Origin of the sequence: Bacteroides sp. DH3716P, from assembly GCF_025914115.1 — a bacterium.
GTDB lineage: Bacteria > Bacteroidota > Bacteroidia > Bacteroidales > Bacteroidaceae > Bacteroides > Bacteroides ovatus.
On sequence record NZ_CP083673.1, the window covers coordinates 4,519,545 to 4,577,215 of the forward strand.

Below are 57,671 nucleotides of genomic sequence, written 5' to 3' on the forward strand. Positions count from 1 at the left end.
AGCACAGTTGCTAACTCGTTACCACTGTTTCTCAAATACTCAGTTAAATGTTTATTCTTCAAACGGTTATATTAAACCGTTGAAAATCTGAAATATGCGTACTCGCAAACAGAGGTGTTTCAGATGTTATATAAATCTCTTCCCGTTGGCGGGGTGGACGGAACATTGAAATTCCGGATGAAAGGTACTCCTGCCTTCCGGAATGTTCATGCCAAAACAGGTTCGTTTACGGCAATAAATGCGCTCGCGGGCTATCTGAAGATGAAGAACGGACATGAAGTGGCATTTGCCATTATGAACCAGAATGTACTTTCGGCGGCTAAAGCGAGAGCATTTCAGGATAAGGTGTGTGAGGTGATTATTGGGAAATAGGCTGATATGAATACATTAGCCCGTACAACCAAAGTGGAATTCCGTTGTTGAATCCGATTTCTATGTTGTCAAGGGGCAGGTACTATTTTCCATGGAGGGCTCTTTATTGATTCTTCTATAAAAAGACAATTGTATTCTCTAATAAGCAAAAATCGTAGGATTTTGTTTACCAGAGAATACAATTATACTTGTTTTGAATCGAATACTGTAAATTCTATACTATATATATTATATTTACTTTGAGTATTCAGCCCAATTAGTATTCTTCATATCGCCACTCTTAGCCAACTCTGCGTGCATACCAAGTGCAGCCTGAATAGCGTGTGGAGTCTGTGCCCGGTTACCGGCCAGTTTGAGGTAATCCCAAAGAAGCTCTTTGTAGTCAGGATGTGCACAGTTTTCGATGATGGCTTGTGCGCGTTCTTTCGGGCTCTTGCCACGAAGATCGGCAACACCTTGCTCGGTGATAACGATGTTGACATCGTGCTCCGTGTGGTCGTGGTGGGATACCATCGGTACGATCGCGCTGATCTTCCCTTCTTTGGCCACAGACGGACAAGTGAAGATAGAGATGTAAGCGTTGCGGGTAAAGTCTCCCGAACCACCGATACCGTTCATCATTTTTGTTCCGCCGATATGGGTAGAGTTTACGTTGCCGTACAGGTCAACTTCGATGGCTGTATTGATAGAAATGATACCGAGGCGGCGTACTATTTCCGGGCTGTTTGAGATTTCCGACGGACGGAGAACCAGTTTGTCGCGGAAGAAATCCATATCGTTGTAGATGCCTTCCAGACAGTCATTTGTAACAGTCAGTGAACAGGCGCTACCGAATTTGATGCGTCCTTCGCGAATCAATCCGATCACGGAATTCTGGATTACCTCTGTGTACATTTCGAATGCAGGAATCGTTTTATCACGTCCCAATGCACCGAGTACGGCGTTGGCGATGTTTCCTACACCCGATTGCAAAGGCAAGAAACTGGACGGGATAATACCGCGTTTCATGTCGGCTGCAAGGAAGTCGGCAACATTCTGGCCGATTTTGTCGGTCAACGGATCAGCGGCAGCGAAAGAACGCGCTTCGTCCGGCCAGTTGGTTTCCACTACGCCTATAATCTTTTTCGGGTCTACCTGAACGTAAGGCAGTCCGATACGGTCACTCGGTTTATAGATCGGTATTTCGCGGCGGTAAGGCGGGTCGAGCGGTTCGTATACGTCGTGCATACCCATACCGGATTTGCTGTGTGCGCTGTTCAACTCCACGATGATCTGGTCGGCAAGACGGCAGATGGTCGGGGCGATGCCGCCGGCGGCAGTCAGATAAATTTTTCCGTCCGGAGTTACTTCGCAGGCTTCGATGATGGCTACGTTCACTTTGCCCATGAACCCGTAGCGCACTTCCTGTGCCATTTGTGAGAGGTGTATGTCGTTGTAGGCAATCTCTCCGTTGTTCACAGCTTTGCGGAAGTCGGCGTTGGTAGTATAAGGAGCGCGGTAGCGGATGGCTTTGGCACGTGACAGTACGCCGTCACAGGATTCCCCTGTCGATGCGCCTGTGAAAATTCCTACTTGAAACGGGTTTCCTTTCGCATGTTCTGCTTCAGCAATTTTTGCGAGTTCGGCTGTTACAGCCTTGGCCGTTCCGGCGGGAGTAAATCCGCTTAGGCCGATGTTGTAGCCATGTTTGATTAGGCTTGCAGCTTCCGCTGCCGAAATACGATTGAGTGACATAAATAGTAAATTTCGTGTTAAATACAGTTGATATTTTTATTGATAATTAATTCTCTGTTTGTACGGCCTTGTACCAATGCTTGGCAATGACTCGTCACATAATGATTCGAAACTCAATGAGTTTACGGGCTCTCTCAATACTTCCGTTGAAGTATCTCTCCCCAGATAATAGCGCGGCGGGCTTCTTCTGCGGAGTGAATCGTGAAATCATGTTCGTTATCAGTTGATTCGGTATGAGAGTTATAATGAGAACCTTGTTGGGAATTTCGTTTATCTTGCGCGGCACTGTTTGCCAGGGATGCGGAAACGGATATTTCTTCTTTTTTTCTTTTCTGCTGCGCCGCTGGTTTCGCCGTCTGTTTGGGAGACTGTTGCGGTGGCGTCTGTTTCAGGGGTTTAGGCTGGAATAATTCTTCCAGCGACTTGGGGCCACCCCATGCCTCGGGCATAGGAACTGCATCCGGAGCTACTTCAACGGGGGATGGCATCGGGGAAACGGGGCGTTTATTCTTAGCTTTTTTCGATTTACTATTCTTATTCACCTCTTTGAATATTCCCACAAGAATGACACCTGCTATCAAGAGAAATTTCAAAAAATCTTCCATTGTGTTTCACTGCTAATTAGTTATCTGCCAAAGTTACGTATTTTATCTGGTTCAGGCTAACATTTTATTATGAAAAAAGGGCAGCTTCACAGCTCCCCTTAATTTTTTTAACCTAAACCTTAACTATGAAAAAATCTAATGTTTCTTTCATTGCACAAATGTGAAAAATAAATTTAAATATGCCAAGCATATCGCCTAAAAATGTTTATTCTCTTAACATAAATTACAAATTTGCTTGCCAAATCATAAGTTTTTGCGTTATTTTGATATCAATTCACTACTTATTGAAAGCGAAGCCGTATCTTTGCATCCGAATTTTTAAACTAAGATTTGAGTATGAACGAATTAACGGGAGCGGACTTTAAATCCGCAACTGAAATGAAGGATGACAACAAAAAGTTGTTTATCGAAACCTATGGCTGCCAGATGAACGTAGCCGACAGTGAGGTGATTGCCTCGGTGATGCAAATGGCGGGTTATTCCGTAGCCGAAACGCTGGAGGAAGCCGATGCCGTGTTTATGAATACCTGTTCCATCCGCGACAATGCGGAGCAGAAGATTCTGAATCGCCTGGAGTTTTTCCACTCGCTGAAGAAAAAGAAAAAGCATCTGATTGTAGGTGTACTGGGCTGTATGGCCGAACGGGTAAAGGATGATCTGATAACGAATCATCATGTAGACCTCGTTGTGGGGCCGGATGCTTACCTGACGTTGCCCGACCTGATTGCGGCCGTAGAAACCGGTGAAAAAGCAATCAATGTGGAACTATCTACTACCGAGACTTATCGGGATGTGATTCCGTCGCGTATCTGCGGCAATCATATTTCGGGTTTTGTATCCATCATGCGTGGCTGCAATAACTTCTGCACCTATTGTATCGTGCCCTATACTCGTGGACGCGAGCGCAGCCGTGACGTAGAAAGCATCCTGAATGAAGTAGCAGACCTCGTGGCGAAAGGCTATAAGGAAGTCACCCTGTTGGGGCAGAACGTCAACTCTTACCGTTTTGAAAGACCGACAGGCGAAGTGGTTACTTTCCCGATGTTGCTCCGAACAGTGGCCGAGGCTGCTCCGGGAGTGCGTATTCGTTTCACGACTTCCCATCCGAAGGATATGAGTGATGAAACGCTGGAAGTGATTGCGCAAGTTCCGAATGTGTGTAAACATATCCATCTGCCTGTGCAGAGCGGCAGTTCGCGTATTCTGAAACTGATGAACCGTAAGTATACCCGTGAGTGGTATCTGGACCGGGTGGCAGCTATCAAACGTATCATCCCCGATTGCGGACTGACTACCGATATTTTCTCCGGTTTTCATTCTGAAACGGAAGAGGATCATGCCTTGTCACTTTCGCTGATGGAAGAATGTGGATATGATGCTGCTTTCATGTTTAAATACTCCGAACGTCCGGGAACGTATGCGTCCAAGCATCTCGAAGATAATGTGCCCGAAGAGGTGAAAGTGCGTCGCCTGAACGAGATTATCGCTTTGCAGAACCGTCTGTCTGCCGAATCCAACCAGCGTTGCATCGGTAAAACCTATGAAGTGCTTGTGGAAGGAGTCTCCAAGCGTTCGCGCGACCAGCTGTTCGGTCGTACGGAGCAGAACCGTGTGGTGGTGTTCGACAGAGGTGCGCACCGTGTCGGTGATTTCGTCAATGTGCGTGTCACGGAGGCCAGCTCGGCTACGCTGAAGGGGGAAGAAATCTGATTTCACCACAGAGGACACGGAGGTCTTTTTTCTTCCTTGAAACTCTGTGTCTTCTGCATTCTTTGTGGTAAAACTTACATCATCATATGTCTCCTGATGGAGAACTTCACAATCGCCATCGCATTGATGGACGCGAATGGAATATCCATCGGCTCATGATGAGTATTATAGCTCACGAGCTTGAGATACCCTTCTTTTTCCGAACGATTCACGTACTTCACCGCCAGATACTCGTCTCCGTCAATCATAAACGACACCAGGTATATTTCCCCGTAAATCACGTTGTCGAAACTGCTAATTTCCTTGTATCCGATAATATCTCCCGATTTCAGTATGGGATACATGCTGTCTCCGTTGACGTAGACCGCCCCGTCGCAGACGGAAATATTGGGAATCCATATCTTCCCCAGTGCATATTGCTGTTTGTTGGTGAATAATGTTTTCAGGTTCGCCGCCGCCGTAATATCGTATAATGTCACGCTACGGTCGTCTATTGGTTCGGGCGTTTTCGGATTGTGTATAATTTCGACTTCTCCCTGTACCAGCTCGCTTTGGCAAAATCTCGGCTGATGTTTCGGATTTCCTTTTCCCAATAATAGCCAGTTATAGTCCACCTTGTCTCCGAATTTGTCAAGCAGCAGACGGAAATCAATACTGTTTCGTGCTCCCCAATTGGTAACTGTTGCTCTCGAAACTTCCAGGTATTCAGCTAGTTCGCTGTCTCTCTTTAAGTTCAATACCTGTTTGGCACGCTTGATGATACCTAATACATCCAAATTTGTATCCATTCTGTTTTTTTATTTAAAAGACTAATCTCGGATTTACAAATGGCAGCTATAAAAATGGCTGCCTCAAAAATATGTTTACTATATGTTTATAATCAATGATTTGTGAAATAGTTGAGGTTTAATATTGAAAATTGATATTTTATTTATGAAAAATATTCTATCTTTGTCCCATTGATTAATAGAAAACGTTTCAAAAATATAAATTAAAAACGGATATGCCATGCAATACTTCAAGAAAAACACAAAAAACTTGAAATTTTCTCATCCGCCACCTGCGGAAAGCTTACTGATGCCTGTTAACAGCTATTCTCTCAAGTATTAATAGCTATTTCTCTAACCATTAATATCTGAAACGCCAGATGTTAATACCTGGCAATAGGATAACAAAAGGATAACATATTGTATACGAATACTCCGTATTTGAATGATTACAGACCTGACTGATAAAAACTAGCATTTATAATTTATAATTGGATAACAAAATGAAAAGCTCAAAAGTACAAACACTGTGCGTTTGCGGATGTTGCAAACGCTCTCTTCCGGCAAGTGCCTTTTATATCAATAAGAAAACCGGCCTTCCCGGCAACTACTGTAAGGAATGTCGTAAAACTGTCAGCCGGAACCATCGGAAGAACGAGAAACGCTCCCTTGCATGCGACAGGGAAAGCAATTATCCGGTAATAACCTCTACGGAAAATCCCACGTTGCGACGGGAACTTATTCTGCATGCCCTTGAAACCGTAGCTGCCAGCATTGAACGGAAAAGGCGGAAAGTCCGTGAATCGGAATTTGAATCCGAATCAGGTTCTGAATTCCAATCCGAATCAGTCTTTGAATTGGAATTAGAATCAAAATCAGGATCAAAATTAGAATTGGCAGACTGATTTATAAAAACAATTTATATCATGGGACGAATAAAACAAGGGCTTGACTATTTCCCTTTGAATACCGATTTTATGCACGACCGTGTCGTACGCCGTGTGATGAAGCGTGAAGGCGATTCCGCCTTCACGATCCTGCTCTATACCCTGTCTTATCTATATTCGGGCGAGGGTTATTATATTCATGTCGATGATGACTTCTATGACGAACTCTCCGACCAGCTCTTCAGCACGGATAACGATAGTGTCCGCCGGGTGCTTCGTCTGTTTGTGGAGTACGGTTTCTTCGATTCCTCTCTCTACGAACGTTACGGCATCCTGACTTCCGCCGACATTCAGCGGCAGTTCCTTTTTATCACTAAACGCCGCAGCCGCCGTCATATTTCTCCGGACTACTGTCTGCTGCCGGATGAGGAAACCGTACACTCCACCCTTCCAGATGCTGTTGCAGAAACCCCGGATATTGTAACGCAAACCCTCGATACTGTAACAGAATCCCCGGATACTGCAACAAAAAGCACCTTCATAAAAAGAAAAGAAAAAGAAAGGAAAGAAAACATCCTCCCTAACCCTCCTTTGCCCAAAGGAGGGGATGAGGGAGAAGAAGGAGGAGATTTTTCTAACAGAAAACCGGCGAAGAAGAAACATGAACTGACACAGTCGGATATTGACCGGATGCAAGCTCCTGCTGACGGACACCCGCGCAACCTTTCCGGACTATTGGATAACCTTCGCCTTTATCATATTCCTCCCTCTGAACAGTATGCAATCGTACTGAAAAGTAATTACGGAGAAATCGGTGGTAAGGTTTGGAAGGGTTTCGGTGTCATTCGGGCAAGTGCCGGAAAGATCAAACTGCCCGGTCATTATTTGTTGAGTGTCCTGAATAACTGAATTAATAAGGGTTATGATGCTGCTGCGTTGTGTAATATGTTGTAAATTAGTGATATAACAACAACTTCTTATATTAACGAATTTATTAACGCACACTTTTAAAATCTCTTGCACAGACAGAAATAAGGTCTTATATTTGCATTGTCGATAAGCTTAAAGACACAGACAAACTAGAATTATTAACGACTAAAAACTATTACAATTATGCCAGTATTGTACAAACCTTTCCAGTCAACTCTGGAAGACAAAAAAAGCGGTAAAAAACTCTTCTATCCCCGAGTTGTACGTTCGGGAAACGTGGATTCCGCACAACTTTCGAAAGAAATAGCAGCCTACTCTTCCCTCTCTCCGGGTGACGTAAAAAACACACTCGACAACCTGGTGACGGTGATGGGGCAACACTTGCAATCTTCGGAAAGCGTAAGCGTGGACGGTCTTGGTACCTTCCGTATGGTGATGGTAGCTCGTGGCAAAGGTGTGGAAACCTCTGACGAAGTGTCGGCTGCACAGGCTACGCTTACCGTCCGCTTCCAACCGACAACGACTAAGAATCATGACCGCACTACCGCTACCCGTTCGATGGTGACCGGTACGAAGTGTGCCCGTTATGATAAACTTGTTTCCGATGCAGGTAGTGCAGGAGGCGGCAACTCCGGTGGAAGCGACAAGCCCGGTGGAGGCGGTAATGAAGGAGGCGGAGAAGCGCCCGATCCGGCTGCATAAATGACGTCACGGCAGTGAGGAGTACACAAAATGTAAACGGCAAACTTCGTAGGCTTAACTAGACATTTGACTTTTAACTAAACTAGAAATCATTCACTAACATGAGGATTATCAACTTGATTGTGGTGCATTGCAGCGCCACGAGGGAGGATTGTACACTTTCTCCGGAAGATTTGGACCGGTTGCACCGGCGGCGCGGATTTAACGGAACAGGCTATCACTACTACATCCGCAAGGATGGAACAGTGCACCTCACCCGCCCCATCGAACGCATCGGAGCACACGCCAAAGGTTTCAACGCTCATTCAATAGGTATCTGCTATGAAGGTGGTCTGGACTGCCGGGGATGCCCGGCAGATACCCGGACTCCGGCACAACGGGCTACGCTCCGGCGACTCGTCGGGCAGCTACAGGAGAAATTTCCCGGCTGCCGGGTATGCGGACACCGGGACCTTTCGCCGGATCTCAATGGAAACGGTGAGATAGAACCGGAAGAATGGATTAAACAGTGCCCGTGCTTTGAGGTGGCAAAGGAACTCAATGAGTTCGGAGCATTTGCCGATAGAACTGATGAGACTGGAAGTACGGAGAAACACAGAGTAACACAACACATTAAAGAACAGAAAGGAGGTAAATGATGGCAATGAAGAAATCAGTATGGGATATGATCCTGAAAGTGGTTATCGCAGTGGCTTCGGCTTTGGCAGGCGTTTTAGGCGCTAATGCGATGAATTTGTAAAGCAGAAAATTAAGTAGTAGTCCTTCCATAGATCATGATTGTGTGAAATGGAAGGACTCTGCTAATTCATTTTGTATTGACTAAACTATTTTATTGATAAATAATAGAAAAAACGAGTTATGAATAATCTATATACGAATAAAAAAATAATACTAAAGAGGCTGTTTCTTATATTATCAGCCTTTTTCGCGGTTTTATCTGCTAAGGGGCAGAGTGAAGATGGAATAAAGCTGGATGTTCCACGACTTGTACCACTTTCCCCAACGGCTACGGCTATGGTGAAATATCAGTCTTATCCTGTAGATCATTGTACAGGAGTACCTAACATAACTATTCCCTTGTATGATATAGTTGCAGGGGAGGTTACCATACCTGTTACTTTGTCTTATCATGCTTCGGGGCTTAAGCCCAAAGAAGGAAGCGGATATGCGGGAGCAGGATGGACATTGAATCTCGAACCGTCTATAGCCCGCCAGGTGATCGGGGTAGCAGACAATGACTATTATGGATGGTTTGATCGATATTTTTCTCAAAATACAGTCCCCGGTGATGAAAGAGACCGATTGATTTATTATGGGGAGATGGTAGATAATAAACGGGATACGCGTCCGGATAAGTTCACTTATAAGTTGCCGGGTGGCGGTGGAAGCGGATATTTTTCAGACAGGTCTTCCCCTCTTATTACTGTGCCTCATAACAGCGATGTGGTAAGGTATGTTGAAAGTGATATGAATATAACAGATGGAAATGGAGTCAAATATCTGTTCAATGGCGTACACGAGACGATGAATGATATTATTACCCGCTGGATGTGTACCTCTATTTGTTCAGCCCGTTATCCACATCCTACATTGGTTAGTTTTCAGTATCAAACCCTTCAGAATCAATGGGAACCTAGTGCTTATTATAATTTGAATGACAGGCTGGTCTTTGATGAAAGGGATAAAGACGGGAGTCCCAAATTGTATCTGATGGAACAAAAAAGCGGTGGCAATAACTATTATCAAATTACGGCAGGCAGATCGTCAGGTTCTTCCTCCTTGCCCAATGCCAATAAAGAGAGCGTTTCGAGCTATGTAGCGAATATGAGTTACCCGTCAGGTAGTTACTGTGCGGAGGGTAGGATGAGTACTACCCGATTGGCACAGGTGAATTTTATGGGAAACAGATTGTCTGTCAGTTATAAAGCAGTAGGTGAAGTGCCTAACAATACAAGTGTATTAGATAAAATGCAAGTGACGGATGAGAATGGAGAACTGGTGCGTACCATTAACTTTTATGTAACTCCCTATAATGGAAAAACCTCTTTGACTAAACTTGATTCTGTACGTATCTCCGCTCCCGGTGTAGAATCGCAAACTTATTCATTCAGGTATGTGGGTGTAAACAGCGTTCCTTCCATCTATACGAAGGCTGTAGATCATTGGGGATTTATGAACGGTTCGGAAGCGAGTGCTAATGGTAGTAAGTTGACAGTGCCGAACTTTTCGAAAAGAATACCTTTACCGGATACCAATAACACGGGAAGAAAAGACACTGTATTATTTGAGAATGCAGTCGGAATAGACCGTGAAGCGTCTGGTAACATTGTGGGTATTCTTGACCGGATAACAGATCCGCAAGGTATTGAAACCTCTTTCTCTTACGAAGGCAATTACGGCGCGTTTCGTGACAATAGCCAACAGCCGGAGTATCGAGACTACCTCTATCCGGTTGGCGGATTGCGGGTGAAGAGTATAGAAACCTATGATCCGAAGACAAGGAAAAGGCTCTGTAAGAATTATAGATATGGCCTGACGGTTATCAATAATGAGAAGTATGAATCCGTTTGGGGCGGCGGTGCTATTAAACACATAGTTACAGAGCGTGATTATTGTTCTACGGTAACGCAAGTAATGGACGACGGGCAAAGCCTTTGGAACGAATATTTGACAGTCTATCATTCGATGCCTGTCTCTAATATTACCTTTCGTAACGGAAGTCCGGTAATGTACAATATTGTCAGTGAAGAGATATTGGGAGGAGGCATTTCACAAAAGACCGTCTATTACTATGATGTGGATGCACATGCTTTTGAGGACGTTCTGCATTGGGAAAGTGGGGAGAATACATTCGCTTCTGTCCGGGAGTTTATGTTGAATCAACCGGAAAGCGTATTGAATCGACTTGGGCGGATGCTTCCCGGACATCCTTATGAACCTTCTGATGATTTTGTTACAGGCTATTTTGAGACCAATCAGAGAAATGGGGCTCTTATGGGTATAGACCGTTTCGACGGGCAAGAGCTAGTGTCATCTACCCGATACGAATATAAAAAAGTAATCGCGGGCCCGTATAATATTCCTGTGGATCTTCCTGTCCGGAAGCTGATAGTGGATGTTGATTTGTACATGAAAAAACCGAATAGCCTGCTTGGCAAGCCGGTATTTGTGGCTGACAATGACAATACCCATTCTGCTACGAATATGAGGACTACTTATTATTTGGATTGTGAAACGTATTGGGCACTTGATAAAGAAACGACACAATATTATTGCAAAGTGAACGGGAGACAACGGGTAATGTCGACGGAAAAGCAATATGCGTATGACGACCGCCATCTCTCCAATCCAGGTTCTTCGTTGAAGCCACGTAGGGTGGACTTTACAAACAGTGACGGCGTACAATTCTCGGATCATTATACTTATCTGGATGGTTATCCTGCCATACTCTCTTTGCATAAACACGTCGAAGACGAGCAATGCACGGAAAAGAGGATCTTGTTTAAGTCCGGCACCTGCCTCCCGGTGAGGGTGCAATTTAAAACTGACCGAATGGCGGACTTTCGTGATGAAGTCGTTTACCAATCGTATGACAGTAATAGTAATGTATGCGAAATTATGGCAAAAGACGATACGCCTGTTCTCTTCATTTGGGGATATCGCAACCGCTATCCTATAGCCAAGATAGAGAATGCTACCCGGCAGCAGGTGAGTGTGGCGCTTGGTTATGATGGAGACATCGAAGACGTTTTCGGTGATTGGGCCTCACTTGCCGTACCTACTGAAGAGATATGGGATAAGATAAACTCTCTTCGTGAGAGACTTCCCGGTAATACGCGGGTTACCACCTATGAATATGTCCCTTTGCAGGGAGTTGTTTCCATTACCGATCCCAATAATGTCATAACGAAATTTGAATATGATAATTATAGTCGGCTGACAGATAGTTATTATCTGGATGCGGACGCCCGTAAGGTAATGCTTCAACAGTATATTTATCATTTTGGTAAATGATAAGTAATTCAATGAATGGTTTAACTTGATAATGAAATTGATTTTTTATGAAAACTTATATATGTTTATTTTTCTTGTTATTCTGCTCTGTCTATTCGTGGGGACAGTCTTTGGAAGAACGAATGGCAACAGCTATTGACATTGGTACCTATTCGGAACCGTTTACTTATGAAGATACCCAAAGTACAGCTAATTTTAACTGTGGATTTATACCTCCGACCGATATGGATGATACGAGGGTGTTTATATCCAAGGATATTTTTTACAAACTAACAGTGACGCAGCCTATGAAGATTAGAGCCAGTGCAAAACCCAGTATCACTGATAGTGGTACTGTTTTCTTGCTCAATTCTTCGGGCATCCTCTTGAGTCGTACGATTTATGTGGAGGAAGCATGGGGAGATTATGGATATGGTTTGCTGCCTGGCGTGTACTATCTGGTTGCTAAACCTAACATCTATGAAGGGTATAAACCGGTGGATGCGGAAGATGTTACTATTTATGTAAAGACAACCCCTCGTGAATTGGGTGAAGATTTTTACAATCCGTTTGAGTTGGGGACATTTGGTGAGAATTTTGCATTGGCTGATTCTGCAAATACGATAGATTATCAATGTGATTATAATGCCAGTGATAACTATTGGGATAATTATTCTCGGCATGATGTAGTTTATCGCTTCACCCTGACAGAACCGATGGAGATTTGCCTGGATGATGATGGAACTGAATGTCCTTGGGAAGGGGATTCTTACAGTGTTCACCTTCTTTCAGCTTTGCATGATCCTGTTGTTCCCATCCGCACGCAAAAGCTTGGTACAGACTACGAGCTGAATGTGTATGATTTGGGAGCGGGCACCTATTATATTTATGTTTATGCTGACACGCCTATTTGGGCCGTGTATTATAGAATGAACTTGAGTGGGCGTACGTATGCTCCCGGAGTCAGTTTTTCTCGTCCTATTGATATAGGTAGCCGGGCGGACAGCTTTCAATATACAGATGTTCAGAACTCGGAACTCATGTCCGGCAATTTTCCGGAGAAAGCCGGCAATGAAGTTTTCTATCGGTTGGAGATTGAAAATCCGATGGAACTGACCGTTGATAATTGCGGTTCGGAAGTTGCGGACACCTATTTGAAAGTGTTTTCCCAAACGCAGAAGTTGCTGTATTTCAATGACGATTCGGATGGTGACGGAGCTTGTGCAAATGCCAAAAGTGCCCGTATTCATATACCCGTGTTGCTCCCGGGCGTCTACTATATTGTGACCGACGCGGAAAAGAACGGCAACATTTCCCTGTCCATAAACGGGCGACTTCTTGCACAAACGGGAGACACAAAAGCACTTGCTATCGACGCTGGAACATATAAGGCGGGACTCTTCTTTTCCGATCCCCGAGATACCTCTGTAGACTATACGGATGCTTATCCGGCAAGACCTGCGAATGACGTTTTTTATAAGTTGGTATTGCAAAAGGAGATGGATGTGGTGTTTAGTCACTGCGGTTCGGAACTGGAAGATACTTATATGAGCATCTTGAATGGAGCCGGTGAGCTCCTTTACAGCAATGACGATTATGCGGGAGAAGGTCAGTGTGAGAATGAGAAACATGCCCGCATTGAGGTCAAGAAACTTCCTTCAGGCACCTATTATGTTGTTTCGGAAGGCAGTGTCGATAACGGACGGATCACGACGACGATAGAGGCACCGAACTTTAGTGATGCTTTGTGTACAACCGAGGGGCAGCCCTGTGTGATTACTCTGACTCCCACTGTCTCCACAGATGATCTCTCCCAATTGCACACCTGTGATTATCTTCGCGAGATACAGTATTTTGACCATTTCGGGAATCCTTCACTTCATATATCTCATGGCTTCACTCCTTATAAAACCGACCTGCTCACATTGCAGGAGTATGACGGAATCAACCGCGAATCTAAACTTTGGCTTCCGGTAGCAGAATCGACTGCTGGCGGTGCTTTTCTTCCATCCGTAGAAGTCAGTGAGGCCGTTTGTAAAGCAAGCTATTACGAGAAAGATAGCTCTCCCTTCAGCTCTCCTGAATACGATAGTTCTTCATTGAACCGAATTGTCAAGAAGTATGGTCCCGGAGTTGCTTGGCAGAATCATCCGGTCAAAACAGACGTGTTGACCAATATAGAACGTAAAAACGCAGTTGATCGGGTAGACAGTTGCTTTATCGTGTGCCGTTATAGGATAAAGAATGACAGTTTGGTCTGTGCGGGTGAATATGATGCCGGAACATTGGAAGTGGTTCGTACGATAGACGAAGACAATCATGTGAGTTATGAATTTAAAGACAAGGCCGGTCGCATAGTTCTCGTTCGTCAGTCTGATGATAATCAAATATCTTATGATACGTACCATGTTTATGATAACTATGGCAACCTGTGTATGATGTTGCCTCCGATGGCAGCCGATTATTTTTTCGATGAAGGAGAATGGTCTGAAACGGCTCCCGTTCTTCAGCAATATGCCTATATTTATCATTACGATAAGTATAACCGCTGTATTTACAAGAAACTTCCAGGATGCGATCCTGTTTATACCGTTTATGACGCTGCCGATCATCCTGTCTTTACTCAAGACGGCGAACAGCGTGAGCGGAACGAGTGGAGTTTCAGTATTCCTGATGCTTTCGGTCGGACAGTATTGACCGGAGTTTGTACGAATACGTTGGATTATGTTTCTAATTCTTTAGATACTATCGTCGTGTATGCCGATTGGGCAAAAGAAGAGAACGGGTTGAAAGGCTATCAATTGAAAGGTGTAACCTTAGAGTCTCCGTGTCTCCTTTCTGCCAACTATTACGACCACTATGAGTTTTTGGGCAAGAACGGCATCCCTAATGATATGACCACTGTTTACGTAGAGGAAACAGGCTATGGCAAGCGGAATGCAGGTGGTTGTAAAGGACAGCTGACCGGGATTTGGACATCGCTCCTCTCTGCCCGTCCGGGTACTTTTACGTATTCGGTAATGTATTATGACGACCGTTACCGGATAATCCAGCAAAGGGGTAATAATGAGTTGGGTGGTACGGAGATTGTCCATACAGCTTATAATTTCTCGGGAAATCCCTTGGAAGAAAAACGTATACATACAGTTCCTGGCACTGAACCAACCGTAGAATTGCACCGGCATACGTATGACCATGCCAACCGTCTATTGAAGACTAGCTATCAGCTGAATGATAATACTCCTATTGTTTTAGTAGACAATGTGTATGATGAGATAGGTCGTTTGAAAACAGATAAACGTAATGGTGTATATGAGTTACGAACTGACTATACATATAATCTTCGTTCGTGGATAAAAGGCATTAATGGTCCATTGTTTAACCAGACGCTTAACTACCAGGAAACACTAGAGGGAACTACTCCCTGTTATAATGGTAATATCAGTCGCATGTGTTGGCGTAGTGTCGAAAATGGTATGGCTACAGTTATTGATCCGCAAGAAAAGGGTTACAGTTTCACTTATGATGGCCTTTCCCGTTTGAAAGATGCTATTTATGGAGAAGGTACTAACTTAAAACAAAACCGGAACCGCTTCAATGAGCAAATAACCGGCTATGACAAAATGGGTAATATCTTGGGGCTGCTTAGATACGGTCAAACGGGTACGGATTCTTATGGTTTGGTTGATAATCTGAATTTGATCTACCATGGCAATCAATTACAGTCGGTTTATGACAATGCCACCAACTCTGTATTTGGTAACGGTATGGAGTTTAAGGATAATGTCAATGAAACGGTAGAGTATGAATATGATAAAAATGGCAATCTGGCTAAAGATTTGAACAAAAAAATATCTGAAATTCAATATAATATCTTAAATTTGCCTAGTCACATTAGCTTTGCTGATGGAAGCAGTATTGAATATGAATATGCTGCAGACGGCAGGAAAGTCCGTACCACGCATACTATAAACAATAACGTCACGTCCACCGTTTATTGTGGTAATGCGATCTATGAGAATGGCAGTTTGAAGATGCTCTTGAATGAGGCGGGATATTATAGTTTCCAAGATAATAAGTTTCATTTCTGTCTGAAAGATCATCAAGGTAATGTAAGGGTTGTTACTGACGAGGCCGGTAATGTTGATGAAGTGAATGATTATTATCCTTTTGGTGGTTTAATGTCTAATGGATGTAATAACGTTCAGCCATATAAGTATAATGGTAAAGAGTTGGATCAGAAAGGTGGATTGGATTGGTATGATTATGGGGCAAGAATGTATGATGCAACATTGGGAAGATTTATGAAGACTGATAGATTTTTAGAAAAGTATGTTTCTCTATCTCCTTATCAATATGGAGCAAATAATCCAGTGAATAATATAGATATAAACGGAGATAGTATTTGGTATACTTTAAATGACAATATTGTGACTATGCATGTAACTGCCAAAATATTCAATAATTCAAGTGATAATATAAATATGAAGAGAGCTGCCAAAGATATAGTTTCTGATATAAAAAGTACTTATGAAGGAGAATTTGAATGGAGTGATGGCAAAACTTATAATTTAAAGGTTGATATGGATCTCAAAGTGGTAACTTCTATGAAGGATGTTGAAAGTGCAGACCATTTATTTGTATTGGCGGATAGTGATGGTGAAGGGGCTCGTGGAGTTACAAGTATGTCTGGTGGAAAAGTAATGACTTTGGCGTCAAGGGATTTTGCGAATAATAATTTATTGTCTAATAATCTGTCTCACAATAACACCTTTACTGCAACTCATGAATTTGGACATGCAGCCGGATTGCTACATTCAAAGAATCCATTTAATATAATGAAACAAGGAGGTGTTTTTCACAATAGTAATTCGACACAAAGAAAAGTTATGCTGCAACAACAATATAATATAAATAGAGGTAGTAATTCCTTGAATTATATGAATAGAAAAATACCTTATCCATATGTTCACTATGATAATAATATTGTTGATGTCTATAGTTTAGGTCTTAAATGGAGATGATATAAATGAATTTGAAAAATAGAAAAGTATTAATGGTAACAGTCGGGCTGATGTTATTATGTGTATGTATTGTTTGTTTTGCATCTAGATCTACATTGATCTTTGTAGGGAACTCGTATGAAAATAGCCAAGATATTAATACTATTATTTCATTGAATGATAAAATAATATATAGTGGTTTTATAAAGGCTTATGAACTTCCAAGATTGTTAGAAAAAAGAAATATGAAAATTGGCTTTTATAAAGTTTCTGCAAAGCTAAATAATGTATTGATAGAACAGCGATTTTTTTATTTTTTACAAAAAACTATTTGGATAGATTTTGATTGTGCAAACAGTAACTCTTTATTAATTTCGAAATATTACAGGCAAATTCCATTGTAATTTAGCACTATCTCCTACCCAGCGCAGAAATGCAGTTTATCTAAAAGATAATGGACTAAAGAAAGATAGAAAAGGAATGTTGTACGAATATACTAAAAATCAAAGTCGGGTAAAATCTATTCGAATATTGGGTAATACAGATTTAGTACGATATGTAAAATATTAATAATATACTTATGAAAAACTTGGTTTATGTTATCTTATTTATTTTATTGGGAGGATGTGTTTCCCCCTCTTTTTCGCCAGTGGAGATACATCAACGAGTGGCAGAACAAGTTAAAGTATTGATAGATAGTGGATATCTACAAACTCCATATATTGAAATAAATGAAGTATTATCAAATGATTCCAGCATTATTTATAGTATTAAAGGGGCGGATTCTCCAGGTTCGGATGGTGCAGAGTTACCTTCTAAAGTGATGACCTATAAAGGGAAATATCTTTGTTTTATAGAATTAGATGAGCAGGAAATGTCGCGAACTGAATTGTTTGAAAAAGGAATTGTGGCAGATTCTAATTTTCATGAGAATCTCCATTTGGACGATGGGTGGGTATTGGCTCTTCGAAAATATGAAAATGGGTCAACTTTGGTAAAAAAGGTATTATCATCGGCTTTTCTTTTTGAATATCCGCAACTTTGGTAGACCTTTCAATCAGATTATTAGAATAAGTGGTCGAAATATACAGTATACAGCTTTTAAACTTTCTGATGGAACATTTAATATAGGAAGAATACATGAAATTTTATAGAATACCGACTAAGCAAGAGGAACAACTTATTGAATTACTTGTTCATAAGTCATCTTTAGAAATGTCTGAAGATTGGAAGAATGGCTTATTAGTATGTCCAATGGATGATGGGGAAATGGGTAGTTTGTATTTGTTTCCACAGGGGAAAATAAATGAAAGTAGGAAATTGGGTAGACAAATTAGTGAATTTCAATTTACAGATATTGATGGAGTTGAGGTTATTGCATCCTTAAATGTGGATGTTGATGGAGTTCTATTTGAACTTGATATATGGAAAACTAATTTTGAAAAATTTGTAAAACTCCCTGATTTATAGCTCGATTACTACCTTGACATGTTATAGAAATATTCTTAAGTGTCAGGGTAGTTTTTTATATTATTGTTCGATAAAACAGAGTGTCTTACCCTGATATGGAATTAGAAAATATTCTGTGTCAGGGTATCTTTTTATAAATGCGGAAATGAAAGGTTGCTTTCTCAATATAATAGATTAAATTTGCCTAGCAACATGTCTACGCATACAGAATATGTACTTGATATTTCAGCTAGCCTAATTGTAGATACTGATGTCTTAATTGGTTTATCTATTAAAAGTCCTTAACGAAACCCCAATCCATCACTTTTTATTTGTTTCTTTGCACCAAATTCGGGTATAGTGTTGTCTTGTCATTCGAGGCAGCACTTAATTTTGCTTAGATAGTTAATGGAGAAACTCAGTATAAATGCTTGTCCGGTGTGTGGCGGTGCGCACTTGAAACGCGTCATGACTTGTACGGATTTTTATGCTTCGGGCGAACAGTTTGAACTGTATTCGTGTGAGGACTGTGGATTTACATTCACACAAGGAGTCCCCGTGGAAGCAGAGATAGGCAAGTATTATGAGACTCCCGACTATATCTCTCACACTGATACGCGCAAAGGCGCGATGAATAATATCTACCATTATGTACGTTCCTATATGCTGGGCCGCAAAGCGCGCCTGGTAGCTAAGGAAGCGCATCGTAAAACAGGGCGTTTGCTCGATATAGGTACGGGAACCGGTTACTTTTCTGATGCGATGGTTCGCCGGGGATGGAAAGTGGAGGCGGTGGAGAAAAGTCCGCAGGCACGTGAGTTTGCGAAGTTGCATTTCGATCTGGACGTAAAGCCCGAATCGGCTTTGAAAGAGTTTGCTCCCGGCAGCTTTGATGTTATCACTCTTTGGCATGTGATGGAACATTTGGAACACCTTGATGAGGTGTGGCAGCGACTTCATGAGTTGCTGACAGAAAAAGGAGTATTGATTGTAGCTGTACCCAACTGCTCTTCTTATGATGCTCAACGTTATGGCGAGTATTGGGCGGCATACGACGTTCCCCGTCATCTCTGGCATTTTACTCCGGGCACTATACAACAATTGGCTTCCCGTCATGGCTTTATTATGGCGGCGCGTCATCCGATGCCGTTCGATGCGTTCTACGTATCCATGTTGAGCGAAAAACATCGTGGCAGTTCATGCAGTTTCCTGAAAGGGATGTTTGCCGGGACGTTGGCCTGGTTCAATGCTTTGGGAAGGAAAGAACGCAGCAGTTCAATGATTTATGTATTCCGAAAAAAGAGATAACGCATGGGAAATCAAAACAAATATAAGTCAGGTTCGATTTTCGACATGCAGTTCATCACGTCGAGTATCAGTACGACATTAGTGTTGCTGTTGCTGGGACTGGTTGTCTTCTTCGTATTGACAGCACACAATCTTTCCGTATATGTCCGCGAGAATATCAGTTTCTCCGTTCTTATCAGTGACGACATGAAAGAAGCGGATATACTGAAACTTCAGAAGAAGCTGAATCAGGAACCTTTCGTGAAACAATCCGAATATATCTCTAAAAAACAAGCACTGAAAGAACAGACGGAAGCAATGGGAACCGATCCGGAAGAATTCTTGGGCTATAACCCTTTTACCGCTTCCATTGAAATCAAACTCCATTCCGACTATGCAAACTCCGACAGCATTGCGAAGATAGAGAAAATGATTAAAAAGAACATCAACATACAAGATGTGCTCTATCGAAAGGAGTTAATTGACGCCGTGAATGATAACATACGAAATATCAGTCTGGTACTGCTTGCCTTGGCGGTAGTGCTTACTTTTATCTCTTTTGCCCTGATAAACAATACCATAAGACTGGCTATTTACTCCAAACGCTTCCTCATTCACACCATGAAGTTGGTAGGAGCGAGTTGGGGATTCATCCGGGGGCCATTCCTTCGAAAGAATGTATGGAGCGGGATATTGGCAGCCATCGTTGCCGATTCCATATTGATGGGGACCGCTTATTGGGCCGTGACGTACGAACAGGAATTGCTTCAGGTCATCACGCCTGAAGTCATGTTGATAGTCTGTGCAAGCGTATTGGCGTTTGGAATTGTAATAACGTGGCTATGCGCCTATTTCTCCATGAATAAATACTTGAGAATGAAAGCAAACAGCCTGTACTATATTTAGCGGATGGCGAATGACTGACGGCAAACCTGTGTTTGCGTGTGATTAGCATCCGTAACAACCGACTGATAGAGTAAGGGAATGATTGAATTTAGTAATTTGTAATTAAATAAACTATGTCTGACAAGCAGAAATTTGCCTTTGATAAAGTGAACTTTATCTTGCTCGCAATAGGGATGGCGATTGTTATTATCGGCTTTCTATTGATGACGGGACCTACATCGTCCGAAACGCTTTTTGAACCCGATATTTTCAGTGTACGCAGAATCAAGGTAGCGCCGGTCGTTTGCCTGTTTGGCTTTATATCTATGATTTATGCAGTATTGCGCAAACCTAAAACACAAAAAACAGAAGAATAAAGATGGGGGATTTAACAACATTTGAGACGATTATTATTGCTATTGTAGAAGGGTTGACAGAGTTTCTACCGGTTTCTTCTACAGGACACATGATTATTACACAAAACATATTAGGAGTAGAAAGTACAGAATTTGTAAAAGCATTTACTGTAATTATTCAGTTTGGCGCAATTCTTTCAGTTGTCTGCCTTTACTGGAAACGCTTTTTCCGGTTGAACCATACACCGGCTCCTGCAGGCGCTTCCGCTTTGAAGTGTTTTCTGCATAAATTCGATTTTTACTGGAAACTGCTGGTGGCTTTTATTCCTGCTGCAATTTTGGGTTTCCTGTTTAGCGATAAGATAGACGAGATGCTGGAAAGTGTAGCGATAGTGGCAGTGATGCTGGTAATCGGTGGTATATTTATGCTGTTCTGCGATAAGATTTTCTCGAAAGGAAGCGAAGATACCGTACTGACAGAAAAAAAGGCATTCAATATCGGTTTGTTTCAGTGTATTGCTATGATACCGGGGGTATCCCGTTCGATGGCTACCATTGTCGGAGGTATGGCCCAGAAGTTGACTCGTAAGGATGCTGCCGAATTTTCATTCTTTCTTGCCGTGCCAACTATGTTTGCGGCAACCGGTTACAAGGTGTTGAAACTCTTCCTGGATGGTGGAACCGAGATTCTTGTCAACAACATGCCGGCACTTATTATCGGTAATGTGGTGGCTTTTGTCGTTGCTTTGCTGGCTATCAAGTTCTTTATTAGCTTTGTTACGAAATATGGCTTTAAAGCATTTGGATGGTATAGAATTATTGTTGGCGGAACCATTCTGGTAATGCTGCTGCTTGGATACAACTTAGAAATTGGCTGATGAATTTTAAAAAGGGAGAAGTACTGTTTTTCAATAAACCTTTCGGATGGACTTCATTTAAAGTAGTAGGGCATGCCCGCTATCATATTTGCCGCCGGATAGGAGTGAAAAAACTAAAAGTCGGCCATGCGGGAACGCTGGATCCTCTTGCAACAGGGGTGATGATTTTATGCACAGGCAAGGCGACAAAACGAATAGAAGAGTTTCAATATCATACGAAGGAGTACGTCGCGACGTTGCGTTTGGGTGCCACTACTCCGTCATACGATTTGGAACATGAAATAGATGCCACCTATCCTACCGAACATATCACGAGGGAATTGGTGGAAGAAGTGCTGACGCACTTTATCGGTGCCATCGATCAGGTACCTCCTGCCTTCTCTGCCTGTATGGTAGACGGTAAGCGTGCTTACGAACTGGCCCGGAAAGGAGAGGAAGTCGAACTAAAAGCAAAACAGCTTGTTATCGACGAGATTGAATTGCTGGAATGTCGCCTGGATGATCCGGAACCGATGATTCAAATCCGTGTCGTATGCAGCAAAGGGACCTATATCCGCGCCTTGGCCCGCGACATCGGCGAAGCACTCCATAGCGGAGCTCACCTGACAGGATTGATCCGTACCCGTGTAGGTGATGTCCGGTTGGAAGACTGTCTGAACCCCGAACACTTTAAAGAGTGGATCGACGGGCAGGAAATAGAAAATGAGGAAGAAAATAATTAACGTAATAAGGAATAGATATGAAATTATCACAATTCAAATTTAAGTTACCCGAGGATAAGATCGCTCTACATCCTATGAAATATAGAGATGAGTCGCGTTTGATGGTATTGCATCGTAATACAGGTAAGATTGAGCACAAGATGTTCAAAGATGTATTGAACTACTTTGATGATAAGGATGTGTTTATATTCAACGATACGAAGGTGTTTCCTGCCCGTTTGTATGGTAACAAGGAAAAGACAGGTGCTCGTATCGAAGTATTCTTGTTGCGTGAGTTGAATGAAGAGCTTCGTTTGTGGGACGTATTGGTTGATCCGGCACGTAAGATCCGTATCGGTAACAAACTGTATTTCGGGCCGGACGATTCAATGGTGGCTGAAGTGATTGATAACACCACTTCTCGCGGACGTACGCTCCGTTTTCTTTACGACGGACCTCATGACGAGTTCAAAAAGGCACTGTATTCTCTGGGTGAAACTCCACTCCCCCACTCTATTATCAACCGTCCCGTAGAACCGGAAGATGCTGAACGCTTCCAGTCTATTTTTGCAAAGAACGAGGGTGCGGTGACTGCTCCGACTGCTAGTTTGCACTTCAGTCGTGAGTTGATGAAACGTCTGGAAATCAAAGGTGTGGACTTTGCATATATCACTTTGCACGCTGGTCTGGGTAACTTCCGCGACATCGACGTAGAGGACTTGACGAAGCATAAGATGGATTCGGAACAAATGTTTGTAAACGAAATGGCGGTGAAAACCGTGAATCGTGCCAAAGATAACGGTAGAAATGTATGTGCGGTAGGTACGACAGTGATGCGTGCTATTGAAAGCGCAGTCAGCACTGACGGACATCTCAAGGAATTTGAAGGATGGACGAACAAGTTTATCTTCCCTCCGTATGAATTTACCGTAGCCAATTCAATGATTTCCAATTTCCACATGCCACTTTCTACCTTGCTGATGATTGTAGCTGCTTTTGGTGGTTATGACCAGGTGATGGATGCTTATCATGTAGCATTGAAAGAAGGTTATCGTTTCGGCACGTATGGAGATGCAATGCTGATTTTGGACAAATAATGGCAAAAGTTTATCTGGGACTCGGCACTAATCTTGGGGATAAAGAACAAAATCTTCGGGATGCCGTGCAAAAAATAGAAGAGCAGGTAGGGAAAATTGTTTCCCTGTCTGCTTTTTACGTTACTGCTCCTTGGGGATTTTCTTCCGATAACAGTTTCCTGAATGCGGCGGCTTGTGTGGAGACAAAATTATCTCCATTGGAGGTATTGCAAGAGACGCAAATGATTGAAAAAGAATTGGGGCGTACCCAAAAGTCCGTTAACAGAATGTATAGCGACCGCCTGATTGATATTGACCTGTTACTTTATGAGGATTTAGTGCTTTCTGTGATTTCTGCTTCCGGAGTAGAGTTAACCCTCCCCCATCCGTTGATGACAGAACGCGACTTCGTTATGAAACCACTAGCGGAAATTGCTCCCGGATTAGTTCATCCGGTACTCGGAAAAACGATGAAAGAGCTTACTTCTTCTTTTTCTCCGCAATAAACACCGGCAAATAGGCGATACATCCTATTAGTACTGCATACAGCAAATGGATCTCCTGAAACGGCTTGTCAATGAAATGGCAGACAATGGCGTAAATAGCAATCGTGAATCCGACATAGAGCGCCAAGACCAAAAGCGTTTTTAATTTCTTATTTAGAATCATTATAAATCTATTTATGTGTTAAATACGTGGCAAAGATACTCATTATCTCCAAAATCTCTTTATCTTTGCAACCGAAATGAAAGTGTGGACAGATTTGAGTAGCTTGCAACCACGGAAAAAAATGCTAAAACACGTCTGATTGACGCCTTTCGGTTTATCCTTTGCAGCACTCGCCTCTCCTACTCTCTCTCATTTTTTAATTTTCAATTTTTAATTCTTAATTTAAAAAGATGGGATACTTATTTACATCCGAATCGGTGTCAGAAGGACACCCCGACAAGGTAGCCGATCAAATATCGGATGCTGTGCTTGACAAACTGTTGGCTTACGACCCCAGTTCGAAAGTAGCTTGCGAAACACTAGTGACTACCGGACAAGTGGTGCTAGCGGGTGAAGTGAAAACAAAAGCGTACGTTGATCTCCAACTCATCGCACGTGAAGTGATTAAGAAAATCGGTTATACCAAAGGAGAGTACATGTTCGAAAGTAACTCTTGTGGTGTGCTTTCTGCTATTCATGAGCAAAGCCCCGATATCAACCGTGGTGTAGAGCGTCAGGACCCGATGGAACAGGGCGCAGGCGACCAGGGTATGATGTTTGGTTATGCTACCAATGAAACGGAAAATTACATGCCGCTTTCTCTTGATCTGGCACACCGCATTCTGCAAGTGCTGGCGGACATTCGTCGTGAAGGAAAGGTGATGACTTATCTCCGCCCCGATGCCAAAAGCCAGGTTACTATCGAATATGATGACAACGGAGCTCCTGTTCGCATCGATACAATCGTTGTTTCTACGCAACATGATGACTTTATCCAACCGGAAGATGATTCTCAAGCTGCCCAGCTGAAAGCTGACGAAGAAATGCTGTCTATCATCCGCCGTGATGTGATTGAAATTCTGATGCCTCGTGTCATTGCTTCTATCCATCACGATAAAGTGTTGGCACTGTTTAATGATAAAATCATTTATCATGTGAATCCTACGGGCAAGTTCGTAATTGGTGGTCCTCACGGAGATACCGGTTTGACAGGTCGTAAGATTATCGTTGATACTTATGGTGGTAAAGGTGCTCACGGTGGTGGTGCTTTCTCCGGAAAAGATCCTAGCAAGGTAGACCGTAGTGCAGCTTATGCAGCACGCCATATCGCAAAGAATATGGTTGCGGCAGGTGTAGCAGATGAAATGCTTGTACAGGTGAGCTATGCTATCGGTGTGGCTCGTCCGATCAATATTTTTGTAGATACTTACGGCCGTTCTCACGTCAACATGACTGATGGCGAGATTGCGCGTGTTATCGACCAATTGTTCGATCTTCGTCCGAAAGCTATCGAGGAACGTCTGAAACTTCGTAATCCTATTTATCAGGAAACAGCCGCTTACGGTCACATGGGACGTGAACCGCAAGTGATAACGAAGAAATTCTTCTCTCGTTACGAAGGAGACAAAACTGTGGAAGTGGAACTCTTTACATGGGAGAAACTCGACTACGTAGATAAAATTAAAGCTGCTTTTGGTCTGTAAAACAGTCTGAAACAGGGCTTAACTTGTTAAGAAAGAGCTGCAATTTCAACTTCCTTTAATGGAAATTGAAGTTGTAGCTCTTGATTTTTAATAAGTTATATTTAAATAAATGTTTTTTGGCTACTAAGTATGTTTTATCGGAAATTGCTACTTTTGTATCGTAAAATAAAACAGACTGCTAAATGAAAACAAGATGTTGTTGTTCTAAACGCTATTTATTGGTGTTCTCTATTTTACTTGTCAGCGTAGGTAGCATTTTTATGTCTGTCTCTCTTTCTTCCTGTTCCTCTCCTTCAGTGAAGAATCAATTGTTATTATGCGCTGATTCATTAATGGAGACATATCCAGATAGTGCTTTGTCTATTTTGGAATCAATTACTTATCCACAGAAGATGCCACGTGCTGACCGGGCGCTTTATGCGCTACTGCTCACACAGGCACGGCATAAAAACTATATTGCTTTAGAGGATGATTCGTTGATAAAAACGGCTGTTGACTATTATGGCGATAAGAAGAAAAGTCTGCGTGCTGCAAAGGCTCATTATTACTGGGGAGCTATTTATAGCGAGAAAGGATATGCCTCATTTGCCGTCGAAGAATATCTGACGGCAATTCGATTGATGCCTGTTAGGAATGAATTCTTAGCAATGATTTATGATAATCTTGCAGAATGTTATGAAGAGGATCGTTTGTACAATGTAGCAATAGAAAACTATCGTGCGGCTTATCAGATATTGAAAGGCAAAGATGAACAGACATATCCGATGAGAGGGATTGCGCGTGTGTTTTTGTTGCAAAATGAAAAGGATAGTGCATTATATTATTATCAACAAGCTCTTGATTGTGCATTGGCAGATCAAGATTCTAGTTTGATAGGAGCTCTTTATCACGATTTAGCTATGGTTTATAGTGAGAAAAAGGATTATATTCAAGCAGATAAATTTGTGTCGAAAGCAATTCTATTACAGGGGCAGGATGCTATTAATACTTGTTTGTCAAAGGCTCAAATTATGTTGAATCTGAATAAACTAGATTCTGCCAGTTATTTTTTTAGTAAGAACATGGATGAGCTTGATATTTATGGAAAGGCCGTTTGTTATGATGGTATGTATCAGATAGCGAAGAGAAAGGGAGAGTGGAAAACTGCAACAGAGAATATGGATGCTTATAAGATACTTTATGATTCTATGCAGATTATGACTGATAATGAGGAGCTAAACCGCCTTATGGATAAACATCAACTGGAAGAGCATAAAAGATTATTGTCAGAGCATACTAGAACGCTAATTTTTAGTTTGATTACTGCATTTTCTTCTTTAATGATTATATGTGTTTTCTGTTTTATGTGGAACGACAGAAAAAGGAAAAAGCATTATATAGCTCTACAGCATGAATTGACCCAAAAACGAGTGGATACTATGCTGTTAAAAGAAGAAGAGCTTTCTGAATCTAATAAGGAACATATAGATAAGAAAAGATCGGAATTGACCGAACAACAGATTCAATTATGTATATCAGTACTTAAAACAACTGATTGCTACGATCAATTGGAAGCGTTGGAGAGAGCAACTCCTAAACAGTTATTGGTGATGCGTAGCTTGAGGAAGGAAATACGTTCTGATATTTCTAATGCATTTGTTGATGTGATGATGAACTTAAAAGAACGTTATCCTGCTTTAACTGGTGATGATGTGTTTTTTTGTGTTCTTTCATTACTTTGTTGCTCAAAAACTGTTGTAATGGAGTTAATGGATGCCACATCAGATGCTCTTAAAACACGTAAAAATCGCATAAAGAATAAAATGGATGCACAAATTTTTGAGCGTGTGTTTGGTGTTGATAATCAGTGAGATGTGATACGAACTTTTTGCTTGTTTTATTTTTTAATGAATGTCTGTTACCATTGTTACCACATAATAATCGTTTCTTTTGCTTCATCTGTGTATTTTTGAAGCGAAATTTTAAACCCATTTATTATGAAAGCTAAATTCTTACCTTTTTTATTGTTGGCTGTTTTACTTCAAGTGAGTACGTTTTCCTTTGCAGATGAAATGATATCTGCGCGTGAAATCAGATTGAAAAATAAAACTAAGGTACAACATCGGTCTATTCCTGTTACTCCTGAAGCTTTTATTGAAAACTCATTATTGTCTATTGATCTTCTTTCTACTGTTCCTGTTGTGACTGTTATTATAAAAGATGCAGAAACAGAAGAAGTTGTTTATACTTCTACTGATTTAAATGTAAATAAGGTTTATGTCGATCTTGCTGGTGAGGAAAAAGGTAAATATATCTTGGAAATACAGCTTTCGGAGGAGGCCTTTACCGGAGATTTTGAATTAGAATAAATCTTTGAAATATATATTATTTGCAACTAACATAATGATGATATACCTAAATCATTAACTGATGAAGCCCCGCTGTTGAAATATATGGCGCATTGCTGAAATGGCGATTAGATGACCGAAAGGGGAAGGTAAATTCTATCCGTGGGCTTAATAAACCTTGTGAAAGGCGCATAAAGGTATATTGAAACGTAGAATTAAAATCACTTTTTTAAATTGTATGCTGAATACTACTGGTAGGGTGTTCGAATGATTTTATGATTCGAATAATAAAGTTCATTCAGCAACAATTTGATACACCTGTTAGTAGATGAGATATCTGTGATAGATGTATTCTTTGTGAGAAAGGTTCTTGGACTTCTGGATAAGGAGTCCAAGATTTTTTTATAGGGATAGATAAATGTAGAGATAAAAATGATCTCTGATTAAGTTGAATGTGAATAACGGAATTTTTTCGTAATTTTGCCTTCTCGATATAATAATGGATAGTGATGAAGATGAATCAGATAAATTCCGTATGTGTATATAGTGCTTCCAGTACCAAGATAGACGCTGTTTACTTCCAAGCAGCCGATACTCTCGGCTATCTGCTTGCCGAACACCGTATTCGTTTGATAAATGGAGCCGGAAGTATTGGCCTGATGCGTTCTGTGGCAGATGCTGTATTGAAAAATGGTGGTGAGGTGACAGGTGTGATTCCTCGTTTTATGGTGGAGCAAAACTGGCATCATACGGGATTGACAGAACTGATTGAAGTAGAATCCATGCACGAACGCAAGCGGAAGATGGCAGATTTGAGCGATGGTATTATTGCTTTGCCCGGTGGATGCGGTACCCTTGAAGAACTGCTGGAGATTATTACCTGGAAACAATTGGGATTATATCTCAATCCGATTGTAATCCTCAATATAAACGGATTCTTCGATCCACTCCTCGAAATGCTTGAAAAAGCTATTGATGAGAACTTTATGCGCCGGCAGCATGGCGATATATGGAAAGTGGCGCAGACGCCGGAAGAAGCGGTTCAATTGCTTTATGAAACTCCTGTATGGGACATTTCCATTCGTAAATTTGCAGCGATATGATAGGCGACACACTAAGTTCCCGAAGTGCGGATACGCTGTCCCTTCTTCGGCAGAACCAGACTAGTCCGGCAAAGGCGGACACTGATAGTCTGCAGTTGGTTGATCTTCATGCTGTGCAAGAAGTTGATTCCGGCTTTGAGGGGACACCTATCTCCTACTCTCCCCGCACGGACGATGCCATTGCGTTGACCTTGCTGGCTTGCTTCTTTCTTTCCTCCATAGCCTTGGCGCGCGGAAAGAAATTTCTCTCCCAACAGGTGAAAGACTTTGTATTGCACCGTGAACGAACGAGTATTTTTGATAGTTCTACGGCAGCCGATGTGCGTTATCTCCTTGTGCTTGTGTTGCAGACTTGTGTCTTGTCGGGTATCACATTTCTCAATTATTTTCATGATACATGCCCTGCTTTGATGAACCAGGTATCCCCCCTCCTTTTGCTGGGTATCTACGTTGGATTCTGCCTTGCTTATTTCTTACTAAAATGGCTGATTTACATGTTTCTTGGGTGGACGTTTTTTGATAAAAATAAGACAAATATATGGCTGGAATCCTATTCTGCGCTCATATATTATGTCGGATTTGCCCTCTTTCCATTCGTTCTTTTTCTAGTTTATTTTGATTTAAGTCTCACAAATTTGGTCATAATTGGGGCTATTATTTTAATTTTCACTAAAATATTGATGTTTTATAAGTGGATAAAGCTTTTTTTTCATCAATTTAGCGGGCTTTTCCTATTAATTTTGTACTTTTGCGCTCTTGAAATAGTACCTTGTTTGCTACTCTATCAAGGTATGATTCAAATGAACAATATTTTGCTAATAAAATTTTAGGACGTTGAAAATTAAAAAAGTACTAGTGTCGCAGCCTAAGCCTGCGTCAGAGAAATCTCCCTATTACGACATAGCTGAAAAGTATGGCGTTAAAATAGATTTCCGACCATTTATTAAGGTTGAAAGTCTTTCGGCGAAAGAATTTCGGCAACAGAAAATTTCGATTCTCGACCACACTGCCGTAATATTCACTTCGCGCCATGCTATTGACCATTTTTTCACTTTGTGTACTGAATTGCGCGTGACAATTCCCGAAACGATGAAGTATTTCTGCGTGACGGAAGCTGTTGCGTTGTATATTCAGAAATATGTGCAATACCGCAAGCGTAAGATCTTCTTCGGAGCTACCGGAAAGATTGAGGACCTGATACCTTCCATTGTGAAGCATAAAACGGAGAAATATCTCGTTCCGATGTCAGACGTACACAATGACGATGTGAAAAACTTGCTCGACAAGAATAACATTCAGCATACAGAAGCTGTGATGTACCGTACAGTGAGCAACGACTTTACACCGGACGAGGAGTTTGATTATGACATGTTAGTGTTCTTCAGCCCTGCCGGAGTGACTTCATTGAAGAAGAACTTCCCTGATTTTAATCAGAGAGAGATTAAGATCGGCACTTTCGGCTCTACTACCGCACAGGCTGTACGTGACGCAGGTCTCCGTCTGGACCTTGAAGCTCCTACGGTGCAGGCTCCGTCAATGACTGCCGCACTTGATATGTTTATCAGAGAAAACAATAAATAAACAGAGTGGGTATATATACTTTGTGTAAAGCCGAAAGGCTGAATAGTAAAATTTTGATCGGAAAGATGTTTGAAGGCGGCGTTTCGAAGTCGTTTTCCATCTTTCCGATACGCGTTGTATATATGCCTGTTGAGCAGGGCGAGGCTCCTGCTTCTATATTAATCAGTGTATCGAAACGTCGTTTTAAACGAGCGGTGAAACGCAACCGTGTGAAACGTCAGATACGCGAAGCCTACCGGAAGAACAAATCTCTCCTGGTGGACGAATTGCAACGCCGGGAGCAGCGGTTAGCCGTTGCCTTTATCTATCTGTCGGACGAGCTTATTGCAACTTCCGAATTGGAAGAAAAGATGAAAATAGCGCTTGCGCGCATCTCTGAAAAATTATCCTCATGAAACCTCGTAACTCCCGGATATCTGCCCTGTGGGTATTCTTAACGGGAATTTTGAGGAAAGTATTCTCTTTCTTGTTGCTTGTTCCCATCTACTTTTACCGGGTTTGTATTTCGCCTCTTACTCCTCCCTCTTGTCGATTCACGCCAACTTGTTCGGCTTATGCTGTCGAAGCAATTAAGAAACACGGTCCTGTAAAGGGGCTTTACCTCGCTGTGCGGCGTATTCTGCGATGCCATCCCTGGGGTGGTTCCGGCTATGATCCCGTACCTTGAAACAATTAAAATGAGAAATAGAAGATGAAAAAGAATGTGACTGACATTTTGGATATTCATACTCATAAACTGGAGGCCGATTCTCTGGGAAAATCTATCGTGAATTATCCGCTGTTGGCGGACTCTCCATCGTATATGCCTTTCGCAGGAGATGTGGAAGTGGATAGGGGATATTATTATTCTGTCGGCATTCATCCCTGGGAGTTGACAGAGCATAATGCCGGACAGCTTTTGGATTATCTTAAGCAGCAGTTGCGGAAAAAGCAGTTTGTCGCCGCAGGAGAAGCGGGATTGGATAAATTGGCAGCAGCTTCAATGGAACTTCAGTTAACGGTGTTTAAAGCGCAGGTGAGGCTGTCGGAAGAGTATGGTTTGCCGTTGATTATCCACTGCGTGAAAGCAATGGACGAGCTGTTAGCAGTGAAAAAAGAATTTCGTCCCCAACAAGCTTGGATATGGCATGGTTTTCGTGGAAAACCGGAGCAGGCGGTGCAGTTGCTAAAAAAGGGCTTTTATCTCTCTTTTGGAGAACATTATCCTGATGAAACGATGCAGACAGTACCCGACGAACGGTTGTTTCTGGAAACGGACAACAGTTCGCTTGATATTGAAGATATCCTGTGTCGGGCAGCCAAAGTGCGTGGGGTAGAAGTGGAAGTGTTGCGTGAGACGATCCGCCGAAATATCCAAAATGTCTTTTTTAGGGCATAAGAGTTGTATCTTCCGAGAAAGAGTCGTACTTTTGTCGCACATGGGATTGAAATACAATAAAAAACAACTAATTAATAGAGTAATACGATGAATTTTGTAGAAGAATTGAGATGGCGTGGCATGTTGCAGGACATCATGCCGGGAACAGAAGAGTTGTTAAGCAAAGAGCAGGTGACTGCCTATTTGGGTATCGACCCGACTGCTGATTCGCTACACATTGGTCACCTTTGTGGAGTGATGATCCTTCGTCATTTCCAACGCTGCGGTCATAAGCCGTTGGCACTGATCGGTGGCGCTACAGGTATGATTGGAGACCCTTCCGGAAAATCAGCAGAACGTAACCTGCTGAACGAGGAAACATTGCGTCACAATCAGGCGTGTATCAAGAAACAGCTTGCCAAGTTCCTCGACTTCGAGTCGGATGTGCCTAACCGTGCCGAACTGGTGAACAATTATGACTGGATGAAAGATTTCACTTTCCTCGATTTTGCTCGCGAAGTAGGTAAGCACATTACTGTGAATTATATGATGGCAAAAGACTCTGTAAAACGCCGTCTGAATGGTGAAGCGCGTGATGGATTGTCATTTACCGAGTTCACTTATCAGTTGCTTCAAGGATATGACTTCCTTCATTTGTATGAAACAAAGGGCTGTAAGCTTCAGATGGGTGGTTCTGACCAATGGGGAAACATTACTACCGGTGCCGAATTGATCCGCCGTACCAATGGGGGAGAGGTGTTCGCACTGACTTGCCCGCTGATTACAAAAGCTGACGGCGGTAAGTTTGGTAAAACAGAATCCGGAAATATCTGGCTGGACCCTCGCTATACTTCACCTTACAAGTTCTATCAATTCTGGCTGAATGTAAGCGACTCCGATGCCGAGCGTTATATCAAAATCTTCACTTCTATCGAAAAAGAAGAAATTGAAGCACTGATTGCCGAACATCAGGCTGCTCCGCACTTGCGTCTCCTTCAGAAACGTCTGGCTAAAGAAGTAACTGTGATGGTTCACTCGGAAGAAGATTATAACGCAGCGGTTGACGCATCCAATATTTTGTTTGGTAATGCTACTTCCGACGCTTTGCGCAAATTGGACGAGGATACATTGCTGGCTGTATTTGAAGGAGTACCCCAATTTGAGATTTCCCGTGATGCGTTGGCAGAAGGAGTGAAGGCAGTAGATTTGTTCGTCGATAATGCGGCTGTATTTGCTTCGAAAGGTGAGATGCGTAAGTTGGTTCAAGGCGGTGGCGTTTCGTTGAACAAAGAGAAACTAACAGCCTTTGATCAGGTAATCACAACTGCTGACTTGCTCGATGAAAAATATCTGCTTGTTCAGCGCGGTAAAAAGAACTATTTTTTGCTGATTGCAAAGTAATAATGCACGATTCACTCGATAGAATGTAAAAAAGTGAACGAAATATTTGGAGGTTTGCTTGCAAACCTCTATCTTTGCACCGCTTTTTAACAGAAAGCACATAAGTTTGGACTATGGTGTAATGGTAGCACAACAGGTTTTGGTTCTGTTTGTCCAAGTTCGAATCTTGGTAGTCCAACGAAGAAAAGCCCCGAAAGAGACATCTTTCGGGGCTTTTCTTTCGTGACTCTGAAGTCGTCGTTTTTGTATATCCTTATAAAATTGAAGTATATAGGGGATCAGCGTATATAGAATTCATTAATCTTATTTTATTCGTTATATTGACTATTTTAATGCTTATCGTGTTGGTCGTTGAATAGCTTGTATTTTATTATAGAAGGTTCAAACTGTATTAGGTAGAAATCTCTCCCAAATCGTATTATAGTTCGTTAAAAAAGTGTACATTGCACAGATTCTGGACATTTTTGGTGGATAATTGGAACAAAATTGCAAGGTAAACCCGTTTTCTTTTGCTATTTTTGCATCGTGTACGTAAACGAAGTGCACGTAGAAAGAGAACTTATTCAATAACTATAAATAAATAAGGTATGAAAACGAACTATGAAATTCGCTATGCTGCGCATCCTGAAGATGCAAAAAGTTATGATACTACAAGAATCCGCAGAGATTTCTTAATTGAAAAGATATTTGTCCCCAATGAAGTAAATATGGTATATTCCATGTACGACCGTATGGTGGTAGGTGGTGCGCTGCCGGTAGGAGAGGTGCTGACGCTTGAAGCAATCGATCCGCTGAAAGCTCCGTTCTTCCTCACCCGTCGCGAGATGGGTATTTACAATGTCGGCGGTCCCGGTATTGTGAAAGCGGGCGACGCAACCTTCGAACTGGATTATAAAGAAGCTCTTTATCTGGGTTCGGGCGACCGTGAAGTGACTTTCGAAAGCAAGGACGCTGCTCATCCTGCCAAATTCTACTTCAACTCACTGACTGCACATCGCAATTATCCCGACCGTAAGGTGACGAAAGCCGATGCCGTAGTAGCTGAAATGGGTTCTTTGGAAGGCTCCAACCACCGTAATATCAATAAGATGCTGGTGAATCAGGTGTTGCCCACCTGCCAGTTGCAGATGGGTATGACGGAACTGGCTCCGGGAAGTGTATGGAACACGATGCCGGCCCACGTACACAGCCGTCGTATGGAAGCCTACTTCTATTTCGAGATTCCCGAAGATCATGCTATCTGCCACTTTATGGGTGAGGTAGGCGAAACACGTCACGTATGGATGAAAGGCGATCAGGCTGTTCTTTCGCCCGAATGGTCTATTCACTCGGCTGCTGCTACCCACAACTATACCTTTATCTGGGGAATGGGTGGTGAGAACCTCGACTATGGCGATCAGGACTTCTCGTTGATTACAGATTTGAAATAACAAATCCAATAGTTTTCCTAATTTAATAATAAAAAGAATTATGAATCAGTATTTGAATTTTTCTTTGGAAGGTAAAGTAGCGCTCGTTACAGGTGCTTCTTATGGTATCGGTTTTGCTATTGCTTCTGCATTCGCAGAACAAGGCGCTAAAGTTTGTTTTAACGACATCAATCAAGAGTTGGTAGACAAAGGAATGGCTGCATACGCTGCAAAAGGTATCAAAGCTCACGGTTATGTATGCGACGTGACAGACGAACCGGCTGTTCAGGCTATGGTTGCTACGATTGCCAAAGAAGTAGGTACAATTGATATCCTTGTAAATAATGCAGGTATTATCCGTCGTGTTCCTATGCACGAGATGGATGCTGCTGATTTCCGTCGTGTAATCGACATCGACTTGAATGCTCCGTTCATCGTTGCTAAGGCTGTTCTTCCTGCTATGATGGAAAAACGTGCTGGTAAGATCATCAACATCTGCTCTATGATGTCCGAACTGGGTCGTGAAACTGTATCTGCTTACGCTGCTGCTAAGGGTGGTCTGAAGATGCTGACTCGCAATATCTGCTCTGAATATGGTGAATACAACATTCAGTGTAACGGTATCGGCCCGGGTTACATCGCTACTCCGCAAACTGCTCCTCTTCGTGAGAAACAAGCAGACGGAAGCCGTCACCCATTCGATTCATTCATCTGCGCCAAGACTCCTGCCGGTCGTTGGTTGGATCCAGAAGAACTGACAGGTCCTGCTGTATTCCTTGCTTCTGAAGCTTCTAACGCTGTCAACGGCCACGTTCTTTATGTAGATGGTGGTATCCTTGCTTATATCGGAAAACAGCCGAAATAATGTAAGATAGAAGAGATTCCGATAAGGTGATAGAATGGCAAAGAGCATCCTCTTTTCATCTGTCACCTTATTTTTTATCATTCCCTTTGCAGGAGCTATAGGACCGACTTATTGGACATATATGCCCAACGTGTTGAACATATATATCCAACACGTTGGATATATATAGCTGATGCGTTGGATCTATAGATCCAACAGATGCGGATATAATAGCCTCTATTTGCAAAGTATATATTATTCATTCAATGTAGACTAATTATGAAAAAGATATTAATTCTGTTTGCTGTAGTCTTGATAGGGTTTGCTTCTTGTGCCGACAGTAAACAGTCAATGACAATCACAGTGACCAATCCGCTGGCTCTTGAACGGGTGGGGGAGATGGTTGAAGTGCCGATGAGCGATGTTGTTGCCAAGTTGAAACTGGCAGATACAGCGCAGATTGTAGTGCTTGATGTTGACGGTCAGCAAGTGCCTTATCAGGTGACGTATGACGAAAAGGTTGTTTTCCCCGCTACGGTAGAAGCGAACGGAACGGCTGTTTACACTATTCAACCGGGTACACCGGCACCTTTCGATGTCGTTGCTTGCGGTAAGTACTACCCCGAACGTCTGGACGACGTTGCCTGGGAGAATGATCTTGGCGGATTCCGTGCGTATGGCCCTGCTTTGCAAGCCCGCGGAGAGCGTGGTTTCGGCTACGACCTTTTCACGAAGTACAACACAACGGAGCCGATTCTGGAATCTCTCTATGCGGAAGAACTGAATCCTGAAAAGCGTGCCAAGATAGCTGAATTGAAAAAAACAGACCCTAAAGCTGCCTCCGAACTACAAAAAGCTATCTCTTACCATATCGATCATGGATATGGCATGGATTGCTATGCCGTAGGACCTACGTTGGGTGCCGGTGTTGCTGCTCTGATGGCGGGTGACACTATTATCTATCCTTACTGCTATCGTACACAGGAAATCCTTGATAATGGCCCGCTGCGTTTCACGGTGAAGCTGGAATTTAATCCGCTGGTAGTCCGTGGAGACTCTAATGTAGTGGAGACACGTGTAATCTCACTGGATGCAGGTTCTTATCTCAACAAAACGATTGTTTCATATACCAATCTGAAAGAAGCAATGCCGGTGACTACCGGACTGGTTCTGCGTGAACCGGACGGTGCGACTGTGGCAGATGCTGCCAATGGCTATATCACTTACGTGGATCCTACAACAGATCGTAGCGGTGCAAACGGCAAGATATTTGTCGGTGCTGCATTTCCTGCACAGGTAAAAGAAGCGAAAGTGGTTCTTTTTTCTGAAAAGGAAAAGAAAGAACGTGGCGGGGCCGACGGTCATGTTTTAGCTATCAGCGAATATGAGCCGGGTTCTGAATATACTTATTATTGGGGTTCTGCCTGGGATAAGGCTGCTATCAAGACTCCGGATGCTTGGAATAAATATATGGCTGAATATGCGCAGAAGTTGCGCACACCGCTGGCAGTAGCATATTGATGTGTTGAATTGCTTTTCCAATAGATTAAGCAAAGGTTTCTTTTCACCAAAGAAACCTTTGCTTAATTTTATCTTCCTGAAAAAGAAAGAAAGTTTTTATGTTATAACGCCTTTGAATTATCTCGTAAAAGCGTGTTGTTCGTAATATTCGTATGTTGTTCCGTCTTCTTTCTCTTTTTCACGAAGTTCATAGACTAATTCATTTTCTGTCATTGTGGTCACTGTCCACACTTCTGTGTAATTATCCTCTTCAGTGTCGATGAGAGTCAGCTTATTACCGGAGTAGCTCCATGTACCATGATAATAATTAGTACTTCCGGAGGAGTTGTAGACATCTTTTTCTACATACGTACCGTCTTCCTTGAACTCTATGGAATAACGGTTGGTTCCATTTACAAAATCTTCTTTAGAGTCACTTACCTTTTCACCATCTTCCCATTCTTGTGAAAGATAATACACTCCATTCCATGTTCCTAACAATAAATCGCGTGAACCGACAGCGTCGTCATCGTCGTCGCCACAGGAATAAATGCTGAACGACAGTAATACTGCAACTATGCAAACAGTTGCTTTCCAGATTGTTTTCATAATAAATTGTTTTAATTGTTTGATTTTGAGATGATTCGTTTTTTAGACTCTATTTGATAATAGTTTCCACATGTCCGTTCTTGAAGAACAGGTAGAACGAGCTGGAATACATCCATTGCACTTCTCCATTTGATTCTTGAATAGTCTGCGGTTTGCCGAAAGCCAGTAGACATTCATCTTCCGTCATGCCTTTCACCGGCTTGTTGATGTTGATTTCATTCCAATGAGTAATCGGTGAAAGCTGGTTCGTTATGATGAAGTCGAACATTTTGTTCAATACTTGCGATTCAACCTGTACGAAATCATCCATGATTTCTTTGTGAGATGCTTTCTTGTCCGGTTGTAGCTTCTCCATCGGAGTGATTTTTTTCATTATCACTGCTGATGACTCTATCCGTATATTGGAAAGATAATAAACCAGTTTGCCGTCCTTTACTTGAAACAGGGCTTTGCAATAGTAAGTATTCTTTTGGCTTGAGTCTGCCTGCGAGGCAAGTATCAGATCGCAACTGAAGTTTTTAGCCGGTACGTTGACCTCCGCTATTCCTTCCCGTAACTGTGGACAGACATTCTTGACGATCCATAGCAGTGCATTAGCGTAGATGTTTTCGTCTTGCATATCGCTGAAAGGGGTAAATCCGCTGACTACATATTTATTGCCGTCTGCATTGACAGGATAGCTTTTTTTCTGTTCGGTGAAAGTCTGTGCTATCAGTGGGATAATTTCTACCAGTAGATACAAGATTACCAGAAATTGTCGTTTGGTCATCATATTCCGTTCTTTTTAAGAAAACAGCATCCACGGCCCTTTTTGTGAAAAGAAAAGATCGTGGACGCTGAATAAATAATATGGTTTATTGAGGTTTGGTTGTCCTTAGAAGGCAATACCCAGACGAATCATAAAGTTACTGGTTTTGAATCCGTCGGCATCGCTGAATGCATCTATAAATCCGCGTTGGTAGGTGAGATCCAGATTGAAACGGTCATACCAGACTCCTACGCCGATATTCATACCGGCATCAAAATGATTGTAGTCAACCTCCATATAATCTGCATAATCACCCCAACTGATGCTTTCTCCATCTTCTTTCATTTTGCTTGTGTAATCGTAACTAGCGAAGACTCCTACATGCGGGTCGATACAGACGTTGTCCGCTACAGCAAATTTCCATCCGAATGTGAACGGAGAATATTGTATGTTGTGAGCCATACATTTCGTGTCGTCCACTTTGAAACCACGGGAGCCAAGTCCAAACTCCATCCCCCAGTATCCTCCTGTACTGCCTAAAGGCTTCTGATAGCCAAATGTTGCGTTATATCCGATGTTTGAATCAGCTCCTTCGGCCCCGTCACCGGAGAAATTCATGATATTCAAACCTGCACGCAAGAACCATTGTGTGCTGCTGGCTTGCTTCTCTGTTTTGACGATTGCGCTTCTGGATGATACGATTTGCGCTTGAGTTCCTACGCACAATAAGAGTGCGGCAACCATTGATAGTACTTTTTTCATTGTTATTGATATTTTAGTGATTAATTCTTATTCTTAACGACGGGCGCTATCTGGCTTTTTCCATCTGTGGGTGATAACTTTTGCAGACGTATCCATTCATAATCTTCTTTTGTGGCCGGATGCCAGTTGACGAAGATGCCGGGATAACCTACTACTGTAACCGTGTATCCCCCTGTTTTTTCATTATCTTCCACTTTGAAAGTGGCTCCCATGATGACATCGCAGTTGTATTTGATGGTGGACAGATACGTCCCCCATGCACGGATGTTGTCAAGTTCTCCTTTCATGGCGATTTCCACTTCCTCTTTGCTTAGTGTCCATTCATCCTTGATCCGTCCCTTATCTTCCAGTATTTTCACCTCGACAACTGTAGGTTTGACACAAACCTCAGTAACTGCATCACCTGCACGTGCCTGTGCGTCGCGAAACTTGAAGACCGTCTTTTGCGCATGGGCTCCGACGGCACAACCGACAACCAGAGCAATAATCAGAAATAGTTTTTTCGTTTTCATGTCCTTTTGTGATTATATGTTAATATGCCTGCAAAGGTATGCGAAAGGAGTATACTACCGGGTGAAAACATAGTTCCAAGAACGATACGAAATTGTATCCTATTTGGATACACTGGGGAAGCTTCCGGTGTTGATGCTGTCGGACAGATCACGGAAGAAATCGTGGCCGAGGATGTAGGAGATGCGCCAGAGCAGGTGGATGTCGATATTCTCTTTCCGGAATATCTTGTAAACATTGGGGCGTGTGCAGCATAGTTGGGTAGCGAACCAGGTGACGGTGCGTCCCTGTTCGTGAAGCGTGCGTTCAATAAGTTGTCCCGCATGAATCATGTGCCTATTCTGCTTATGTGTGTCCCCCGGATTCCCGTTGGGCGGACAATTCAATCTATTGTTGACAGGAATATATAGAAAAGGCGTGGGAATCTCTCACCTTCGTCCGTTCCATGTTCAAGGCCTTCGCAATGCCAATTATCGGGAACGAACAACGCAGAAAGCCCACGCCGATATGTACAACACCCGTAGCCCCCCTTTGTTTATCAAAGTGAGGCACGGATGTATATAAATACACATCAGGAGGACGTCTTTGTTGCTGTTAGTCATTCCGATAGGTCAAAGTTTGCGAAGTTTTGAACATAAATGACAAACGCTTGTAAACGTCTTCTCAATATAAACATCTCTCCCTCGCCACCCGGAGGCTTTCTGCGGAAGAGACCGTTGCAAATGTATAAAAAAATACGGTTGGAAATGGTAATGTGAATCAGAAACTTTTTGAATGCAGGTTGTTTTGCCCTCTTTTTGCCCTTTACCAGGCGAAATGCGGTTGCACTGGCATCTTGTAAGAAAGAGGAGGGATCTTTCAATTTTGGGTACGAAACGGGCTTTAAACTACAAAAGCCGGGGCATAATACCTCGGCTTATATTTTTTTTCTTATCAGGGAGCTTTTTTATTCATCAGAAACCTTTTCTTTCTTATCAGGAAGCTCTGCTCTTTTCGAAGTTTCTGTTTTTTCAAAGATTATAACACCTTGAATTCATAACCTTCCTCTTTCAGGAACTCGATGGCACGGGGAAGTGCGTATTGCAGGTTACCGTTGTTCCATGACTTCAGCGAATCGTGGAAAGTGATGATAGAACCGTTTCGCGCATAGCGTTTCACGTTGTTCAGCACTTGTTCCGGGCGCATCCGCTTACTGTAATCGCGGGTCACGAGATCCCACATAATGATGCGGTAATGATAGCGCAACGTATAATACTGCCTGAATCCCATGTGTCCGTGTGGTGGACGGAAGAGATCGGAATGAATAATATCATCTACCTTTCTGGCATTTGCCAGGTAATCCGGATTGGAATATTCAAATCCACGGATGTGGTTGAAAGTATGGTTACCGATGCGGTGTCCGTGCTCTACCACCATCCGGTATTCATCCGGGTGTTTGCGTATATTGTCGCCTACCATGAAAAAGGTAGCTTTAATATGATGCTTTTCCAGTATTTCCAGTACCCAGGGAGTTACTTCGGGGATGGGGCCGTCGTCGAAAGTCAGATAGACTGCCCGCTCATTCGGGTCCATCCGGAAGATAGCTTGTGGATACAACGCCCGGAAAAGCCAAGGTGGTTGTTCTATAAACATGAGAGTCTGTGTTTTGAAGTATTAGGAAATAAGTATTAAGTATTATACCTTACGGAAAACATGCCGGAAGCTACGTTAATACTTAATACTTATTACTTCATACCTAAATTATTTCCCTTTCATTCTCGTCACGTACTCGTTGTATAGCTGATCGAGTTGCGTAGAGTAATGTTTTGCGAGTTCTTCTGATTTGTATTTTTCCATTAGGCGGACTTCCGCGTCAAGCAAACTGGCGTTGTACACGAAGTTTTCGCTGGCAATGGCAAGCTGGTTATCGTTCAGGCTAAGATACCAGATCATGTATTCGAGCGACTTGTTGGCAAGCTCGTCGATAATCTTGTTGGCTTTCTCGTTCTGTCCCAGTTGATAATAAGACTCTGCCATTTGGAAGGCGCCATTTGCCCAGTCATACGGTACGTTGATTGCCGGAATCATCTTTTCGGCGTAATCGAGTGCAGCGAGTGCCTTGTCCTTCTTACCTTCTTTGATAAGCTGTCCTACGAGCTGCGTGAAGATACGGCGGTGCGTGTAGCACATACGCATCACGTTCTCGTCGATGTAGATACCCGGCTTGTCGATACCGCCGAACTTGAACTTGTTCATCAGGTTGTCGTACATCTTTTCACTGTCGATCTTGCTGTCCAGTTTGTCCGTATCGAACGGAGTGAAGCGGTAGGCGAGACCCTCCTGTGTGAAGTGGTTGCCCATGCCCAGATGGTTTTCGCTTCCTACGGTGATTGCCATATAGATAGGACGTTCCCAGTTAGCGTTGGCAAGCATTTCGAGCATCATCAGCTCACTCTTGTAGAGGGCGCGTTTCGGGTTGCCGTTGGCGTCTCTAAGGGTGATTGTCATGTATTCGGGGATAGAGTCGCCCAGAGCTTCCGGTATTTTCATGCCGGAGCGGCGTACGGCTTCCTTATCTATCTTCATGACGATGCTGTCCGTAGGGATGAGCGGAAGCTGTATCTCTTTTCCTGTCTTCTTGAGAAGTTCTTTCAATTGGTCGTTCTTGCCAAGCATCCAGCGGTTGATGATTTCCTTCAGTTCATAAGGATTCTCACCGAAGATGGAGTGAACGAGCGACAATATGGTAGTGTCTCCCTGTGCAGCCAGTTCGTTTGCCTGTTTGAAATAGCTGTCGATAAGAGCTTTCATTTCCGGACGGATAGAGATATATTCGTTTTGTCCTTCCACGTATTCCACACGGTCCCAAGTGATAGGGAGTGACGGAGAATCGTAGGCCGGACGTTTCATCTGGTCTATATACCAGTCTGTTTGCAGGTAACTTAAGTTACAGGTGCGGGCATCCGTACGGAAACCTTCCGTTTCCTGATTGTACCACAATGGGAAGGTATCGTTATCACCATTGGTGTAGATAATCGGGTTGCCTTCTTCCTGCAAAGTCATCAGGTAGTTCTGTCCGAAGTCGCGGGCAACGAAGCGTCCGCTGCGGTCGTGGTCATCCCATGTCTGTCCCGCCATCTGGATGGGGACGAACAAACAGAGCACTGAAGCCAGAACGGCTGCCGGAAGTTCCTGCATCTTGGCATAATCTCGCAACATGCGGATGATACCTGCCACTCCCATACCTACCCAGATGGCAAAGGCATAGAACGAACCGGCATACGCATAGTCTCGTTCACGGGGTTGTGCAGGAGTTTGGTTGAGGTAGAGCACGATAGCGATACCTGTCATAAAGAACAGGAAGAATACCACCCAGAATTGCTGGATACCTCGCTGGCTATGGTAAGCCTGCCAGAAGAGTCCGATTAAGCCGAGAATCAGCGGCAGACAGTAGAATACGTTGTGTCCTTTATTGTTTTTGAGATCTTGCGGAAGCAATTCCTGGTTACCTACCAGTAGGTTGTCGATAAACGGAATACCGGTGATCCAGTTGCCGTGCTCAATTTCTCCGCTACCCTGTATGTCATTCTGCCGTCCAGCAAAGTTCCACATGAAGTAACGCCAGTACATGAAGTTTAGCTGGTAGGAGAAGAAGAATTTGATATTTTCCCATTGGGTAGGCATGTTTACCATCACCATCTCTCCACACTGGTCGTAAGGAACGTCATATCCCTTGATGTCTACCCATTGTTTGTAGAGCGGTGCGTGTGACGAACTGTACATACGCGGGAAAAGCATATTCTGTGCATATTCGTATTCCACACGTCCGGGAAGTTCGATATAAGAGTCTTTTTCGTCGGGCGAAGTCTTTTCCTTGCGGACAAACTTACTTCCTGCTTCCGATTGGCGCGGAATACAATAGCCGTCTTTTACGTCAAGTGCCACTTTCGAAGAGAAAGCAGGGCCGTAGAAGAGCGGACGGGTTCCGTATTGTTCACGGCCGAGGTATTCGCCCAGGGTGAATATATCCTCCGGTGAGTTTTGGTCCATCGGAGTGTTGGCAGTAGAACGGATAACGATCAGTGCGTAAGAAGAATACCCGATTACGATCATCATGGTGCACAGTAATGCTGTGTTCATGGTGCGGGCGGTGATACGCCATCTCTCTTTGATTTTAGCCTGTACACTCGGAGCAAGATAAAGTCCCAATGCGGCGATAACCAAAATACCGATGATGATACTGCTGGCTCCGTGTCCGTAGAATGGGATACCCAGCAAAGCGATCGTCAGGATAAAGGAGATAGCCATGCGCGCTTTGTTTTTTTCGGTGTAACTTTCGTATACACCCCAAATCAGAGCGGCCGCAAGCAGAATGATATAAACCACTACGCCCGAATTGAATGACATTCCGAGTCCGTTGACGAACAACAACTCGAACCAGCCGCCTACTTTCACAATACCCGGTACGATGCCGTAAAGCACGGCTGCAACGAGTACCATTGAGCCGAATAACGCAATTAACGAACCTTTGGCGGTAGCGTTTGGAGTTTTCTTGTAATAGTATACCAGTACGATGGCGGGCAGACAAAGCAAGTTCAGCAAGTGAACACCGATACTCAATCCCGTCAGATAGGCGATGAGGATAATCCAACGGTCGCTGTGCGGCTGGTCGGCTACGTCTTCCCATTTCAGAATCAACCAGAAAACAACAGCGGTAAACAGGGAGGAGAAGGCATATACTTCACCTTCCACGGCCGAGAACCAGAATGTGTCACTGAATGTATAAACCAGTGCACCGATCAGTCCGCTACCCATCACTGTGATAAGCTGTCCTTTGGTGATATTGTTTTCGTCAGTGATAATCAGTTTGCGTACCAGGTGGGTGATGCTCCAGAAAAGGAACAGGATACAGGCGCCACTCATGAGGGCACTCATGTAATTCACCATTTTAGCAACAGTTGTTACGTCGGAAGCAAATTGAGAAAACAGATTCGCCACTAGCATGAAGAAAGGCGCGCCGGGCGGGTGTCCGACTTCCAGTTTATAGCCGGTGGTTATGAACTCCGGGCAATCCCAGAAACTTGCGGTCGGTTCTATTGTCAGGCAGTAGACGGTTGCCGCAATGATGAATGTAAGCCAACCCATAAGGTTGTTTACGGTTCTGTACTGTTTCATTAGCACTATCGTAGTTTATTCGTTAAAAACAAATTATGAGGTCGCAAAGATAGTGATTTGTAAGGATAATGAGGAAGAAAGTAAGAAATATTAAGTAACAAAGGGGTGATTTACTATCTCTTTCACTCTTCCGGAAGGCAGCAGAGAGGGAAGATACATTTTAAAACAAGGAAGCCGTATATCTATATAGAGTCTATGGCAACTTTAATGATGGTGATTATGCTCTCCTAAAACCCGGTGAGGCAATGTACCGTGTCCCAATAGCTCGATAGGGCAGTTGAAGTTCCTTTCCAGCCATTCGGTAGTAACGCCTGTATCCGGATGGTAATCCAGCGTTTCGTTGACACAGGCGATGGATTTTACCTGTTGCAATACAGTGCCGATGTCGTGACTGACAAGGATAATGGCACATTCTTTATTGATTTCAGCCAATAACTCATAAAGGCGTGCTTCGAAACGCTTGTCGATATACGTGCTGGGTTCATCGAGAATCAATACCGCAGGGTCGGAGATGATGGCACGTCCCAACAGGGCACGTTGCAGCTGCCCGCCGCTTAATTGCCCGATAGAACGGTGTTCGAGTCCTTCAAGCCCCATGCGGGAAATAATCTGTTTACCTTTCTCTTTCTGTTCGGGAGTAAATCGTGAAGTGAGCGATTTTTGTATGCTTAATCCGGATAGGATCACTTCTTCCACGGAAATAGGGAACTTCCGGTCTATACTGTTGTATTGAGGCAGATAACCCAGGAAAGTAGAAGTGGTTTTAGTAGATGCTTTTTCAGGAGTATGGAATATAATTTCCCCTCCGGTTGGCTTCAACAGACCGAGGATGCACTTTATAAGCGTCGTTTTGCCGCCTCCGTTCGGACCTATAATACCTAGAAAATCCCGTTCGTAGATGCTTAGATTAACATCGTGGAGAACAGTGCGACCGTCATATCCGGCGGAAAGATTCTTTATTTCGATTATTGGTTTCATCGTTGGAAATGGCTTGATGGGTTCTTTCTTTATACATTTATTTTGTTGCAGCCTGTGGCGCGAGGGCTTTGGCTACATTCAGCATTTCTTCTTCCCAGTCGTAACTTAGCGGATTGATAGGGATCACTTTCGTTCCGGTTTGCTGCGCGATGGTTTCCGCATTGCGTTTGTCAAATTCCGGTTGAACAAAGATTACACGTACATCTTCTGCCTGACACAGGTCTATCAAGGCTTTCAGATGGGCGGGAGAAGGTTCTTTGCCCCCTTCTTCGATGGAAATCTGATGCAATCCGTAGTCGCGGGCGAAGTAGGAGAGAGCCGGATGATAAATCATGAAGGCTTTGGCTGCTTCGGGAGCGGAGAGTTGACGGCGAATCAGGCTGTCGGTGTGCTGGATACGCTGGCAGAGCGAATCGTAGCGGTTTCTATAGTATACCTCATTTGTCTTATCCAGTTGGCTAAGGGCTTTGTAGGTGTTTCCTGCAATGATTAAAGCATTACCGGTGGAATTCCATACGTGCGGCTCTACAGCATGGATATGCCCGTCGTGGCTGTTATGTCCGTGGTCGTGGTCATCATTGTTGAGTATGAGGTCGATTCCTTTGGAGGTGTCGAACACTTGAATATGGGGGGTATTGTTCATTAAGCGATCCATCCAGGTCTGTTCGAAGCCGATGTATCCGATGCGGAAATAGGCTTTGCTGTCTCCCAGAGACACGAGTTGTTGGGGGACAGGATCATAGGTTTCCGGGCTGGAACCTTTGGGGACCATGCTGACTACTTTAAATTTATCTCCGGCAATAGCTTCCGTGAAATAACGTTGCGGTTCCAGGGTGACGGTAATCACCGGTTTTGCTTCGTCATCGTTGCTTGCTTGGGAAGAGCGTCCTGTGCAGGCTGCCATTAGGAGGCAGGCACTAAGGAGGAAAAGGGTTCTCATATCTTTTAGTTGTTTTTTCATGACTTCTTCTATTTCGGGGGTTCTTTTTTATCTTGTTTCTATTCTTATTTTCGGGCCCGTAATATTTCCCGTTTACCACCCGGAGGTCCGGGCAGACGTTCTACTGTGAATCCGGCTGTCTGTAACATCCGGCGGACGACACCTTTGGCGCAGTAAGTGGTCAGGATGCCGTCTCTATCTAATAAAACGTAGAGGCGGTTGAATAGTTCTTGCGACCACATTTCCGGTTGCTTTTCCGGTGCAAAGGCATCGAAGTAAATGAGGTTAAATGAAAGATTCAGGGCAGGTGATTCGGCGTTGGTTACGCTATCATTGATATTGCTCATTGTTCGTTCTCTGTTCTCAACCCATTTGTTTACGTCTGTCTCTACTTTCCGTAGGGTGAAGTGTGGAGTGAGTTGCACGTCTTTCTCCCAAGGTGATGTATGAAGTTGCTTAAACAATTCGATAGCCGGTTGCTGCCGGGCGGTCGTCGTTAATTGTTCATCATTGGAGATATATCCTAATTGCTCTATCGTCTGCCATTCCAGTGGATAGAGTTCCAATCCTGTATAGTGTATATTCCGTCTGCTTCTTTCTGCTTCTTCAAGGGTGAGCCAGGCGTTTAGCCCTGTCCCGAAGCCGATCTCAAGAATATGTGGAGTAGTGGCGGAAGAGGCTTTAAGTCCCATATCGATGAAAATATGTTGAGACTCCGTGCGTGCCCCTTTCGTTGAATGATAATGTTCATTCAATTCCGGAACAAACAGGGTAGCGCTCCCGTCGTCGGTTTTCTCAATAATCCTTTCCATCATACAATCTCTAATGCTTACTGTCTAACGTCTAATACTTTTTACCTGATATTTAAAATCCTTATCCTGCTATAGCGTCCCAGGCACTTTCGAGTGCATACAGGAGAAGAATATAACGTATCAGTTTGCCGACAAACATGGAAACTATGGTGAGCCATGTGTTGCTTCGCATAAATCCCAGTGCAATGGCTATCACTTCCCCAATGGCGGGAAGAAAGGTGAAGAAGGCCATCAATGCTCCTTTCCCTTGCAGGAATTTCACCATTTTGTCTACTTTCTCTTTCTTTACCTTGAAATATTTCTCGATCCAACTGATTTTGCCCAGACGTCCCATGTAGTAGCAAGTCATTCCGCCTACTGTGTTGCCCAGAGTGGCGGAGATCAGACAGGCTATCGGGGGCAGACCGAGTTTCACCAGTGCCACCAGTACCAGTTCGGAACTGAAAGGCACGATGCTCCCAGCCAGTAAAGCCGAGATGAATAATCCCGGGAGTCCCCATTCTATGAGGAGTTGTATCGTTGAATCTATAAAAGCGTCCATATATTAAAAGCGAATAAGAGGATGAGACCGACCAATGAAATGATGAAAAACACATTCGAACTTTTACTATTGGTCAGTACAAAGAAATGTCCGATCAGGATGCTGTTGCTTATGATAAGCAAAGGCAATAGGGCACTGCAATATATCGGTTGCAGGGCAATCAGCAGGAACAGGAAAATCGTCAGGTCTATCAGGAATTGGAGATAGGCGCGTGTGCGTATCTTATCCTCAAATCCGGCGGCGATGCAATGGACGGCACTGACGATGAACATCACCAACAGATAGCCGAGTATTGCCAGTTCCCAAGGCTGGAGGATTTGCAGGTTGAAGAATTCCCCGATAGTCAGTAGCTGATTGAAAGGGCGATAGAACAACTCCATCTCATTGTAGAAGAAGGCGTGTCCGAACAGCATCCAGTATGGCAGCATCCATCCGAGCAGCGCACCGCAGAAACTACGCGGAGTGAGCGACTGGAAACGGTAGGCTTCGAGCAACCAAAGCACCGAGAGGATGGTGAACTGTGGGAACAGAATACTTCCCGCTCCGATAAAGAAGAAGGAGTAGAATAAATAACCCGCAGCTTGTGTTTGCTGATAGCTTTTAAACAGAAAATAAATGGAAATGAGAAAGCCCAGGGCAACAATATCTCCTGTATATAGGTAATGCATTTTCGGGCAGACGGTGACCAGCAGGAAATAGATAGCCGTCTGCATGGAAGCCCTCATACGGATAATGCTGAACTGATTGTTCAGCTCTATCAGAAAGTAACCGATGGTTGCATAAATCAGGAAGCTGACAATCCGGTCTGCCCACCCCGGAAGCAGAAAATCGCGGGCGGGTTGCCAGGCAGAAGGGCTGCCTTCGAGTACGGTTGAGGCTATGGAACCGGGAAATAAAAAGTAAGTCAACACCCAGCATAGGGCGCAGATAAAGATAACGGCAGGCAGGGTCCACCGTCCTGCCGTCACTTGACTTTGTAGTCTTTTATTTCTCATGAGTTTATTACTTGTTATCTCTTGATACTATAGGTACATTCGGTTGATATTCCGGATATTAATATCCTGCATGCTTGATGTTAACAACCATCCTGTCAGCTGTTAATACCTGATTCCTTAAGTATTAACAATTGTCGTCTAAACTATTAATACTTGATAACTCAACTATTAATGCTTGACAAGTCAATGATGTTCAACGCTATGCGGAATAGGGCTACTTGCGTGCGAAACTTGAATTACAAATCGAATCCGATATCGCGGCGGAAATACTTCTTGTCGAAGTCGATCATGTCTGCCACTTTGTAGCTCTGTGCCAGTGCCTCTTCTTTCGTTGCACCGTAAGAGCAAACGGCAATCACACGTCCTCCGTTCGTCACTACTTGTCCGTCTTTCATGGCTGTTCCGGCATGGAAAATGATGCTGTCGGTAGCGGCAGCCTGTTCCAGTCCGCTGATAGGGAATCCTTTTTCGTAGGCTTCGGGATAACCGCCGCTGACAAGGATGACACAGCCGGCTGAACGTGGGTCCATCACCAGTGTTTTTTCGTTCAGGTTGCCTGCGGCAGTACCTTCAAGCAGTTCTACGAAGTCGCTCTGGATACGGAGCATCACGCTTTCTGTTTCCGGGTCGCCCATGCGGACGTTGTATTCGATCACCATCGGTTCACCTTTCACCTTGATAAGGCCGAGGAAGATGAAGCCTTTGTAAGTGATGTTTTCTTCTTTCAGGCCGTTGATGGTCGGTTCGATGATGCGTGTGCGTACTTTCTCCATAAATACTTCATCGGCAAACGGAACGGGGGTTACGCTACCCATACCGCCTGTATTTAGTCCTTTATCGCCTTCACCGATGCGTTTGTAGTCTTTGGCTACGGGGAGGACTTTATAGTGTTCTCCGTCTGTCAGTACGAATACAGAGCACTCGATACCGCTTAGGAACTCTTCGATTACAACGGTTGCCGATGCAGAGCCGAACATGCCACCCAGCATTTCTTTCAGTTCTACTTTAGCTTCGTCCAGTGTAGGGAGGATAAGTACTCCTTTTCCGGCACAAAGACCATCAGCCTTCAATACGTATGGAGCTTCCAGCGTTTCGAGGAAAGCGAGACCTTCTTCGAGGTTTGCCGAAGTGATGCTTTTGTAGCGGGCTGTCGGGATGTTGTGGCGCATCATGAAGCCTTTGGCAAACTCCTTGCTTCCTTCCAGTTCTGCTCCTTGAGCCGAAGGACCGATAACGGCAATATGCTTTAGCTCCGGACGGTTCTGGAAGTAGTCGTAGATTCCTTCTACCAACGGATCTTCGGGGCCTACTACTACCATTTGAATGTTCTCTTTCAGAGCGAAAGCGCTGATGGCTTCAAAATCGGTTGCTTTGATGTTGACATTCTCGCCTACGGCAGTTGTTCCGGCATTTCCCGGAGCAATGTACAGTTTTTCAACTTTCGGACTTTGGGCAATTTTCCATGCCAGTGCATGTTCGCGGCCGCCCGAGCCAAGTAATAATATCTTCATCTTTGTGCTATTATAAGTTATACTGTTATATATGATTTGTATAGATGCGGTGGACTTCACAGGTTTTATAAATTCTGCTCAAAGTACCGGGTGATTTTCTCGTGCAGATGTACACGGTCACGGCCTGCTACGTTGTGCTTGTGGCACGGGTAGATAAACAGGTCGGGATAAGTGCGGGCATCTACACAGGCTTTCATAAACGAGAGGGTGTGCTGTGGCACGCAGGTATCGTCATGATCGTCGTGAATAATCAACAGGTGACCTTCCAGTTGACCGGCAAGATTCTTCAGGTTACATTCTTTGTAGCCTTCCGGATTGCTTTCCGGTGTGTCCATATAGCGTTCGCCGTACATCACTTCATAATAACCCCAGTCGATTACCGGACCTCCGGCAACGCCTACTTTGAATATCTCCGGGTAACGGAGCATCAGGGCGGTAGTCATGTGACCTCCAAAGCTCCATCCATGTACGCCGATGCGCTCGCTGTCTACGTAGGGGAGGGATTTCAGGAATTCAACGCCTTTCACCTGATCTTTGCCTTCTTCGATACCGAGACGGCGGAAGGTGGCATTTTCAAATGTTAGTCCGCGGTTGCTGCTACCGCGATTGTCGATGGTGAACATGATATAGCCTTTGCTTGCCATGTATGTGTCCCATCCGCGTGCGCCGTTCTGCCATCCTCCGGTGACGCATTGCGCGTGAGGGCCTCCGTAGACATATACGATTACGGGATATTTCTTAGCCGGATCGAAGTTTGCCGGCTTCATCAGGCGGTAATGCAGGTCGGTAGTGCCGTCTGCCGCTTTGATTGTTCCGGTTTCGATGCTTGGCATCTGGTATCCGTCGTAAGGATTTTCGGCTGTCAGCAAGTTGGCTGTTTCTTTGAAGTTTTTGGTGTCTACCAGGTTGATGACGCGGGGTTGGTCTTTGGTGGAATAACGGTCGATAAGGTATGTACCAGAGGCGCTAAGTGTTCCGCTATGTTCGCTTTCCTTGCAGTTCTCAAACGGCTCGCTTATCTTTCCATTACTTACGTTTACTGCAAAATGGCCGCTTCTCAAGCCTTCTACGGCAGTGAAGATGACCTCTTTACGCTTTGTGTTGAATCCTAGGATTTCGCTGACCAGCCAGTTGCCTTTGGTTAGCTGTTTTACTTTACCGGCCTGGAAATAACTACCGCCGTTGGCACTATTATAGGTTTCACCTTTCATGTTTGCTGCATTTGTCTCAAAGAGATAAAGGTGATTGTAGCCGTCACGCTGACTTTGATAGATGAACTTGGTAGGGTCCCACGGCAAAAATACGATGGGGTTTTGCGGTTCAACGTATTTAGGATGCATTTCTTCATAGAGAACTCCCATGGGTTCTCCTGTCTCTGCGTTGTACTGGCAGAGTTTGGCATGATTCTGGTCGCGGTTTACTTCGATCAGGTAGAGGCTCTTTTCATCCGGTGCCCAGCTGATGTTAGTGAAATAACGGTCTGTCGGATCGCCTGCATTCAGATAAATGCTTTTACCGGTAGCAGGGTTGTAAATGCCTACTTTTACCTGATGGCTCGTCATTCCTGCCATCGGATAGCGTACGTTATTTACTTCGCCTACACGTGCAGTGATGTCTACAAGCGGGTATTGTGTCACCATGCTTTCATCCATACGGTAGAAAGCGAGCAGGTTGCCTTTCGGACTCCAGAAAGTTCCTTTGTTGATACCGAATTCATTGCGGTGCACTGTTTGTCCGCAAACGATGCCTTCGGGTTCATTGGTTACTGCTTTCTCATTCACATATAGATTGTTATCTATCGTGTAAGCCACATTTCCACTGGCTGCGCAATAGTCTTCATTATTTGCCCCGTCCTTTGGTTTGAAAGTGCTGATAACCTGATTGTTCTTGAAATCATATACAATGAACTTTCCTGCTATCGTGAATAGCATTTGTGCCTTGTCTGTCCATAGAAAACGGACGGAATACAGGTGTGATAATTTTCCTGCTTTGTTTTCTTCAAGCACTTTGTTGATTTGCTCGCGAGTGATAACCATTGTTTCTTTCCCGGTTTTGGGTTGAATTGAATAAAGGGTATCTACTCCTGGCTTGATACATTCGTCGCCCCACCATTGCAGCCCGTACAGGTTTTCTGCATAGCGGTAACTCTCGCCGCCCGGAATCAGTTCTTCCAGCGTCGGTTTTTTGGTTTCTTGTGCCATAACATTGAATCCGATTGGTAGTGCCAACAATAACAGAATGGCTCTTTTTCCAATTTTACTCATTGCTCTTTTCTTTATTATTTGTTTTTAAATCCTTCTATTTTTACTCTGTCCAAAGGAGTCTGTCTTGATTGGATAATTGCACTTATTTTAGCAAAGGCATTAAATAGGTCGTCAAATTGTTTTTCGTAACTTTCCCTATCAGAAGTAATATCTTCTTCGAGATATTCGATGCGTTGTTTTAATTCTTCCAACTCCTTTTTAGGTATATTGGATAGAAGATATTGGCGCATACGTACAAAAGCACGGATAATATTGATATTTACTTCCACAGCGGTCTTGGACTTGAGGACGCTGGATAACATAACTATACCATATTCAGTAAATGCAAACGGAAGATATTTGATGTTATATCCTTGTCCTGTTTTCAAGGTCGCAATTTGCGACCTTGAAATTGCAACTTCTTCTTTTGTTAGCTCGAACATGAATTCAGCAGGAAAGCGTTCAATATTACGACGTACTTGTTCCTTGAGGCGTTTAGTTTCAACTCCATACATTTCTGCCAAATCAAAGTCAAGCATAACTTTTTGCCCTCTGATTTCGTATATTTTGTTTTCTATAATAGCTATATCATCCATTTTTTGTTTAGACAGGTTCCAATTTGTGACTGAACATTAGAACTATGATGTAAACTTGAAGTTCCAATTTGGAACTTCAAGTTTTTAATTAATTATTAACTAGTGAATTACAGGGTGAATAAGTTGTTGGGATTATAACCGTTTATTCCTCTTCCTTCTTCGGAATCCTCGGCTCCCGGTTTCCCCTAAATTCTCTTGGTCCTCTTGAATCTCTTCCTCCGCGGAATTCTCCCCGTGGTTTTCTATCTCTTTCATCGCCACCTTTGAAGTCGCCACCTTCTCTGCGTGGCTTGTATTCTCCCTCTCTGCGAGGTCTGGATTCGCCGTCCCGACGCGGCTTGAACTCACCTTCGCGGCGTGGCTTAAATTCTTTTCTTTCTCTGAATCTTGGAGCTTGTTCTCCTTCACCCTCTTTCTTCTCTTCGCCCTCTTCCTGGCTCTTGAACTCTTTATATTTTCCGTCAAAAATCTCATATTTGCGGAATTCACACTCCAACGGTCCATTGAACAAAGGAACCTTCTGGCTTGCCTTCAAGCCAATCTGGTCGAAACACTCTTCCCGATAAGAAAGCACCCATGCTTCGTTTCCTACAAATGCATGTTTCAGACGTTCGCCGATCATCTGGTAAAGACCGAGCAAATCATTCGTAGAGATACGTTCCCCATAAGGAGGATTGGTGATGATGATTGATTTCTCTTTCGGCTGTTCGAACTGCTGGAACGGTTGCAATTTTAGCACGATATCTTTCGATACACCGGCAGCTTTTATATTGTGAGTCGCAATCTCATTCGCTTTCGGATTGTTGTCATACCCATAAATCTTATGAGTAAACTCACGCTCCTGACTGTCGTCATTGTAAATCTCATCAAACATATCCGCATCGAAATCCACCCATTTTTCGAAAGCAAACCCTTTACGGAATACTCCCGGAGCGATATTCTTAGCAATCAGTGCGGCTTCTACAGGGATAGTACCCGAACCACACATCGGATCGATCAGATCACATTCTCCACGCCATCCGGTCATTAAAATCATGCCGGCAGCCAATACCTCATTCAACGGAGCTTCTACCGCTTCCTGGCGATAACCGCGACGGTGAAGTGATTCTCCGGACGAGTCCAACGACAAGGTACAGGTAGTCTGTGCAATATGAATGTTCAGAAGTACATCCGGGTTGTTGATGCGTACCGACGGACGTTTACCCGTTTTCTCGCGGAAGTAGTCCACAATCGCATCTTTCACCTTGTACGAAACGAATTTCGAATGGCGGAACTCCTCACTGAATACTACTGCATCGATAGCAAATGTTTTGTTCACATCGAGATATTCTTCCCATGGAATAGCCTGTATTTGATTGTAAACCTCGTCAGCATCTTTGGCCGTAAAGTTCTTAATGGGTTTCAGGATACGGATGGCGGTACGTAGACAGAAATTAGCCTTGTACATCATACGTTTATCTCCTGTAAATGAAACCATACGACGTCCTATTTGAATGTCGTTGGCTCCTAATGCTGTCAGTTCTTCTGCAAGTATCTCTTCCAGTCCCTGGAAAGTCTTGGCTATCATCTCGAATTGTTCGCTCATATAGATTCTTTTGATTTTATTTTTTTGCTTTAGTTTGTACGATTCTTGCTCCTGCGGGCACGTTTTCCGTTACCCAGATATTACCGCCTACGGTTGCATCACGCCCGATGGTGATTCTTCCCAGAATAGTGGCGTTGGAATAAACAATTACATTGTCTTCCAGGATCGGATGGCGGGGGATTCCCTTGATAGGTTTTCCGTCGGCATCCAGCGGGAAACTCTTGGCTCCCAGCGTGACACCCTGATATAGTTTGACGTTGTTTCCGATGATACTCGTGGCACCGATTACGACACCCGTACCATGGTCGATGGTGAAGTGAGTGCCAATCTTTGCGGCCGGATGGATATCAATTCCCGTTTCGCTATGCGCCATCTCCGTGATGATACGGGGAATCAGAGGAACACCCAGTTCCAGCAATTCATGCGCGATACGGTAATTGCTGATCGCTTTAATGGCCGGATAACAGAATATGACCTCTCCATAGCTTTCGGCAGCCGGGTCACCGTTGTAGGCGGCTTCCACATCCGTTGCCAGTATCCTCCTCATGGCGGGTAACTTACTGATGAATTTAGCAGCAAGACGTGCAGCTTCTTCTCGTTTGGAGTCGGAGCAGACGTTGCATTTCCCCTCTATGGAAGTGCTAAAACATAATCCGGCCAGGATTTGCTCACAAAGTAAATCAAACAATTTTTCAATGTTTACACCGATGTGATAATTGATGGTCCGGCTGTTAATAGTAGAATTTCCGTAATATCCGGGGAAAAGAATGGAGCGTGAAAGCTCAATAATTTCATACAAGACTTTTGCAGAGGGCAGTGGTTCGCCATCTTTGTGCTGATGAAACAGTCCTTTATAAGATTCGCTTTCCGATAGCTCATCGACTGCCTGTGTCAAAATGTGGGTGAAGTTCAGTGGACTCATTAGGTCAGTTGCTCATATTTATATGGGCACAAAGGTATTAAAAAAATAATAAAATTCGCTGGGATTCAGGATAAATAATGTATTTTTGTCACATTCAAAACATGACATGAATAAGGGGACTGATGAATCAGAAGACTGCTATGAAACTATTTGGACTGTTGGGGCTGTTGATGTTGTTGAGTTGCGGATATGCTGATAGACACCGCAATAGCTCTTCATGCGAACAGGCGTTGGTTGATTCTCTGGAAGTTCGTGTACAGGATTCTTTGTTTTCCAATGTGCATTATTCCCGCTCACAACTGCTTGAGGCACTGACGCAGACGCAAGATTCCCTGGTTTATTATCGTCTGCTCGCCCTTTACGGGAAAACATTTTTTGTCTCTTCCGATTTTGATTCTATACTCTATTACAACCGCCGGGTAAAAGAATTTTCCCGCAATGCTTCCCAATCTTCTGAATCTCTCCAGTCTCCACGATGGAATGATGTATTGTCCGATGTCTATAATATCGAAGGCAACGTATGGATGCAACTGAACCGCCCTGATTCTGCAATTATCGACTATAAGAAAGCCTATGGATATCGCCTGGAAGGAAAAAAACTACACCTGCTTCCGGATATTTGTATCAATATAGCTGATGCCTACCTGCATCGCAGTGACTTGGCGCACACTGCTTCGTATTACCGGCGCGCCCTGTTTCTCTGTGATTCTTTGAACTTGTCCGAGCACACGAAATTTCCTGTCTACTACGGATTGGGGCAGACTTATATGGAACTGCGCGATTTCGATTTATCCAATCATTACTATGAATTGGCCGGGCAGTTCTTCGATGAAATGAACGTGAGCGAGCAATGGACCTATCTCAACAATCGCGGCAACCATTATTATTACCGGAAAAACTATCAGGAGGCTTTGAAATATATGCGCAGAGCCAATGCACTCGTATCTTCTTATCCGCAGATGGTGTTTGAACAGAACTTTATCAAAGTAAACCTGGGAGAATTGTACTTGCTGACTGACAAACTGGACTCCGCACAGATCTGCCTGGACGAAAGTTATCGTTTCTTCTCCGATATACAGCATAACTCGGCTGTTCATTACATTGAAACCCAGATGATTGAACTGGCATTGAAGAAAGGTAATATAGCCCAAGCGAAGACTATGATCGCCCGGACTGCTCCTGTGGGGCATCTTGACGCCAATATGTTGACTATACGCAATCAGTATCTGCAACATTATTTTGAGCATACCGGTGATTACCGCCGTGCCTATGAATACCTGAAACGTGATTGCCATCTGGACGATTCCATCCGGAGCGAACGGATACAGATGCGTGTTGCCGAATTGGATATGCGTTACCGGCAGGATACGATAGTGCTTCGTAAGGAAATGAAGATTCAGCGACAGGCGGCAGAGATGAGAGTGCTCAAGTTGAGCGTATCTATCTGGGTACTTGTCTGCGTGTTGCTTGTGGCAGGGGTAGTGATAGTTGTCTGGTATATGCGTAAAAAGAGGGAGTTTCTTCGCCAGCGTTTCTTCCAGCAAATCAACCGTGTCCGCATGGAGAATTTGAGAAGCCGGATTTCTCCTCATTTTACTTTTAATGTACTGGGACGTGAGATCAATCAGTTTAACGGCTCGGAAGAGGTGAAACATAATCTGATGGAACTGGTGAAATATCTCCGTCGTAGCCTCGAACTTACCGAGAAATTGAGCG

53 protein-coding genes, 1 tRNA gene and 1 pseudogene (1 of these 55 only partly in view) are annotated in these 57,671 nt (G+C 43.6%); 34 read left to right on the forward strand and 21 right to left on the reverse strand.

Annotated elements, in window-relative coordinates; translation table 11 throughout:
* Positions 1-78 precede the first annotated feature (78 nt).
* A pseudogene (locus tag KQP79_RS16865) lies at positions 79-372 on the forward strand (D-alanyl-D-alanine carboxypeptidase); the annotation flags it as partial.
* Positions 373-606: 234 nt separating this feature from the next.
* On the opposite strand, the gene KQP79_RS16870 reads toward KQP79_RS16865, so the two are convergent.
* Positions 607-2,106 carry an acetyl-CoA hydrolase/transferase family protein gene (locus tag KQP79_RS16870; protein WP_022198929.1) on the reverse strand — a complete coding sequence of 500 codons (1,500 nt, stop codon included), beginning with the start codon at positions 2,104-2,106 and terminating at the stop codon, positions 607-609.
* 134 nt (positions 2,107-2,240) lie between these two features.
* On the reverse strand, positions 2,241-2,711 hold the full coding sequence (locus KQP79_RS16875; RefSeq protein WP_004302860.1) for a hypothetical protein: 471 nt from the start codon (positions 2,709-2,711) through the stop codon (positions 2,241-2,243).
* 336 nt (positions 2,712-3,047) lie between these two features.
* Between KQP79_RS16875 and miaB the strand changes: the two genes are divergently transcribed.
* A complete protein-coding gene (miaB, locus tag KQP79_RS16880) occupies positions 3,048-4,421 on the forward strand; it encodes a tRNA (N6-isopentenyl adenosine(37)-C2)-methylthiotransferase MiaB (protein WP_022198928.1) in 1,374 nt (457 codons plus the stop codon).
* A 74-nt stretch (positions 4,422-4,495) separates the two neighbouring features.
* Here the strand turns inward: miaB and KQP79_RS16885 are convergent, their stop codons facing one another.
* Complete coding sequence (locus tag KQP79_RS16885; RefSeq protein ID WP_022198927.1) at positions 4,496-5,209, reverse strand: S24 family peptidase; 714 nt, start codon at positions 5,207-5,209, stop codon at positions 4,496-4,498.
* 482 nt (positions 5,210-5,691) lie between these two features.
* Between KQP79_RS16885 and KQP79_RS16890 the strand changes: the two genes are divergently transcribed.
* The 17 genes from KQP79_RS16890 to folK all read left to right on the forward strand — a co-directional run bounded on the left by KQP79_RS16890 (position 5,692) and on the right by folK (position 23,841).
* Positions 5,692-6,093: a hypothetical protein gene (locus KQP79_RS16890; protein ID WP_022198925.1), complete on the forward strand. Its 402-nt coding sequence runs from the start codon at positions 5,692-5,694 to the stop codon at positions 6,091-6,093.
* Positions 6,094-6,114: 21 nt separating this feature from the next.
* Positions 6,115-6,984, forward strand: a complete 870-nt coding sequence (locus KQP79_RS16895) for a DUF4373 domain-containing protein (protein ID WP_022198924.1) — start codon at positions 6,115-6,117, stop codon at positions 6,982-6,984.
* Between the two features lie 204 nt (positions 6,985-7,188).
* Positions 7,189-7,707 (forward strand): HU family DNA-binding protein, encoded by a 519-nt coding sequence (locus KQP79_RS16900; RefSeq protein WP_022198923.1) that lies wholly within the window; start codon positions 7,189-7,191, stop codon positions 7,705-7,707.
* A gap of 101 nt (positions 7,708-7,808) precedes the next feature.
* Complete coding sequence (locus KQP79_RS16905) at positions 7,809-8,345, forward strand: N-acetylmuramoyl-L-alanine amidase (protein ID WP_022198922.1); 537 nt, start codon at positions 7,809-7,811, stop codon at positions 8,343-8,345.
* A 5-nt stretch (positions 8,346-8,350) separates the two neighbouring features.
* Positions 8,351-8,446, forward strand: a complete 96-nt coding sequence (locus KQP79_RS16910; protein ID WP_005681936.1) for a smalltalk protein — start codon at positions 8,351-8,353, stop codon at positions 8,444-8,446.
* Between the two features lie 119 nt (positions 8,447-8,565).
* Entirely contained in the window at positions 8,566-11,721 is a 3,156-nt protein-coding gene (locus KQP79_RS16915; RefSeq protein WP_022198921.1) for a hypothetical protein, read from the forward strand.
* A 47-nt stretch (positions 11,722-11,768) separates the two neighbouring features.
* Entirely contained in the window at positions 11,769-16,724 is a 4,956-nt protein-coding gene (locus tag KQP79_RS16920; RefSeq protein ID WP_022198920.1) for a DUF6443 domain-containing protein, read from the forward strand.
* A gap of 5 nt (positions 16,725-16,729) precedes the next feature.
* Positions 16,730-17,107 carry a hypothetical protein gene (locus tag KQP79_RS16925; protein ID WP_004307788.1) on the forward strand — a complete coding sequence of 126 codons (378 nt, stop codon included), beginning with the start codon at positions 16,730-16,732 and terminating at the stop codon, positions 17,105-17,107.
* Positions 17,108-17,283: 176 nt separating this feature from the next.
* Positions 17,284-17,751 carry an Imm65 family immunity protein gene (locus KQP79_RS16930; protein WP_008646987.1) on the forward strand — a complete coding sequence of 156 codons (468 nt, stop codon included), beginning with the start codon at positions 17,284-17,286 and terminating at the stop codon, positions 17,749-17,751.
* Positions 17,752-17,843: 92 nt separating this feature from the next.
* Entirely contained in the window at positions 17,844-18,173 is a 330-nt protein-coding gene (locus tag KQP79_RS16935) for a DUF6984 family protein (RefSeq protein WP_022198919.1), read from the forward strand.
* A 387-nt stretch (positions 18,174-18,560) separates the two neighbouring features.
* Positions 18,561-19,460 (forward strand): methyltransferase domain-containing protein, encoded by a 900-nt coding sequence (locus tag KQP79_RS16940; protein ID WP_004313682.1) that lies wholly within the window; start codon positions 18,561-18,563, stop codon positions 19,458-19,460.
* A 3-nt stretch (positions 19,461-19,463) separates the two neighbouring features.
* Entirely contained in the window at positions 19,464-20,345 is an 882-nt protein-coding gene (locus KQP79_RS16945) for a cell division protein FtsX (protein ID WP_022198918.1), read from the forward strand.
* A 113-nt stretch (positions 20,346-20,458) separates the two neighbouring features.
* Positions 20,459-20,701: a DUF3098 domain-containing protein gene (locus tag KQP79_RS16950; RefSeq protein ID WP_009001366.1), complete on the forward strand. Its 243-nt coding sequence runs from the start codon at positions 20,459-20,461 to the stop codon at positions 20,699-20,701.
* Between the two features lie 2 nt (positions 20,702-20,703).
* Positions 20,704-21,558 carry an undecaprenyl-diphosphate phosphatase gene (locus tag KQP79_RS16955; RefSeq protein WP_004322592.1) on the forward strand — a complete coding sequence of 285 codons (855 nt, stop codon included), beginning with the start codon at positions 20,704-20,706 and terminating at the stop codon, positions 21,556-21,558.
* Positions 21,558-22,280, forward strand: coding sequence for a tRNA pseudouridine(55) synthase TruB (gene truB, locus KQP79_RS16960; RefSeq protein ID WP_009001368.1), 723 nt, complete (start codon positions 21,558-21,560; stop codon positions 22,278-22,280). Before KQP79_RS16955 ends, truB begins: the two co-directional genes overlap by 1 nt.
* 17 nt (positions 22,281-22,297) lie before the next feature.
* The gene (gene queA / locus KQP79_RS16965; RefSeq protein WP_022198917.1) at positions 22,298-23,356 is read left to right on the forward strand and encodes a tRNA preQ1(34) S-adenosylmethionine ribosyltransferase-isomerase QueA; all 1,059 of its coding nucleotides are present in this window, start codon (positions 22,298-22,300) and stop codon (positions 23,354-23,356) included.
* Entirely contained in the window at positions 23,356-23,841 is a 486-nt protein-coding gene (gene folK / locus KQP79_RS16970; protein WP_022198916.1) for a 2-amino-4-hydroxy-6-hydroxymethyldihydropteridine diphosphokinase, read from the forward strand. The genes queA and folK overlap by 1 nt, the downstream gene beginning before the upstream one ends.
* Here the strand turns inward: folK and KQP79_RS16975 are convergent.
* Positions 23,816-24,004 carry a hypothetical protein gene (locus KQP79_RS16975; RefSeq protein ID WP_008023736.1) on the reverse strand — a complete coding sequence of 63 codons (189 nt, stop codon included), beginning with the start codon at positions 24,002-24,004 and terminating at the stop codon, positions 23,816-23,818. The two genes, folK and KQP79_RS16975, sit on opposite strands and share 26 nt — an antisense overlap.
* 230 nt (positions 24,005-24,234) lie before the next feature.
* Between KQP79_RS16975 and metK the strand changes: the two genes are divergently transcribed.
* The 14 genes from metK to KQP79_RS17045 all read left to right on the forward strand — a co-directional run bounded on the left by metK (position 24,235) and on the right by KQP79_RS17045 (position 37,070).
* A complete protein-coding gene (gene metK / locus KQP79_RS16980; RefSeq protein ID WP_022198915.1) occupies positions 24,235-25,527 on the forward strand; it encodes a methionine adenosyltransferase in 1,293 nt (430 codons plus the stop codon).
* 182 nt (positions 25,528-25,709) lie between these two features.
* On the forward strand, positions 25,710-27,377 hold the full coding sequence (locus tag KQP79_RS16985) for a tetratricopeptide repeat protein (RefSeq protein ID WP_008641568.1): 1,668 nt from the start codon (positions 25,710-25,712) through the stop codon (positions 27,375-27,377).
* Between the two features lie 126 nt (positions 27,378-27,503).
* Positions 27,504-27,875 carry a DUF3244 domain-containing protein gene (locus KQP79_RS16990; protein WP_008641569.1) on the forward strand — a complete coding sequence of 124 codons (372 nt, stop codon included), beginning with the start codon at positions 27,504-27,506 and terminating at the stop codon, positions 27,873-27,875.
* A gap of 494 nt (positions 27,876-28,369) precedes the next feature.
* Positions 28,370-28,957, forward strand: coding sequence for a TIGR00730 family Rossman fold protein (locus KQP79_RS16995; RefSeq protein WP_061447943.1), 588 nt, complete (start codon positions 28,370-28,372; stop codon positions 28,955-28,957).
* Positions 28,954-29,787, forward strand: a complete 834-nt coding sequence (locus tag KQP79_RS17000; RefSeq protein ID WP_061447904.1) for a DUF4271 domain-containing protein — start codon at positions 28,954-28,956, stop codon at positions 29,785-29,787. The genes KQP79_RS16995 and KQP79_RS17000 overlap by 4 nt, the downstream gene beginning before the upstream one ends.
* Positions 29,788-29,791: 4 nt before the next feature.
* Entirely contained in the window at positions 29,792-30,538 is a 747-nt protein-coding gene (locus tag KQP79_RS17005; RefSeq protein ID WP_008023747.1) for a uroporphyrinogen-III synthase, read from the forward strand.
* A 5-nt stretch (positions 30,539-30,543) separates the two neighbouring features.
* Positions 30,544-30,933, forward strand: coding sequence for a ribonuclease P protein component (gene rnpA, locus KQP79_RS17010; RefSeq protein WP_009040713.1), 390 nt, complete (start codon positions 30,544-30,546; stop codon positions 30,931-30,933).
* Positions 30,930-31,205: a membrane protein insertion efficiency factor YidD gene (gene yidD, locus KQP79_RS17015; RefSeq protein WP_009040714.1), complete on the forward strand. Its 276-nt coding sequence runs from the start codon at positions 30,930-30,932 to the stop codon at positions 31,203-31,205. The genes rnpA and yidD overlap by 4 nt, the downstream gene beginning before the upstream one ends.
* A 24-nt stretch (positions 31,206-31,229) precedes the next feature.
* Complete coding sequence (locus KQP79_RS17020; protein ID WP_061447903.1) at positions 31,230-31,916, forward strand: TatD family hydrolase; 687 nt, start codon at positions 31,230-31,232, stop codon at positions 31,914-31,916.
* An 87-nt stretch (positions 31,917-32,003) separates the two neighbouring features.
* Entirely contained in the window at positions 32,004-33,296 is a 1,293-nt protein-coding gene (gene tyrS, locus KQP79_RS17025) for a tyrosine--tRNA ligase (protein WP_008641576.1), read from the forward strand.
* 107 nt (positions 33,297-33,403) lie between these two features.
* Positions 33,404-33,474, forward strand: a tRNA-Gln gene (locus KQP79_RS17030).
* 409 nt (positions 33,475-33,883) lie between these two features.
* Entirely contained in the window at positions 33,884-34,726 is an 843-nt protein-coding gene (kduI, locus tag KQP79_RS17035) for a 5-dehydro-4-deoxy-D-glucuronate isomerase (protein ID WP_008023755.1), read from the forward strand.
* 40 nt (positions 34,727-34,766) lie between these two features.
* A complete protein-coding gene (locus tag KQP79_RS17040; RefSeq protein ID WP_004313702.1) occupies positions 34,767-35,570 on the forward strand; it encodes a gluconate 5-dehydrogenase in 804 nt (267 codons plus the stop codon).
* Between the two features lie 258 nt (positions 35,571-35,828).
* Positions 35,829-37,070 (forward strand): DUF4861 domain-containing protein, encoded by a 1,242-nt coding sequence (locus KQP79_RS17045; RefSeq protein WP_061447902.1) that lies wholly within the window; start codon positions 35,829-35,831, stop codon positions 37,068-37,070.
* Between the two features lie 117 nt (positions 37,071-37,187).
* On the opposite strand, the gene KQP79_RS17050 is transcribed toward KQP79_RS17045, so the two are convergent.
* From KQP79_RS17050 to KQP79_RS17130, 17 genes are all read right to left on the reverse strand, one after another.
* Complete coding sequence (locus KQP79_RS17050; protein WP_004307810.1) at positions 37,188-37,658, reverse strand: lipocalin family protein; 471 nt, start codon at positions 37,656-37,658, stop codon at positions 37,188-37,190.
* Positions 37,659-37,707: 49 nt separating this feature from the next.
* Positions 37,708-38,427: a hypothetical protein gene (locus tag KQP79_RS17055; protein ID WP_373167172.1), complete on the reverse strand. Its 720-nt coding sequence runs from the start codon at positions 38,425-38,427 to the stop codon at positions 37,708-37,710.
* Positions 38,428-38,532: 105 nt separating this feature from the next.
* Positions 38,533-39,168 (reverse strand): outer membrane beta-barrel protein, encoded by a 636-nt coding sequence (locus KQP79_RS17060; RefSeq protein ID WP_061447900.1) that lies wholly within the window; start codon positions 39,166-39,168, stop codon positions 38,533-38,535.
* A gap of 20 nt (positions 39,169-39,188) precedes the next feature.
* Positions 39,189-39,680, reverse strand: a complete 492-nt coding sequence (locus KQP79_RS17065; RefSeq protein ID WP_008023765.1) for a hypothetical protein — start codon at positions 39,678-39,680, stop codon at positions 39,189-39,191.
* 99 nt (positions 39,681-39,779) lie between these two features.
* A complete protein-coding gene (locus KQP79_RS17070) occupies positions 39,780-40,010 on the reverse strand; it encodes a hypothetical protein (protein WP_004313711.1) in 231 nt (76 codons plus the stop codon).
* Positions 40,011-40,695: 685 nt separating this feature from the next.
* Complete coding sequence (locus KQP79_RS17075) at positions 40,696-41,310, reverse strand: polysaccharide deacetylase family protein (RefSeq protein WP_004296883.1); 615 nt, start codon at positions 41,308-41,310, stop codon at positions 40,696-40,698.
* Positions 41,311-41,418: 108 nt separating this feature from the next.
* Positions 41,419-44,832: a protein O-mannosyl-transferase family gene (locus KQP79_RS17080; protein ID WP_032855768.1), complete on the reverse strand. Its 3,414-nt coding sequence runs from the start codon at positions 44,830-44,832 to the stop codon at positions 41,419-41,421.
* Between the two features lie 204 nt (positions 44,833-45,036).
* On the reverse strand, positions 45,037-45,810 hold the full coding sequence (locus tag KQP79_RS17085; protein ID WP_004307814.1) for a metal ABC transporter ATP-binding protein: 774 nt from the start codon (positions 45,808-45,810) through the stop codon (positions 45,037-45,039).
* A gap of 37 nt (positions 45,811-45,847) precedes the next feature.
* Entirely contained in the window at positions 45,848-46,771 is a 924-nt protein-coding gene (locus KQP79_RS17090; RefSeq protein WP_004307815.1) for a metal ABC transporter solute-binding protein, Zn/Mn family, read from the reverse strand.
* A gap of 44 nt (positions 46,772-46,815) precedes the next feature.
* Complete coding sequence (gene mnmD, locus KQP79_RS17095; RefSeq protein ID WP_032851885.1) at positions 46,816-47,562, reverse strand: tRNA (5-methylaminomethyl-2-thiouridine)(34)-methyltransferase MnmD; 747 nt, start codon at positions 47,560-47,562, stop codon at positions 46,816-46,818.
* Between the two features lie 61 nt (positions 47,563-47,623).
* Positions 47,624-48,103, reverse strand: a complete 480-nt coding sequence (locus KQP79_RS17100) for a YqaA family protein (RefSeq protein ID WP_004296698.1) — start codon at positions 48,101-48,103, stop codon at positions 47,624-47,626.
* Positions 48,088-49,098, reverse strand: coding sequence for a hypothetical protein (locus KQP79_RS17105; protein WP_004296699.1), 1,011 nt, complete (start codon positions 49,096-49,098; stop codon positions 48,088-48,090). The genes KQP79_RS17100 and KQP79_RS17105 overlap by 16 nt, the downstream gene beginning before the upstream one ends.
* 236 nt (positions 49,099-49,334) lie before the next feature.
* The gene (purD, locus tag KQP79_RS17110; RefSeq protein ID WP_004296700.1) at positions 49,335-50,609 is read right to left on the reverse strand and encodes a phosphoribosylamine--glycine ligase; all 1,275 of its coding nucleotides are present in this window, start codon (positions 50,607-50,609) and stop codon (positions 49,335-49,337) included.
* Between the two features lie 65 nt (positions 50,610-50,674).
* Positions 50,675-52,873 carry a S9 family peptidase gene (locus tag KQP79_RS17115; protein ID WP_004307817.1) on the reverse strand — a complete coding sequence of 733 codons (2,199 nt, stop codon included), beginning with the start codon at positions 52,871-52,873 and terminating at the stop codon, positions 50,675-50,677.
* Between the two features lie 14 nt (positions 52,874-52,887).
* Positions 52,888-53,448 (reverse strand): ORF6N domain-containing protein, encoded by a 561-nt coding sequence (locus tag KQP79_RS17120; RefSeq protein WP_004296702.1) that lies wholly within the window; start codon positions 53,446-53,448, stop codon positions 52,888-52,890.
* Between the two features lie 142 nt (positions 53,449-53,590).
* Complete coding sequence (locus KQP79_RS17125) at positions 53,591-55,033, reverse strand: THUMP domain-containing class I SAM-dependent RNA methyltransferase (protein WP_004324207.1); 1,443 nt, start codon at positions 55,031-55,033, stop codon at positions 53,591-53,593.
* 16 nt (positions 55,034-55,049) lie between these two features.
* Positions 55,050-55,955 (reverse strand): serine O-acetyltransferase, encoded by a 906-nt coding sequence (locus tag KQP79_RS17130; protein ID WP_004296704.1) that lies wholly within the window; start codon positions 55,953-55,955, stop codon positions 55,050-55,052.
* Positions 55,956-56,077: 122 nt separating this feature from the next.
* Here KQP79_RS17130 and KQP79_RS17135 point away from each other — a divergent pair, with 122 nt between their 5' ends.
* Positions 56,078-57,671 carry the 5' portion of a histidine kinase gene (locus tag KQP79_RS17135; RefSeq protein WP_061447898.1) on the forward strand. The gene runs 458 nt beyond the window's last position, so only the first 1,594 of its 2,052 coding nucleotides appear in the window; it begins with the start codon at positions 56,078-56,080; the stop codon falls past the right edge of the window.

Excerpts from the sequence above, each read along its gene's own strand:
- KQP79_RS17055 (WP_373167172.1), bottom strand. The coding sequence starts at position 38,427 with ATGACCAAACGACAATTTCTGGTAATCTTGTATCTACTGGTAGAAATT.
- truB (WP_009001368.1), top strand. The coding sequence starts at position 21,558 with ATGAATTTTAAAAAGGGAGAAGTACTGTTTTTCAATAAACCTTTCGGA.
- tyrS (WP_008641576.1), top strand. The coding sequence starts at position 32,004 with ATGAATTTTGTAGAAGAATTGAGATGGCGTGGCATGTTGCAGGACATC.
- KQP79_RS17125 (WP_004324207.1), bottom strand. The coding sequence starts at position 55,033 with ATGAGCGAACAATTCGAGATGATAGCCAAGACTTTCCAGGGACTGGAA.
- KQP79_RS16910 (WP_005681936.1), top strand. The coding sequence starts at position 8,351 with ATGAAGAAATCAGTATGGGATATGATCCTGAAAGTGGTTATCGCAGTG.
- yidD (WP_009040714.1), top strand. The coding sequence starts at position 30,930 with ATGAAACCTCGTAACTCCCGGATATCTGCCCTGTGGGTATTCTTAACG.
- KQP79_RS17100 (WP_004296698.1), bottom strand. The coding sequence starts at position 48,103 with ATGGACGCTTTTATAGATTCAACGATACAACTCCTCATAGAATGGGGA.
- KQP79_RS17115 (WP_004307817.1), bottom strand. The coding sequence starts at position 52,873 with ATGAGTAAAATTGGAAAAAGAGCCATTCTGTTATTGTTGGCACTACCA.
- KQP79_RS17070 (WP_004313711.1), bottom strand. The coding sequence starts at position 40,010 with ATGATTCATGCGGGACAACTTATTGAACGCACGCTTCACGAACAGGGA.
- KQP79_RS17050 (WP_004307810.1), bottom strand. The coding sequence starts at position 37,658 with ATGAAAACAATCTGGAAAGCAACTGTTTGCATAGTTGCAGTATTACTG.
- KQP79_RS17080 (WP_032855768.1), bottom strand. The coding sequence starts at position 44,832 with ATGAAACAGTACAGAACCGTAAACAACCTTATGGGTTGGCTTACATTC.
- KQP79_RS16890 (WP_022198925.1), top strand. The coding sequence starts at position 5,692 with ATGAAAAGCTCAAAAGTACAAACACTGTGCGTTTGCGGATGTTGCAAA.
- KQP79_RS16875 (WP_004302860.1), bottom strand. The coding sequence starts at position 2,711 with ATGGAAGATTTTTTGAAATTTCTCTTGATAGCAGGTGTCATTCTTGTG.
- KQP79_RS16940 (WP_004313682.1), top strand. The coding sequence starts at position 18,561 with ATGGAGAAACTCAGTATAAATGCTTGTCCGGTGTGTGGCGGTGCGCAC.
- KQP79_RS16870 (WP_022198929.1), bottom strand. The coding sequence starts at position 2,106 with ATGTCACTCAATCGTATTTCGGCAGCGGAAGCTGCAAGCCTAATCAAA.
- KQP79_RS16920 (WP_022198920.1), top strand. The coding sequence starts at position 11,769 with ATGAAAACTTATATATGTTTATTTTTCTTGTTATTCTGCTCTGTCTAT.
- metK (WP_022198915.1), top strand. The coding sequence starts at position 24,235 with ATGGGATACTTATTTACATCCGAATCGGTGTCAGAAGGACACCCCGAC.
- KQP79_RS17045 (WP_061447902.1), top strand. The coding sequence starts at position 35,829 with ATGAAAAAGATATTAATTCTGTTTGCTGTAGTCTTGATAGGGTTTGCT.
- purD (WP_004296700.1), bottom strand. The coding sequence starts at position 50,609 with ATGAAGATATTATTACTTGGCTCGGGCGGCCGCGAACATGCACTGGCA.
- KQP79_RS16975 (WP_008023736.1), bottom strand. The coding sequence starts at position 24,004 with ATGATTCTAAATAAGAAATTAAAAACGCTTTTGGTCTTGGCGCTCTAT.
- KQP79_RS17075 (WP_004296883.1), bottom strand. The coding sequence starts at position 41,310 with ATGTTTATAGAACAACCACCTTGGCTTTTCCGGGCGTTGTATCCACAA.
- miaB (WP_022198928.1), top strand. The coding sequence starts at position 3,048 with ATGAACGAATTAACGGGAGCGGACTTTAAATCCGCAACTGAAATGAAG.
- kduI (WP_008023755.1), top strand. The coding sequence starts at position 33,884 with ATGAAAACGAACTATGAAATTCGCTATGCTGCGCATCCTGAAGATGCA.
- KQP79_RS16985 (WP_008641568.1), top strand. The coding sequence starts at position 25,710 with ATGAAAACAAGATGTTGTTGTTCTAAACGCTATTTATTGGTGTTCTCT.
- KQP79_RS16905 (WP_022198922.1), top strand. The coding sequence starts at position 7,809 with ATGAGGATTATCAACTTGATTGTGGTGCATTGCAGCGCCACGAGGGAG.
- KQP79_RS17065 (WP_008023765.1), bottom strand. The coding sequence starts at position 39,680 with ATGAAAACGAAAAAACTATTTCTGATTATTGCTCTGGTTGTCGGTTGT.
- KQP79_RS16930 (WP_008646987.1), top strand. The coding sequence starts at position 17,284 with ATGAAAAACTTGGTTTATGTTATCTTATTTATTTTATTGGGAGGATGT.
- KQP79_RS17020 (WP_061447903.1), top strand. The coding sequence starts at position 31,230 with ATGAAAAAGAATGTGACTGACATTTTGGATATTCATACTCATAAACTG.
- KQP79_RS16935 (WP_022198919.1), top strand. The coding sequence starts at position 17,844 with ATGAAATTTTATAGAATACCGACTAAGCAAGAGGAACAACTTATTGAA.
- KQP79_RS17040 (WP_004313702.1), top strand. The coding sequence starts at position 34,767 with ATGAATCAGTATTTGAATTTTTCTTTGGAAGGTAAAGTAGCGCTCGTT.
- KQP79_RS16945 (WP_022198918.1), top strand. The coding sequence starts at position 19,464 with ATGGGAAATCAAAACAAATATAAGTCAGGTTCGATTTTCGACATGCAG.
- KQP79_RS16990 (WP_008641569.1), top strand. The coding sequence starts at position 27,504 with ATGAAAGCTAAATTCTTACCTTTTTTATTGTTGGCTGTTTTACTTCAA.
- KQP79_RS17085 (WP_004307814.1), bottom strand. The coding sequence starts at position 45,810 with ATGAAACCAATAATCGAAATAAAGAATCTTTCCGCCGGATATGACGGT.
- KQP79_RS16915 (WP_022198921.1), top strand. The coding sequence starts at position 8,566 with ATGAATAATCTATATACGAATAAAAAAATAATACTAAAGAGGCTGTTT.
- folK (WP_022198916.1), top strand. The coding sequence starts at position 23,356 with ATGGCAAAAGTTTATCTGGGACTCGGCACTAATCTTGGGGATAAAGAA.
- KQP79_RS17000 (WP_061447904.1), top strand. The coding sequence starts at position 28,954 with ATGATAGGCGACACACTAAGTTCCCGAAGTGCGGATACGCTGTCCCTT.
- KQP79_RS17060 (WP_061447900.1), bottom strand. The coding sequence starts at position 39,168 with ATGAAAAAAGTACTATCAATGGTTGCCGCACTCTTATTGTGCGTAGGA.
- KQP79_RS17090 (WP_004307815.1), bottom strand. The coding sequence starts at position 46,771 with ATGAAAAAACAACTAAAAGATATGAGAACCCTTTTCCTCCTTAGTGCC.
- KQP79_RS17130 (WP_004296704.1), bottom strand. The coding sequence starts at position 55,955 with ATGAGTCCACTGAACTTCACCCACATTTTGACACAGGCAGTCGATGAG.
- queA (WP_022198917.1), top strand. The coding sequence starts at position 22,298 with ATGAAATTATCACAATTCAAATTTAAGTTACCCGAGGATAAGATCGCT.
- KQP79_RS16900 (WP_022198923.1), top strand. The coding sequence starts at position 7,189 with ATGCCAGTATTGTACAAACCTTTCCAGTCAACTCTGGAAGACAAAAAA.
- mnmD (WP_032851885.1), bottom strand. The coding sequence starts at position 47,562 with ATGGAAAGGATTATTGAGAAAACCGACGACGGGAGCGCTACCCTGTTT.
- KQP79_RS16955 (WP_004322592.1), top strand. The coding sequence starts at position 20,704 with ATGGGGGATTTAACAACATTTGAGACGATTATTATTGCTATTGTAGAA.
- KQP79_RS16885 (WP_022198927.1), bottom strand. The coding sequence starts at position 5,209 with ATGGATACAAATTTGGATGTATTAGGTATCATCAAGCGTGCCAAACAG.
- KQP79_RS16925 (WP_004307788.1), top strand. The coding sequence starts at position 16,730 with ATGAATTTGAAAAATAGAAAAGTATTAATGGTAACAGTCGGGCTGATG.
- KQP79_RS16895 (WP_022198924.1), top strand. The coding sequence starts at position 6,115 with ATGGGACGAATAAAACAAGGGCTTGACTATTTCCCTTTGAATACCGAT.
- KQP79_RS17105 (WP_004296699.1), bottom strand. The coding sequence starts at position 49,098 with ATGAGAAATAAAAGACTACAAAGTCAAGTGACGGCAGGACGGTGGACC.
- KQP79_RS16950 (WP_009001366.1), top strand. The coding sequence starts at position 20,459 with ATGTCTGACAAGCAGAAATTTGCCTTTGATAAAGTGAACTTTATCTTG.
- KQP79_RS17120 (WP_004296702.1), bottom strand. The coding sequence starts at position 53,448 with ATGGATGATATAGCTATTATAGAAAACAAAATATACGAAATCAGAGGG.
- KQP79_RS16995 (WP_061447943.1), top strand. The coding sequence starts at position 28,370 with ATGAATCAGATAAATTCCGTATGTGTATATAGTGCTTCCAGTACCAAG.